This is a genomic window from Pseudonocardia sp. ICBG601 (genome assembly GCF_020496245.1).
Window position 1 is genome coordinate 1 of sequence record NZ_JAHLJA010000028.1, and the last position, 56,808, is coordinate 56,808.

General features: G+C 73.5%; 54 protein-coding genes and 5 pseudogenes (1 of these 59 only partly in view). 20 read left to right on the top strand and 39 right to left on the bottom strand.

The window, feature by feature from the left end; all coding sequences use genetic code 11:
* From KPL57_RS10190 to KPL57_RS71950, 3 genes and pseudogenes are all read right to left on the bottom strand, one after another.
* A partial coding sequence (locus KPL57_RS10190) for a transposase family protein (protein WP_226351397.1) occupies positions 1–518 on the bottom strand: 518 nt, incomplete at its 3' end.
* A 229-nt stretch (positions 519–747) separates the two neighbouring features.
* Positions 748–1,657 (bottom strand): annotated as a pseudogene (locus KPL57_RS10195) (IS5 family transposase); the annotation flags it as partial.
* Positions 1,658–1,684: 27 nt separating this feature from the next.
* Positions 1,685–1,915: pseudogene (locus KPL57_RS71950) on the bottom strand (PadR family transcriptional regulator); the annotation flags it as partial.
* Positions 1,916–2,169: 254 nt separating this feature from the next.
* Here KPL57_RS71950 and KPL57_RS10205 point away from each other — a divergent pair.
* From KPL57_RS10205 to KPL57_RS10215, 3 genes are all read left to right on the top strand, one after another.
* The gene (locus tag KPL57_RS10205) at positions 2,170–2,559 is read left to right on the top strand and encodes a DoxX family protein (RefSeq protein WP_226351398.1); all 390 of its coding nucleotides are present in this window, start codon (positions 2,170–2,172) and stop codon (positions 2,557–2,559) included.
* Between the two features lie 150 nt (positions 2,560–2,709).
* On the top strand, positions 2,710–3,135 hold the full coding sequence (locus KPL57_RS10210) for an SgcJ/EcaC family oxidoreductase (RefSeq protein ID WP_226351399.1): 426 nt from the start codon (positions 2,710–2,712) through the stop codon (positions 3,133–3,135).
* 143 nt (positions 3,136–3,278) lie between these two features.
* On the top strand, positions 3,279–3,590 hold the full coding sequence (locus KPL57_RS10215) for a BMC domain-containing protein (protein WP_226351400.1): 312 nt from the start codon (positions 3,279–3,281) through the stop codon (positions 3,588–3,590).
* A gap of 70 nt (positions 3,591–3,660) precedes the next feature.
* Here the strand turns inward: KPL57_RS10215 and KPL57_RS10220 are convergent, their stop codons facing one another.
* From KPL57_RS10220 to KPL57_RS10255, 8 genes are all read right to left on the bottom strand, one after another.
* Positions 3,661–5,847 carry a helix-turn-helix domain-containing protein gene (locus tag KPL57_RS10220; RefSeq protein ID WP_226351401.1) on the bottom strand — a complete coding sequence of 729 codons (2,187 nt, stop codon included), beginning with the start codon at positions 5,845–5,847 and terminating at the stop codon, positions 3,661–3,663.
* Between the two features lie 193 nt (positions 5,848–6,040).
* Entirely contained in the window at positions 6,041–6,883 is an 843-nt protein-coding gene (locus tag KPL57_RS10225) for an alcohol dehydrogenase catalytic domain-containing protein (RefSeq protein ID WP_226351402.1), read from the bottom strand.
* Between the two features lie 13 nt (positions 6,884–6,896).
* Positions 6,897–8,279, bottom strand: coding sequence for a malate dehydrogenase (locus KPL57_RS10230; protein WP_226351403.1), 1,383 nt, complete (start codon positions 8,277–8,279; stop codon positions 6,897–6,899).
* On the bottom strand, positions 8,276–8,908 hold the full coding sequence (locus KPL57_RS10235) for a BMC domain-containing protein (RefSeq protein WP_226351404.1): 633 nt from the start codon (positions 8,906–8,908) through the stop codon (positions 8,276–8,278). Before KPL57_RS10235 ends, KPL57_RS10230 begins: the two co-directional genes overlap by 4 nt.
* Positions 8,905–9,834 carry an ethanolamine utilization protein EutJ gene (gene eutJ, locus KPL57_RS10240; protein WP_226351405.1) on the bottom strand — a complete coding sequence of 310 codons (930 nt, stop codon included), beginning with the start codon at positions 9,832–9,834 and terminating at the stop codon, positions 8,905–8,907. The genes KPL57_RS10235 and eutJ overlap by 4 nt, the downstream gene beginning before the upstream one ends.
* A 3-nt stretch (positions 9,835–9,837) precedes the next feature.
* Entirely contained in the window at positions 9,838–11,241 is a 1,404-nt protein-coding gene (locus KPL57_RS10245; protein WP_226351406.1) for an aldehyde dehydrogenase family protein, read from the bottom strand.
* Positions 11,242–11,333: 92 nt separating this feature from the next.
* On the bottom strand, positions 11,334–11,657 hold the full coding sequence (locus KPL57_RS10250) for a BMC domain-containing protein (protein ID WP_226351407.1): 324 nt from the start codon (positions 11,655–11,657) through the stop codon (positions 11,334–11,336).
* Positions 11,658–11,710: 53 nt separating this feature from the next.
* On the bottom strand, positions 11,711–12,004 hold the full coding sequence (locus KPL57_RS10255) for a EutN/CcmL family microcompartment protein (protein WP_226351408.1): 294 nt from the start codon (positions 12,002–12,004) through the stop codon (positions 11,711–11,713).
* Between the two features lie 173 nt (positions 12,005–12,177).
* On the opposite strand from KPL57_RS10255, the gene KPL57_RS10260 reads away from it, so the two are divergent.
* Genes KPL57_RS10260 through KPL57_RS10275 form a run of 4 tightly spaced genes read left to right on the top strand, consistent with a single transcriptional unit; the run spans position 12,178 to position 14,531 of the window.
* Positions 12,178–12,987 carry a hypothetical protein gene (locus tag KPL57_RS10260; RefSeq protein WP_226351409.1) on the top strand — a complete coding sequence of 270 codons (810 nt, stop codon included), beginning with the start codon at positions 12,178–12,180 and terminating at the stop codon, positions 12,985–12,987.
* A 14-nt stretch (positions 12,988–13,001) separates the two neighbouring features.
* Positions 13,002–13,250: a hypothetical protein gene (locus tag KPL57_RS10265; protein WP_226351410.1), complete on the top strand. Its 249-nt coding sequence runs from the start codon at positions 13,002–13,004 to the stop codon at positions 13,248–13,250.
* 10 nt (positions 13,251–13,260) lie between these two features.
* Entirely contained in the window at positions 13,261–14,274 is a 1,014-nt protein-coding gene (locus KPL57_RS10270) for an HAD family hydrolase (RefSeq protein WP_226351411.1), read from the top strand.
* Positions 14,271–14,531: a hypothetical protein gene (locus tag KPL57_RS10275; RefSeq protein WP_226351412.1), complete on the top strand. Its 261-nt coding sequence runs from the start codon at positions 14,271–14,273 to the stop codon at positions 14,529–14,531. The genes KPL57_RS10270 and KPL57_RS10275 overlap by 4 nt, the downstream gene beginning before the upstream one ends.
* 222 nt (positions 14,532–14,753) lie before the next feature.
* On the opposite strand, the gene KPL57_RS10280 is transcribed toward KPL57_RS10275, so the two are convergent.
* The 5 genes from KPL57_RS10280 to KPL57_RS10300 form a co-directional block, all read right to left on the bottom strand.
* The gene (locus KPL57_RS10280) at positions 14,754–17,249 is read right to left on the bottom strand and encodes a pyruvate, phosphate dikinase (protein WP_226351413.1); all 2,496 of its coding nucleotides are present in this window, start codon (positions 17,247–17,249) and stop codon (positions 14,754–14,756) included.
* 2 nt (positions 17,250–17,251) lie between these two features.
* Entirely contained in the window at positions 17,252–17,872 is a 621-nt protein-coding gene (locus KPL57_RS10285; protein ID WP_226351414.1) for a hypothetical protein, read from the bottom strand.
* An 87-nt stretch (positions 17,873–17,959) separates the two neighbouring features.
* On the bottom strand, positions 17,960–19,390 hold the full coding sequence (locus tag KPL57_RS10290) for a hypothetical protein (RefSeq protein ID WP_226351415.1): 1,431 nt from the start codon (positions 19,388–19,390) through the stop codon (positions 17,960–17,962).
* Positions 19,391–19,444: 54 nt separating this feature from the next.
* Positions 19,445–19,864 (bottom strand): PEP-utilizing enzyme, encoded by a 420-nt coding sequence (locus KPL57_RS10295; RefSeq protein ID WP_226351416.1) that lies wholly within the window; start codon positions 19,862–19,864, stop codon positions 19,445–19,447.
* Between the two features lie 345 nt (positions 19,865–20,209).
* Positions 20,210–21,244: an NADP-dependent oxidoreductase gene (locus tag KPL57_RS10300; protein ID WP_226351417.1), complete on the bottom strand. Its 1,035-nt coding sequence runs from the start codon at positions 21,242–21,244 to the stop codon at positions 20,210–20,212.
* Positions 21,245–21,265: 21 nt separating this feature from the next.
* Here KPL57_RS10300 and KPL57_RS10305 point away from each other — a divergent pair, with 21 nt between their 5' ends.
* Positions 21,266–21,601 carry a helix-turn-helix transcriptional regulator gene (locus tag KPL57_RS10305; RefSeq protein ID WP_226351418.1) on the top strand — a complete coding sequence of 112 codons (336 nt, stop codon included), beginning with the start codon at positions 21,266–21,268 and terminating at the stop codon, positions 21,599–21,601.
* 50 nt (positions 21,602–21,651) lie between these two features.
* On the opposite strand, the gene KPL57_RS10310 is transcribed toward KPL57_RS10305, so the two are convergent.
* The 10 genes and pseudogenes from KPL57_RS10310 to KPL57_RS10355 form a co-directional block, all read right to left on the bottom strand.
* Entirely contained in the window at positions 21,652–22,134 is a 483-nt protein-coding gene (locus KPL57_RS10310) for a DinB family protein (protein WP_226351419.1), read from the bottom strand.
* Between the two features lie 2 nt (positions 22,135–22,136).
* Positions 22,137–22,793 (bottom strand): class I SAM-dependent methyltransferase, encoded by a 657-nt coding sequence (locus KPL57_RS10315; protein ID WP_374203686.1) that lies wholly within the window; start codon positions 22,791–22,793, stop codon positions 22,137–22,139.
* 47 nt (positions 22,794–22,840) lie between these two features.
* Positions 22,841–23,830 (bottom strand): alpha/beta fold hydrolase, encoded by a 990-nt coding sequence (locus KPL57_RS10320; protein WP_226351420.1) that lies wholly within the window; start codon positions 23,828–23,830, stop codon positions 22,841–22,843.
* 178 nt (positions 23,831–24,008) lie between these two features.
* On the bottom strand, positions 24,009–24,458 hold the full coding sequence (locus KPL57_RS10325; RefSeq protein WP_226351421.1) for a hypothetical protein: 450 nt from the start codon (positions 24,456–24,458) through the stop codon (positions 24,009–24,011).
* 54 nt (positions 24,459–24,512) lie between these two features.
* Positions 24,513–25,489: pseudogene (locus KPL57_RS10330) on the bottom strand (asparaginase).
* Positions 25,490–25,544: 55 nt separating this feature from the next.
* Positions 25,545–26,201: a FadR/GntR family transcriptional regulator gene (locus tag KPL57_RS10335; RefSeq protein WP_226351422.1), complete on the bottom strand. Its 657-nt coding sequence runs from the start codon at positions 26,199–26,201 to the stop codon at positions 25,545–25,547.
* Between the two features lie 154 nt (positions 26,202–26,355).
* Positions 26,356–27,789 carry a PEP-utilizing enzyme gene (locus KPL57_RS10340; RefSeq protein WP_226351452.1) on the bottom strand — a complete coding sequence of 478 codons (1,434 nt, stop codon included), beginning with the start codon at positions 27,787–27,789 and terminating at the stop codon, positions 26,356–26,358.
* 274 nt (positions 27,790–28,063) lie between these two features.
* Positions 28,064–28,987, bottom strand: a pseudogene (locus tag KPL57_RS10345) (PEP/pyruvate-binding domain-containing protein); the annotation flags it as partial.
* Positions 28,988–29,083: 96 nt separating this feature from the next.
* A complete protein-coding gene (locus tag KPL57_RS10350) occupies positions 29,084–30,517 on the bottom strand; it encodes a GntP family permease (protein ID WP_226351423.1) in 1,434 nt (477 codons plus the stop codon).
* Between the two features lie 70 nt (positions 30,518–30,587).
* Complete coding sequence (locus tag KPL57_RS10355; RefSeq protein WP_226351424.1) at positions 30,588–31,757, bottom strand: lipase family protein; 1,170 nt, start codon at positions 31,755–31,757, stop codon at positions 30,588–30,590.
* A gap of 198 nt (positions 31,758–31,955) precedes the next feature.
* On the opposite strand from KPL57_RS10355, the gene KPL57_RS10360 reads away from it, so the two are divergent.
* Positions 31,956–33,041: an alpha/beta hydrolase gene (locus KPL57_RS10360; protein ID WP_226351425.1), complete on the top strand. Its 1,086-nt coding sequence runs from the start codon at positions 31,956–31,958 to the stop codon at positions 33,039–33,041.
* Positions 33,042–33,151: 110 nt separating this feature from the next.
* Here the strand turns inward: KPL57_RS10360 and KPL57_RS10365 are convergent, their stop codons facing one another.
* A complete protein-coding gene (locus tag KPL57_RS10365; protein WP_226351426.1) occupies positions 33,152–33,928 on the bottom strand; it encodes a DUF2382 domain-containing protein in 777 nt (258 codons plus the stop codon).
* Between the two features lie 296 nt (positions 33,929–34,224).
* Between KPL57_RS10365 and KPL57_RS10370 the strand changes: the two genes are divergently transcribed.
* From KPL57_RS10370 to KPL57_RS10395, 6 genes are all read left to right on the top strand, one after another.
* On the top strand, positions 34,225–35,157 hold the full coding sequence (locus tag KPL57_RS10370) for a hypothetical protein (RefSeq protein ID WP_226351427.1): 933 nt from the start codon (positions 34,225–34,227) through the stop codon (positions 35,155–35,157).
* Positions 35,158–35,257: 100 nt separating this feature from the next.
* Positions 35,258–36,955, top strand: coding sequence for a GNAT family N-acetyltransferase (locus KPL57_RS10375; protein WP_043279661.1), 1,698 nt, complete (start codon positions 35,258–35,260; stop codon positions 36,953–36,955).
* Between the two features lie 25 nt (positions 36,956–36,980).
* On the top strand, positions 36,981–38,168 hold the full coding sequence (locus KPL57_RS10380; RefSeq protein ID WP_226351428.1) for an esterase family protein: 1,188 nt from the start codon (positions 36,981–36,983) through the stop codon (positions 38,166–38,168).
* A gap of 13 nt (positions 38,169–38,181) precedes the next feature.
* Positions 38,182–38,454 carry a hypothetical protein gene (locus tag KPL57_RS10385; protein ID WP_060710731.1) on the top strand — a complete coding sequence of 91 codons (273 nt, stop codon included), beginning with the start codon at positions 38,182–38,184 and terminating at the stop codon, positions 38,452–38,454.
* A 24-nt stretch (positions 38,455–38,478) separates the two neighbouring features.
* Positions 38,479–39,582, top strand: a complete 1,104-nt coding sequence (locus tag KPL57_RS10390) for a nitrilase-related carbon-nitrogen hydrolase (protein WP_226351429.1) — start codon at positions 38,479–38,481, stop codon at positions 39,580–39,582.
* Positions 39,474–40,532, top strand: coding sequence for an NAD(+) synthase (locus KPL57_RS10395; RefSeq protein WP_226351430.1), 1,059 nt, complete (start codon positions 39,474–39,476; stop codon positions 40,530–40,532). Before KPL57_RS10390 ends, KPL57_RS10395 begins: the two co-directional genes overlap by 109 nt.
* Here the strand turns inward: KPL57_RS10395 and KPL57_RS10400 are convergent.
* A complete protein-coding gene (locus KPL57_RS10400; protein ID WP_226351431.1) occupies positions 40,529–41,974 on the bottom strand; it encodes an amino acid permease in 1,446 nt (481 codons plus the stop codon). The two genes, KPL57_RS10395 and KPL57_RS10400, sit on opposite strands and share 4 nt — an antisense overlap.
* 423 nt (positions 41,975–42,397) lie before the next feature.
* Between KPL57_RS10400 and KPL57_RS66185 the strand changes: the two genes are divergently transcribed.
* On the top strand, positions 42,398–42,724 hold the full coding sequence (locus tag KPL57_RS66185) for a hypothetical protein (RefSeq protein ID WP_075310428.1): 327 nt from the start codon (positions 42,398–42,400) through the stop codon (positions 42,722–42,724).
* Positions 42,725–42,768: 44 nt separating this feature from the next.
* On the opposite strand, the gene KPL57_RS10410 is transcribed toward KPL57_RS66185, so the two are convergent.
* Positions 42,769–44,112: an MFS transporter gene (locus KPL57_RS10410; RefSeq protein WP_226351432.1), complete on the bottom strand. Its 1,344-nt coding sequence runs from the start codon at positions 44,110–44,112 to the stop codon at positions 42,769–42,771.
* Between the two features lie 277 nt (positions 44,113–44,389).
* On the opposite strand from KPL57_RS10410, the gene KPL57_RS10415 reads away from it, so the two are divergent.
* Complete coding sequence (locus KPL57_RS10415; RefSeq protein ID WP_226351433.1) at positions 44,390–45,166, top strand: hypothetical protein; 777 nt, start codon at positions 44,390–44,392, stop codon at positions 45,164–45,166.
* A 49-nt stretch (positions 45,167–45,215) separates the two neighbouring features.
* On the opposite strand, the gene KPL57_RS10420 is transcribed toward KPL57_RS10415, so the two are convergent.
* Both KPL57_RS10420 and KPL57_RS10425 read right to left on the bottom strand, forming a co-directional pair.
* Positions 45,216–47,273, bottom strand: a complete 2,058-nt coding sequence (locus KPL57_RS10420) for a PhoX family phosphatase (RefSeq protein ID WP_226351434.1) — start codon at positions 47,271–47,273, stop codon at positions 45,216–45,218.
* 335 nt (positions 47,274–47,608) lie between these two features.
* Complete coding sequence (locus KPL57_RS10425; protein ID WP_226351435.1) at positions 47,609–48,346, bottom strand: response regulator transcription factor; 738 nt, start codon at positions 48,344–48,346, stop codon at positions 47,609–47,611.
* Between the two features lie 624 nt (positions 48,347–48,970).
* On the opposite strand from KPL57_RS10425, the pseudogene KPL57_RS69545 reads away from it, so the two are divergent.
* Positions 48,971–49,201 (top strand): annotated as a pseudogene (locus KPL57_RS69545) (transcriptional regulator); the annotation flags it as partial.
* Here the strand turns inward: KPL57_RS69545 and KPL57_RS69550 are convergent.
* Positions 49,108–49,308 carry a hypothetical protein gene (locus KPL57_RS69550; RefSeq protein ID WP_308252841.1) on the bottom strand — a complete coding sequence of 67 codons (201 nt, stop codon included), beginning with the start codon at positions 49,306–49,308 and terminating at the stop codon, positions 49,108–49,110. The pseudogene KPL57_RS69545 and the gene KPL57_RS69550 overlap by 94 nt on opposite strands.
* A gap of 224 nt (positions 49,309–49,532) precedes the next feature.
* Between KPL57_RS69550 and KPL57_RS69555 the strand changes: the two genes are divergently transcribed.
* Positions 49,533–50,126, top strand: coding sequence for a hypothetical protein (locus tag KPL57_RS69555; RefSeq protein ID WP_226351456.1), 594 nt, complete (start codon positions 49,533–49,535; stop codon positions 50,124–50,126).
* 321 nt (positions 50,127–50,447) lie between these two features.
* On the opposite strand, the gene KPL57_RS71955 is transcribed toward KPL57_RS69555, so the two are convergent.
* Entirely contained in the window at positions 50,448–50,873 is a 426-nt protein-coding gene (locus KPL57_RS71955; protein WP_374203687.1) for a hypothetical protein, read from the bottom strand.
* 47 nt (positions 50,874–50,920) lie between these two features.
* On the opposite strand from KPL57_RS71955, the gene KPL57_RS71960 reads away from it, so the two are divergent.
* Positions 50,921–51,049: a hypothetical protein gene (locus KPL57_RS71960; protein WP_374203688.1), complete on the top strand. Its 129-nt coding sequence runs from the start codon at positions 50,921–50,923 to the stop codon at positions 51,047–51,049.
* Here KPL57_RS71960 and KPL57_RS71965 read toward each other — a convergent pair.
* The 6 genes from KPL57_RS71965 to KPL57_RS10455 form a co-directional block, all read right to left on the bottom strand.
* Positions 51,024–51,689 (bottom strand): ABC transporter ATP-binding protein, encoded by a 666-nt coding sequence (locus KPL57_RS71965; protein ID WP_374203695.1) that lies wholly within the window; start codon positions 51,687–51,689, stop codon positions 51,024–51,026. The two genes, KPL57_RS71960 and KPL57_RS71965, sit on opposite strands and share 26 nt — an antisense overlap.
* Positions 51,599–53,392 carry an ATP-binding cassette domain-containing protein gene (locus KPL57_RS71970; protein ID WP_374203689.1) on the bottom strand — a complete coding sequence of 598 codons (1,794 nt, stop codon included), beginning with the start codon at positions 53,390–53,392 and terminating at the stop codon, positions 51,599–51,601. Before KPL57_RS71970 ends, KPL57_RS71965 begins: the two co-directional genes overlap by 91 nt.
* Entirely contained in the window at positions 53,380–54,024 is a 645-nt protein-coding gene (locus KPL57_RS71975) for an ABC transporter transmembrane domain-containing protein (RefSeq protein WP_374203690.1), read from the bottom strand. Before KPL57_RS71975 ends, KPL57_RS71970 begins: the two co-directional genes overlap by 13 nt.
* Positions 54,025–54,292: 268 nt before the next feature.
* Positions 54,293–55,153 carry a hypothetical protein gene (locus tag KPL57_RS10445; protein ID WP_149665308.1) on the bottom strand — a complete coding sequence of 287 codons (861 nt, stop codon included), beginning with the start codon at positions 55,151–55,153 and terminating at the stop codon, positions 54,293–54,295.
* Positions 55,153–56,094 (bottom strand): ATP-binding cassette domain-containing protein, encoded by a 942-nt coding sequence (locus tag KPL57_RS10450; RefSeq protein ID WP_075310422.1) that lies wholly within the window; start codon positions 56,092–56,094, stop codon positions 55,153–55,155. The genes KPL57_RS10445 and KPL57_RS10450 overlap by 1 nt, the downstream gene beginning before the upstream one ends.
* 157 nt (positions 56,095–56,251) lie before the next feature.
* Positions 56,252–56,808: the 3' portion of a TetR/AcrR family transcriptional regulator gene (locus KPL57_RS10455; protein ID WP_226351436.1), read on the bottom strand. The gene runs 43 nt beyond the window's last position; the window shows 557 of its 600 coding nt (coding positions 44–600); its start codon lies beyond the right edge, outside the window; the stop codon is at positions 56,252–56,254.

Below are 56,808 nucleotides of genomic sequence, written 5' to 3' on the forward strand. Positions count from 1 at the left end.
GGTGGGTATGTGGCGAGGTGGTCGAGGGCGCCGGATTGGTCGAGGCAATGTAGGTCGTGTCGGGAGCCTGGGGTCGGGTCGGAGATCCACGACAGCTGCCCTTCCAGGGTGGCTGCGACCTGGACGACGACGCCGGTGGTGCGATGCTTGCCCGACCACAGACCTGGTACGGCGGTCCATGACCAGCAGGGCAGCAGGGTTCCGTCGATGATGTACTGCCGATCGGCACGAAGCTCCTCCGCAGTCGGAACTACACTCCGCAGCGCCTGCGCCAGCAACGGTGTCACCCCCGCGATCGCTCGACTGACCGTCGACTGCGACACCCCGTAGGTTTCCGCCAACTCCCACTGCACACGATTCCCGCGCAGATACGCCAACGTGATCACCACCGACCAGAACAATCCCAGAATCGGCGGCCAAGGCCGTCGCAGGCCAGTCGCGTTCCGCTGATCCTGCTCATGCACCAGAGCGGCAAGATCCTGAATCTCATCACGCCGAAAGCCAGTGGTATAGTACATACTGCGACAGCCCATTCATCTCGGATTGATTCGACAAACCAATCTTCGCGATGGACGGGCTGTCGCCCAACCCGACACGCCGGGCTAGATCGTTATTTCACGGGCCCTGAATAAGCCTCCATGTCTCCACCTCGGTCGGATCAGACGCAAGGGAATTCTCGACGACGGCAGCCAGCCGACCCCACTCGACCTTGAGTCGACCTAGGGAGTCTCTCCCTTCCTCTGTCAGAGCGTGTTTGGAAATTCTAGTGGGTTGAGGGTGTCGTGTGTTTCTGCTGGCGGGTGGCGGGGTATCCACGGGCGATGCGGCGGGTGATGGTGTTGATCGCGGCCCAGCGGATCATGGCTTCGGATGTGGTGGGGTGGCGTTCGTAGTCTCGGGCCAGGCGTCGGTGTGCGGTGAGCCAGGCCAGGGTCCGTTCGACCACCCACCTTCGTGGGAGGACGGTGAATCCGCGCTGCTCGGGTGGCTTGCGGATGATCTCGATCGTTGTCTGCAGGATCGTGGCGGCCCAGTCGAGCAGTCGCCCGGCGGAGCCGGCGTCGGCGTAGACGAACCGCACCCTGGTGCGCAGGTAGAGGTTGAGCAGGATCGGCTTGGCGCCGTCGCGGTCCTGTACCGAGGCCGAGCACACCATCGTGGTCAGCAGCAGACCGAGGGTGTCGGTCACGATGAACCGTTTCCGTCCGCCTGTCTTCTTCCCGGCGTCGTAGCCGCGGGAGTCCTGGCCGACGGTGTCGGCGCCCTTGACCGACTGGGAATCGATGATCCCCGCACTCGGCTCCGGATCACGGCCCTCGGCGATACGTAACTGCCCCCGCACGACCGGGAGGATCTTCTCGGTGACCTTCTGCTGTTCCCACTGGTTGAAGTACCAGTAGACGGTCTGCCAGGGCGGGAAGTCCACCGGCAACGCCCGCCAGGCACACCCGGTCCGCACGACATACAAGATCGCGTCCAGCACGTCCCGACGAGCATGAGCAACAGGCCGCCCCCGCCGCGCGAGCGGCGGTAACAACGGCTCGATCACCACCCACTGGGCATCACTGGTGTCCGAGGGGTACCGGCGCGGTCGTTCCTGCATGCCGACCACGATGGAGCACCCCAGCCGTGTCGACCATCCCGACACACCCACCATTTCCAAACACGCTCTCAGGAAGAACACTTTCCGCGCAGGACCGCTTCCGTCGTGCTCCCATCGGAACCCCAATCTGCCGAGTTCCTGCTGGCGCGCCAGAAGCGGGTAAAGAGTGCTCCCCGTGACGTTCTCGAGACCCTCCTCGTGAAGGATCTGACGTAAGGCGTAGCCGTGGGCTTCACCCCGAGCCAGCGCCGCGAGGACCACGATCGGCAGGACGGCCCGCGTCCAGTCCGTCGGCAGCCCCGGTGAGTCCATACATAGATCGTGTCACGTACTAGGTCGTCTGCCAACTGGACCATGTGCAGGGCGCCTGCCATCAGTGCAGTCGGCGCCTCAGCTCCTCGTGGGCAGAGAGCAATGCGGTCCGACCGGCTGCGGACGACTTGTACCTGCCGCCCTACGTCGGGCCTCACAGTGAGCGTCCGGAAAGAGCGTGTCGGGGCGGCCCGGGACTTCTAGGGTGTGGAGCACGTGACCGGGACGCGGTCTCTGCCCACCGGACGCCGCCCATGGTGTCGGCTCCGCGGTCGGCACCGATCCTGCGAGAGGCCACGGCGCACATGGACAAGACCTTCGCCATCATCCTCGCGGTGACCTTCCTGTTCACCGGCCTGCCGATGGCCACCGCCCGTCCGTCGTCGGTCGAGCAGGGCCGCCACCTCGGCTTCTCCCCGAACAGCTTCCGGCTAGTGGGCGTGGTGCAGGTCGTGGGCGCGGTGGCGCTCGCGATCGGCGTCTTCTGGGAACCGCTGGCCGTCGCCGCGGCGATCGGATTCGCCCTCATGATGGTCGGCGCGATCATCGCCCACGTCCGGGCCGGTGACCCCGCCGCGAAGGTCGCCCCGGCGGCGTTCTTCGGCTTGGCGTCGATCGCGACCGCCGTCCTCTTCATCCTCTGAAGAACCCCGCTGCGAGGCCCCTGAGATCGCTGCTACCGACGGCGGAACGCATGACGCCGGCTTCACCCGACCTGCCGGCGGCTGTTGACCTCACGTCACGTCGAGGTGTCACGGTCGGTCCGACCAGAACCCAGGACGTGAGAGGCAGATATGCCGAGGTCAGACTCTGCAGTCCACCGTGAACCTGCACCTCAGGCGGTTCTCGACCTTCTGTCCCGCTACGAGACTGCCTTCAACGCGAACGATCCCGACACCATGGCCTCGCTGTTCACGGAGGACTGCACGTTCGTGAGCTTCGGTGGGGCCGTGGTACTGGGCCGCCGCGACCTGCATCGGGCGCAATCCCAGGTCTTCGCGGCGGGAGGCCCACTGGAGTCGATCGAGGTCACCTACAGCCCGGAGCATGCGACGTTGCTCGGTGCTGATCACGCAGTGGTACACGCGCGCCAACGCACCATGACTCCGAACGGGGAAATCCTCAGCGACGACCCGATGGAAGCGGTGTTCACCCTCGTCATGGCGCGGACGGACACGGGGTGGCGAATTCGGACGGGTCAGAACACCCCCGTCAGTTAGGCGGCGTTCGCACCCATCTCCGTCGCGGACAACACCCGCCGCTCCCGTTGTCCGGCCGGGACAGCGTGCCGAGGCGGGGCCCGGCCCTACCGTGGGTCGTGCCGACGCCGGCGTCGGCGACCCGCTTGAGAGGAGACGGCTCCATGTCGGACGCACGACGGCCCGGTGGGGCCCTCGGGATGATCGAGACCAAGGGACTGGTCGGCGCGATCGAGGCCGCAGACGCGATGGTGAAGGCGGCCAACGTGGAGGTGGAGGGCTACCGCACCCTGCGCAACGGGCAGGTGTCGGTCCTCGTCCGGGGCGACGTAGGTGCCGTGAACGCGGCGATCGCCGCCGGGACGGCCGCAGCCTCCCGGGTCGGCGAGCTCTACAGCAGCCACGTCATCCCTCGCCCGCACGGCGAGACCGAGGGGATCATCGGCGAGTCGGTGCAGACCACCCGCTCTGCCTGACCGCTCCCCGGCCGCGGGCCCGGTCCGAGGTCGGGTGCTCGTCGCTCCGGGCCCTCGGTGACCCGGGCCTTCAGCGACGGGTACCGGGCTCGTCCGCCCCGTCGTCGTTGCGGGTCACCTGCAGCAGCCGCAGCGCGAAGTCCGCCCGCATCCGGTCCTCGTGCCGTCCCAGATCCAGCCCGGTCAGCGTCCGGATCCGCTCCAACCGGTAACGCAGGGTCTTGTGGTGGACGAACAACCGGTCCGCGGCCAGCTTCTGCGAGCAGTCCGCGTCGAAGAACGCGCGCAGCGTGCGGATCAGCGACCCGTCGTTGTCCCGGTCGTAGGCGAGCAGCGGCCCGGTCACCTCGTCGACGAAGGTCTGCAGGTCCGGGTCGTCACCGGAGCCGAGCAGCAGCCGCACGATGCCCAGCTCCTCGTACAGGAACACGTCCTGCCCGCCGAAGCGCTTGGCCACCGACAACGCGGTGCGCGCCTCGTTCAGCGCGCTCGGCAGGTCGACGGCCTCGTGGTACTCGCGGCTGACACCCCAACGCAGGCGCAGCTCCGGGAGCTCGGAGTGCACGGCACCCGAGAAATCGGTGACCAGGTTCTTCGCCCCCGGGCGGTCCAGGTCCGCGGCCACGGCCACCAGCAGGTCGCCGCGCAGGCTGGCCAACGCCAGACCGCGGCCGTGCAGGGTGCGGACGATCCGCAGCACCTTCCGGCGGACGCGGTCGACCTCCGAGGTGTCCCAGCCGTGCTGGGCGGCGAGGTGCTCGATGTTCTCGATCCGGCCGTGCAGCACCCGCAACCCGCCGGACAGGCTGATGCCGAGGTGCTGGGCACGGGTCCGGGCCGCCAGCCGGTGCTCGACCGACCCCTGGAGCAGGTCCCACAGCACCTGCTCCGTGGCCTCGGCACGGGCCCGACCGACGGCCCGCTCCCGCATCAGCGCCAGCGAGCAGGCCATCGCCACCTGCCCGGCGACGGCCGCCACCAGATCCTGCGACGGCCCGCAGCGGGCGAGCACGACCTGCCCGACCTGGTCACCGTCGGCGTACACGGGACGTGACAAGAGCCGCGGGTCCCGCACGGGCGCCGGCCCGCCGTCCCCCGGGCGGGCGGCGAGGACATCGGGGAGCTGGGACACGAGGTCACGGGCACGGTGCCCGGCCACGCGGACACCGTCGGGTCCGTACACCGCGACCTCGCACGCCAGTTCGGTCGCGACGGTCCGGGTGACGGCCGGCAGGCCACCCCCGCCGACGACGAGACGCAGCAGCTCCTGTTGCAGGCCGGACGCCCGGTCGAGCAGCGCGTGCTGGTTCTGCAGGGCGTCGTGCGCCCGGGTCAGCTCGGCCGTGGCGGCCACCTGCTCGTCGTGCAGGCGGGCGTTGTCGATCGCGATCGTGGCGAAGTCGGCCAATGTGACCATTCGGCGCATGTCGCGGTCGGTGAACACCGACCGCCGCCGCCGCCACACCTCGAGGACCCCGAGGAACTCGCCCTGCAGCTGCAGCGGGACGGCCAGGGCGGACCGGGTCTCCTCCCTCTCGGCGAGGGAGTTGAAGTCGTCGCTGATCGTCTCGTCGTCGAGGTAAGAGTCGATCTTGGCCGGCTCCCCGGTGAGGAACACCAGTCCGGCGACGCCCTGCCCTCGACGCATCTCCAGCCGTGCGGTCCGGCTGGCCCGGTTGCCGACGCAGGCCCGCATGCGGACCACGTCGTCCTCACGGAGCATGACCCCGCAGATGTCGGAGTCGAGCAGGCGCAGCGTCTGCTCCGCGATCGTGAGCAGGACCTGGTCGAGGTCGCGGACCGACAGCAGCCGCCGCGACACCTCACGGACCGCATCGGCCTCGACCGTCGCGGCGGACACCTCGTCGTCGGCCCGGGCCCCGGCCAGCAGCAGCGACATCCAGACCCGCGCCTGCCGGAGCCGTTCGACCGGCTCCGGCCCCAGCCGCAGCTCGGGGTCCCAGCACAGCCCGGCGGTCCCGTCCGCGCCGACGACCCGGCCCGGCTGCGGGCCGGTGTCGGACGGCCCTCCCCGCGGCAGCCCCGCCACCCCGACCCCGGACCCGGCGAGGACCTGCCAGCGGCCGTCGCGCCAGGCGGCGACGGTCACGGCGGTCCCGGTGCGCAGGGTCGCGGCGTCGGCGAGCTGCTCGGCCGCCACCTCCGGGGAGGCAGGCAGCGTGCCGAGGAGCCGGGCCAGCGGGTCGGGACCCACGTCGGCCCCGGTGGACGTCCCGGACCGGTCGAGTGTCGTCATCGCCACCCCCACCGGTCAGAACGTGATCAGCGACTTCAGCGTACGTCGCTCGCCCATCCGCTGATAGGCGTCCGGGGCCTCGGCCAGTGCCACCGTCTCCCCACCAGGACGGCGGGATCGACTGCGCCACAACGGACGAGCGCCAGCAGCTGGTCACCGTCACGCATCAGGTCACCGATCGCGAACCGCATTGTCAGCTCGTCGGCGAACGCCCGGCCGCGGGCAGCTCCCAGGCTCCGGCGTGCACCCCGACCGAGACCACCGTGCCGCGGCGGCGCACCAGATCGAACGCCGCGTCGAGGCCGCGCGGGCCGCCGATCGCGTCCACGACGACGTCGGCACCCCGGCCGTCGGTCAGCCGCGCCGCGGTGGCGGCGGCGTCCTCGGGTGCCACCGCGACCGACCCCTCCCGGGTCGCGACCGCACGCCGGGCGTCGACCGGCTCGACGAGCAGCACCGCTCCGGCACCGGCCGCCTGGGCCGCCAGCGCCGTCAGCTGCCCGACCGGTCCGCCGCCGATCACCGCGACCGTGTCGCCGGGCAGCGGCTCGGCCCGCCGCACCGCGGCGTACCCGGTGGCGAGGGTGTCGCCGAGGAACACCGCGGCGTCGACGGGGACGCCGTCGGGCACGGTGCACAGCACGGTGTCGGCGTACGGGACCCGGACCAGCTCCGCCTGGGTACCGACGAGCGGGGGCCCGAACGCGCTGCCGGTGCCGAAGAACCGGCGCTGTGTGCACTCCCAGTGGTCCCCGCGCCGGCACCACCAGCAGGCACCGCAGGCGGTGAAATCGGCGCCGACGACGAGGTCCCCGACCCGGTGGGCGTGCACCGACGGGCCGGTCTCGACGATCCGGCCGACGAACTCGTGGCCGAGCACGGTCCCGGCGGGCAGGCCGTCGTCGTGGGCGACGAGGTGCAGATCGGTTCCGCAGACCGCGGCCCGTACGACCTCGACGATCGCGTCGGTCGGCGCCTCGATCCGGGGATCCGGGACCCCGGTGACGCGGACCGCGCCGTCCCCGGCATAGGTCACCGCGCGCACGACGTCACGCGGCTTCGGCGAGATCGGCGAGACGCTCCCGGATCCGGGCCGCGGCCTCGGCCAGCGCCTCCAGCTCGGCGGGCCGCAGGTCGACCGTGACGATCTCGCGCAACCCGCCGCGGCCCAGCCGTGCGGGGAGCCCGACGTAGACGCCCCGGATGCCGTAGCTGCCGTCGGCGAGCACCGCCGCGGGCATGATCTCCCCCGAGTCGGCGGCCATGGCGAGCACCATCCGGGCCGCGGACATCCCGGGGGCCATGAACGCGCTGCCCTTCTTCAGCAGCCCGACGACCTCACCACCGGACCCGCGGGCGCGGTTCACGATCGCGTCGAGCTCGGCGGGCGGGATCGCCGAGGTCAGCGCCCGTCCGTCCGCAGTGGCCCGGGACAGCGGGATCACCATCTCCTCGCCGTGGCTGCCCAGCGCGAGCGCGTCGATCCGGTCGGCGCGGGCGACCCCGGTGAGCGCGGCGAGCGCCTGGAACCGGGCCGTGTCGAGCACCCCGGCCATGCCGAGGACCCGGTCGGAGGGGAACCCCGACGCCGTCCAGGCGTGCTGGGTCATCTCGTCGAGCGGGTTGGTGACGACGACGACCACCGCCTGCGGGGAGGTGGCGGCGACCCGCTTCGCGACGTCGCCAACGATCGCGGCGTTGGTGCTGATCAGGTCCGACCGGCTCATCCCGGGCGTACGGGGGCGCCCCGCGGTGATGATCACATAGTCGGCCGTCCCGGCCTCCTCCACCGTGCCGACGCCGCGGATCCGGGTGTCGAATCCGGAGAGCGCGGCGGTGTGGGTGAGGTCGAGCGCGACGCCCGCCGCCCGGCCCGCGTCGATGTCGACCAGCACGACCTCGGCGAAGACGTCGGCGGCGGCGAGACGCATCGCGGCGATCATGCCGACGTTGCCCGCCCCGACCACGGCCACCCGTCCGGTACGGGTGGCGTCCCGGCTCGCGGCGGCACCCGGCCGGACGGCGGCGGGCAGCGGCGCACCCCGCCGGTGGAGCGCACCCGAGGGCGGGCGCACCGGGGGCGGCGCGGATCCGGTGAGCTGGGCGACGGCGGCCGCCGACGGGACCGCCCCGACCGCCGACGGCGCCGGGGTCACGGGGTGCGGCGCGGGCGGCGGCACCGAGGCGATCGGCCGGGGTGGCGGGGGCGCGCCCCCGCCGCGTGCGGCCGCCGGGGACGTCGTGGTGGCGGAGAAACGGGCGGCGTCCGCGGGTGCAGGTCCGGGCGCGGCCGTGGGGGCGGGGCCGGACACGATCTCCACCCCGAGCTCGCGCGCACGTTCCCGGGCGAGCGGGGTGACGATGTCACGGGCCGTGACCCGCAGCACCCCGCCCACGGCGGCGTCGACCTGCGCGGCCCCGATGACGCTCATCGCCGGTCCTCCCGACCGTGGATGTCCTCCAGCGCGGCGACGGCGGCGTCGCGGGCCGCCTGCACGGCACTCTCGGTGCCGGACAGGAACATCCGGCCGAACCGGCCGACCGCGCGCAGCTCGATGACGGTGATGTCGGCGGCCTTCTCCGCCTCGTTCGCCGCGACCGAGATGTAGGCGGCGGGCGCCACCTCCATCACGAACAAGCTCTGGCCCGGCATCAGCATCGAGCCCTTGCGCCACTTGTTGAGCAGCTGTGCCTGGTAGGGGTGCACATTGGTGATGAACTGGGTGGAGGCGATGGTCGGCTTGATCCGGTCGGCCTCGGTCATCCCGAGCTCGTCGAGGATGGCCTGGCCGGAGGCGAGCACCTCGGCCTGCTCCTCGGAGTGGATCTCCAGCAGCCCGAACTCGCGCTCGATGATCTGCAGGGCGGGCCGGACCCCGGCGGCCTTGAGCGCGATGTCGGCGGCCCGGAACACCTCGTTGCCGGGGGCCATCTCGATGTAGAGCTCGGCCATGCCGGCCAGCGGGACGTCACCGGGACTGGTCGCGGCGATGTGTGCGGCGCACTGCGGCTGCATCCGGTCGACGAAGGCGTAGGTGCGCAGGGTCGGGGTGGCGTTCATGCCAGGTCCCCCGCCAGTGCGATGCCGACCGGGGTGATGAGCAGGGCGTGCGGGTAGGTCACGACGGTTCGCTCCAGGTACGTGGCCAGCACGTCGCGCGCGCCGGCGATCATGAGTGCGCCGCCTGCGATGTGCAGCGGCAGGTCCTCGGCCCCCACGGTCAGCGCGCGGACGTTCTCCGCGATGCGCTGCAGCCCGGGGACCAGCAGGGGGAAGGCTTCGTCCGGGTGGGCCCGCTTGTACGGTTCGGCCTCCTCGACGGCGATGCCCAGGCCCCCGGCCAGCATCAGGTCGAGGTGGTGTCCCCCGCCGGGGCGGTCGTCGAGCGCGACGAGTGCGCCGTCGCGGTAGACCCCGACCCCGGTCGAGCCGCCGCCCACGTCGACGACGACGCCGTCACCGATCCCGAGCGTGCGCTGCGCGGCCGCGACCTCGTCGACGAGGTCGACCCGGTCGAACCCGGCGGTCTCGCAGACGTAGCTGCACGCCTTCGCCTCCGCGGCCGGGACGCACGGCGGGTGGGCCGTGGCGACCGGCACCCCGGCACCCAGCTCCACGCCGAGGCCCACCTCGGCCCGTTCGCGCAGCCGGCGGACGGTCGCGGTGGCACGGGCGAAGTCGACGACGACGCCGTCGGCCAGCGCGCCCGACGGGTACGCGTCGACCCAGACCGGGCGTTCGGTGCCGTCCGGGGCGACCGCGAGGACGACGAGCACACAGCTGGCCGTTCCGAGGTCGACCCCGGCCCGCACCGACACCGCCGCGGCCAGCGCGGCGATCGCGGAGTCGTCCGGGGCGCCGTCGCAGGCCACCGTCTCGGCGGTGGCGGCCGCCGAGGCGAGCAGTTCCTCCGGCGTCCGGCGCGCCTCGGCGGTGCGCGCCGGACGCCGGCGTCCCGTGCGGCGGGGTGCGGTCGCGGTCGGCATCTGCTACAGCTCCACCGGGTCGTAGACGGTCCGCCACGGACGCACCTCGTGGGCGATCCGCTTGATGTTGATCAGGTGCAGCGGCGTCACGTTGTCCGAGCAGATCGAGCCGCTCCAGCTGCCGGTGCCGAGCTGGAAGGACGGGTCGACGTCGGTGGAGTAGCCCATCCCGCCGAACAGCGCCGGTGTGTTGATCACGATCCGGCCCGCGGGCAGGGCCCCGAACGGGGCGATCTCCTCCGGGTCCGAGGCGTGCACGGCCGCGGTGTGGCCCTCGCCGTCGAGCGCCAGGATCTCGCGGCAGCGCCGCCACCCGGCGTCGCGGTCGGCGGCGCGGTAGACCGACAGGACCGGACCGAGGATCTCCCGCGAGAGCGGGGTGTCCACGCCGACCGAGGTCAGCTCGCAGGCCAGCACCCGGGTGGACGACGGCACGGTGAACCCGGACAGCTCGGCCAGCTTCGCCGCGGTCTGCCCGACCGAGGCCGGCCGCATCGCCCCGCGCTCGTCGAACAGCACCCTCGCCAGCGCCGCCTGCTGGGGGGCGTTCATCCAGTAGGCACCGCGCTCCTCGAACGCCGTCAGGAAGGCCGGGGCGACGGCGTCGACGACGACCACGGACTGCTCGGCCACGCAGGCCGTCCCGTTGTCGAACGACTTCGAGGTGATGATCATCTCGGCGGCCTCGGCCGGGTCGGCGACGCTCGCCCCGACATAGGCGGGCACGTTGCCCGCGCCGACGGCGATCGTCGGTTTGCCGCTGGAATAGGCCGCGCGCACCATGCCCGGCCCGCCGGTCGCCATGACCAGCGCGATCTCCTCACGCCGCATGAGCTCCGCGGTCGCGGGCAGGGTGGGGTTCTCGATGCAGGAGACCAGGCCCTCCGGTGCGCCGGCCTCGACGGCGGCCTCGGCCATGATCTGCACCGCGCGCAGCGTGCACCGCGCGGCCCGCGGATGCGGTGCGTGCACGATCGCGTTGCCGGACTTCACCGCGGCCAGGCACTTGAACAGCGCGGTCGAGGTGGGGTTGGTGACCGGGATGATCCCGGCGATGACACCCATCGGGGAGCCGACCGCGGTGACCCGGGCCTCGTCGTCGACCCAGAGCACGCCGACCGCGCGGCGCTCCAGCATCCACTTGGCGACGAAACCGGTGTTGTAGCGGTTCTTGTAGATCTTGTGCTCGTAGACGCCGTAGCCGGTCTCGTCCACGGCGAGCCGGGCCAGCTCCTCGGCGGCCCTCGTCCCGGCACGGGCCATCGCGCGGACGTAGTGGTCGAGGGTCTCCTGGTCGGCGCCCTCCAGCGCGTCGAACGCGGCCCGGGCGGCCCGGGCCTTGGCCCGGACGTCGGCGAGCCCGGCCAGGTCGGCGTCGAGCCGGTCGGCAGGCACTGTCGCGGTCATCTCCACACCTCCGTTTCTCCGTGGGCGGACACGCCCGTCTCCCGCCGCGCGTCATGCGCGGCGGTGCGGGCACACCCGGCCGAGGTGGTCGATCAGCCCTTGGGACGGGTGAGGACGGCGAGGATGGACTCGGTCTCGTCGTGCGGGCGCGGGATGACGTGCACCGAGACGACCTCGCCTGCCTTGCCCGCGGCCACGGCACCGGCGTCGGTGGCGGCCTTCACGGCGCCGACGTCGCCGCGGACCATGATCGTGACGAGGCCGCCGCCGATCTCGCGGTGCCCGAGGACCTGCACGTTGGCGGCCTTGACCATCGCGTCGGCCGCCTCGATCGCGCCGACCAGTCCCTTGGTCTCGATGAGTCCCAGTGCGCCGCGCAGGGCGGGGGCGGCCGGGGTTCCCGTCGTCGGAGCCATGTCTTCCTCCTGATGCCGATGTGCTGCGGGCGGTGCCGGTACGGCGGCCGCCGTCATGTCTTCTGGTAGGTCACGCTGCCCACGTGGACGACGGTGTCGGCGATGCCGACGACCGCGCGGTCGGTGGGGACGTCGGGGCCGGCCGCGACCCGGGCGGCGCCGCCGGAGCAGACGATGACGATCTCCCCGACGCCCGCCCCGACGGTGTCGACCGCGACGTGGACCGGCCCGCCGTCGCGTTCCGGGTCGTCGGCCGCCGCGTCCTGCACGAGCAGGAGGGTGAACCGCTCGAGCCCGGGGCCCTTGATCGTCGAGACGACCTGGCCCAGCACCTTGGCGAGCTGCATGCCCGGGCCACCTCCGTCGGTAGAAGTCGGTGACCTCGACGTGAGCCGGACCACCGTTGACGGGGACAGTAGGACCGGCAGGATCCACACGGCCTTATCCGCTCCGGACAACGTCCCCGCCGGTCGTTGTCCTTCGACGCCGTGGCCGGGGACGGGACGGCACGGGAGCGTGCATGAGCCAGACCACTCCCCGGTCCGCCGGGGCCCGCGCGCCAGGAGGTTCATCGGTGATCCGCCCCGAGGACGCACAGTTCCACCCCCCGACCAGCGACGACCCGCTCTGGGCCGAGACCAACTACTTCGGTCTCTACGCAGGCCAGGACACCGACCGGCCCATGAACATCGGCATCTATGGTCTGTTCCGGGAACCACTGGGCGTCGTCGGATCCACCGTGTCGGTGAACAGCCGGCGGGTGCGGGCGCCCTGGGAGGCCGACTACTGGGACGCCTGGGAGCACCTGGTCGTCCCGCAGCCGTCGAACCTGCTCGACTACGAGCTGGCGAACGGGCTGAAGGTCGTCGCGACCGACCCGAACCGAATCTGGGACGTCTCCTACTCCGACCCGGCCGCGGACCTGGAGATCCGGTTCCGCTACACCGCCCTGCACGACGCCTACGACATCAACGACCCGGACATGGACCCGCTCGCCGCAGGCAAGGACATGGCCAAGACCTGGGGCCACGCCTACGCCGGACACTTCGACCAGTCCGGGCACTACGAGGGCGAGATCCGGCTGCGCGGGGTCACCACCCCGATCGACTGCGTGTCCACGATGGACCACAGCTGGGGGGTGCGCGCCGAGCGCCAGACCTCGCGACTGAGCTGGATGCACGCCCACGCCGGCCCGGACCTGGTCGTGCACGGGTTGTTCGACTTCTCGACCGAGAACGGACCCGACGGCGGGTCCCCGCTGCGGCTGACCCACGGCTACGTCGTCGAGAACGGCGAGCTGCGCGGCCTGACGGCGAGCTGCGCGGCCTGACGGCGGGCAGCGGGGTGACCACGCGGTCGCACCTCTACCCCGAGCAGATCTCGATCAGCGTCACCGACACCGCCGACAAGGTGTGGAACGCCGAGGGGCACGCGCTCACCACCTTCCCGTGGCAGTCCCAGCCCGGTGTCGTCGGGCACAACGCGCTGCTGCGCTGGGACCTCGACGGCCGGACCGCCTACGGCGAGTGCATGGACTTCGTCGGGATGGGCGAGCTGGGCGCGGTCTACGACAAGGTCCACAACCGGAAGTGAGGGCTCGGCCGTGAGCTCCACCCGCCCGTCACGTCCCGTCGAGGCCGTGCTGTTCGACCTCGACGGGACCCTGGTCCAGACACGCATCGCGTCCTGGACCGTCTTCTCGGCGATCAACGACCGGTTCTCGCTCGGCGTCGACAGCCCGGAGCAGTACTTCGACCTGTTCCGGGGCAACGTCTACGACTCGATCGCCCGGCTCTGCCGGGACGACGCGCACGCCACGGCGGTGAAGGACGCGTTCCTGACCCTGCTGCGCGAGGAGTACGACCCGCCGCTGGTGCCGGGCGTGGCCGACGTCGTCCGTCGGCTGGCCGGACACTGCACCCTCGCCGTCATGTCGTCGAACGCGATGCAGGTCATGCGGCGGGTGCTCACCGGCAACGACCTTGCCTACTGCTTCGCCCACGTGTTCGGCGGCGACGTCACCCCGGACAAGCGGACGGCGATGCGCACGTTCCTCGCCGACTCCGCGAACTCCTACGGTCGCCGCTGCGCCGCCGACTACGACGAGGTCGGGCACCGCCAGGCGCCCGACCTGGCGAGCACCGTGCTGGTCACCGACACCGCGGGCGACGTCCGCGACGCCGTCGAGGTCGGCATCCGCGCGGTCGGCGTGGCCTGGGGCATGCACACCCCCGAGGAACTGCTCTCCGCCGGTGCGGAATTCGTGGCGCTGTGGCCGCAGGAGATCACCGCCCACCTGCTCGGTGACGCCGCCTCGGCGCCACCGAGCGGGGCCTGCGCGGTGCCCCCGGACGGGACGACGCCCGCGTGCGCGGTCCCGGACGTCCCGGCCGGGGACGACTGCGGGTGCGGCTGCGGCGGGGACCCCGCGCGGAAGGCCGCCGGGATCCGGCGGGAGCGCCGTCGCGCGGCGGCCGCCGCCCTCACCCGGATCGACCCCACCGCTCTCGACCCCGCCGCTCTCGATCCCGCCGAGGCCGGGGCTTCTCCCGAACCACGTGGTGCGGCATCGCGAAGAGAGATGCTCGACGCCGTCCGGAGGGTGATGCGCGGATGACGGCCCGTCCCCACCCGCCGCACGAGCACTCGCTGTCGTTCTGCCGGGAGCACCTGTCGTCGTCGGCATCACCGTTGACGACCGTGGTCCGGATGGTGTCGGCGCTCGCCGGACGTCCGATCCTGCTGCTGCTGCGGCTGCTGGGCGTCGAGGACGACGAGCACGGCGGCGCGTCCGGCCGGGCCGAGCGCCGCGAGATCGGTGAGCCGGAGCTCCGTCGGCTCCGGGAGGGCCTGCTGGTGCGCATCGACAGGTGACCCGTGCGGCACGACCTGCACAGGCCCTCTCCGGATGCCGGGGAGGGCCTGTGCGTCGCCGGGAGCCTCCGGCTCGAGGGGAACCGGGCTCCGACGGCGTGAGCGAGCACCGATCCGTCGGTGCGAGCCGGTGGCCGCGGTGCAGCAGTGGTGAGAGGTCGGTGTCCGAGCCCGGCCCGGCGAGGTACCGGGCCCGGACACCGGGTCTCGGGAGGATGCCGGTCAGCCGGACAGGGCCGCCTTGCCCAGGGCCAGGATCAGCGGACGGGCCCCGTCGAGGTCGACGGCGAAGCGGCGGAACCCGAGCCCGTACAGCTGGGCCGCGGCCTCCTCCGGCACCTCGCCCGAGACCCGCATCCCGATCGGCAGGTCCGCCCGGGCGGCGGTCGCGACCGTCGCGAGCAGCGACCGCACCACCGGGTCCAGCGCGGTACGCGGGTCGACCGACAGGAGACCGCGACGCAGGTACTCGTCCAACGGGTCCGCCGTCAGCAGCTGGCGCGCGGGGATCCCGAACACGGCGGACTGCAGCGCCCGCACCTCGACCCACAGGACGTCGACGTCGGCGGCGATCGCCGGTGCACCGGCGGCGGCCCGGGGGCTGGTCAGGTACGCACCCAGCGCGACCGGGTCGGGCACCTCGGCCGCCAGCGCGCGCAGCGCCGCCGCCTCGGCCGGGTCGGACAGGTGCCGCACCGCCAGGTGGACGCCGGTGGTGCGGCCCGCCGCGGCTGCGGCCCGGGTGAGCCCGCGCAGCTGCGCCTCCACCAGCGCCGGACGCCCGAGGGGCAGCGCGAGCTCCGGGTGCCGGGTGGTGACCGCGGCCTGCTGCAGCAGCTCCCGGGCCTCGTCGGCGACGAGGTCGATCGCGCGGACCCCGACCGGGAGGTCGCACGCCTCGGCGAGCAGCGGTGTGAACTCCTGCTCCACGAGCTGCGCGACGCGGCCGAACCGATCCTCCGGGCCCGCGTCGGACAAGAGCTCGGCGACCAGCCCGTCGAGGTGACCGGTGGCGGCGAGGACGTCGTCGACCGCGGTGACCACACCGGTCGCCCCCGCCGCCCGGGCCCGCCCCACATCGGCCGGCAGCGTCACCCGTACCGACACCTCGCAGCCCGACGCCTCCCTGGCGGTGGCGAGGACGGCGCCGAGCGCGCCGGTCGCGGCCGCCGGGGTCGCCACGCCGATCCTGCCGAGGAACAGCTCGCCCCCGGTCCCGTCGAGGGACACCTCGTCGCCCTCGGCGACGGTCCGGCCGCCGACGGTCAGGGTGCGCGCGGCGTCGTCGATGACGATCGCCCCGGCGCCCACCACGCACGCGGTGCCCAGGGCCCGCGCGACGACGGCGGCATGGCTGGTCGAACCGCCGGTGGCGGTCACGATGCCGTTCGCCGCGATCATCCCGTGCAGGTCCGCGGGGCTGGTCACCGCGCGGGCGAGGATCACGTCCTCGCCGGCGTCGGCGCGCTCCTTGGCCCGGTCCGGGTCCAGGACCAGGACGCCGCCGACCTGGCCGGGGCAGGCCCCGATGCCGGTGGTCAGTAGACGGCCCCCGTCCCGGGCCCTGGCGAGGTCGTCGTCGTCGAAACCGGGCCGCTGCACCTGGCGGACCTGCTCGGGGCTCAGGTTGCGCAGCGCCGCGGCCGGACCCACCACTCCTTCGGCGAGGAGGTCCGCGGCGATGCGCACCGCGGCCTCGGGGGTGCGCTTGGCGCTGCGTACCTGCAGGAAGTAGAGGCTGGACCGCTCGACCGTGAACTCGATGTCGAGCACGTCGCCCTGGGAACGTTCGAGATCGGCGCAGGTGGTGCGCAGCTCGTCGAGCAGGTCGGGCGCCAGCGCCCGGTCGACGGGGTCGGGAGTGCGGGTCCCGGCCACGACGTCCTCGCCCTGGGCGTGGGCGAGGTACTCGCCGAACAGCCCGGGTTCACCCGACACCGGGTTGCGGGTGAACACCACGCCGGAGCCGGAGTCGTCGGAGAGGTTGCCGAACACCATCGACTGCACGACCACGGCGGTCCCGAGGTCGTGCGGGATCTTGTGGAAGTCGCGGTAGGTGCGGGCGCGCCGGGTGTTCCAGGACCGGAACACCGCCTCGACGGCACCGAACAGCTGGGCCCGCGGGTCGGTCGGGACGGACTCGCCGTCGGACTCCTCCAGCGCGGCCTCGCACGCCGCCCAGATCCGGTCGTACGCCCCGCCGGGGTCCTCGCGGGGGTCGACGGCGGCGACGAGATCGTCGATGCCCTCGCCCGGGTCGAGCGCGCCGAGCACGGTCTCGGCGTACATGGAGTGGAACCGGGCGGTCAGGTCCGCGACGAACCGGCTGTCGCCGGTGGCCGCACCGAGCGCGACGGCGGCGTCCCGACCGATGCCGAGGTTGAGGATCGTGTCCATCATGCCGGGCATGGAGATCGGTGCGCCGGACCGTACGGACAGCAGCAGCGGGGTCGGCCCGGCGCCGAACGTCTTGCCCGAGGACCGTTCCAGCTCGGTGAGCCGGACGCCGATCTCGTCCGCGAGACCGGTCGGGAGCGCGCCCTCGGTGAGGTAGCTGCGGCAGGCGCTGGTCCCGATGACGTAGCCCGGCGGGACGCGCAGCCCCTGCTGGCTCATCCGGGCGAGGCCGCTGCCCTTGCCCCCGAGCCAGTCGACGTCGGCCGGATCGGCTTCGGCGAAGGTGCGCGTGAACCGCGTGACGGTGGGGGATCCGGTCACCGTCACTCCGTCCGCTCCCGGCCGAGGGTCCGCAGCAGGTCCTCGTGGAACTCGAACCAGATGTTGTGCACCGAGTCGATGGTGGGCGAGGAGACGTACTCGTGGCGGCCCTGGTCGACGAAGCCGATCGCCGCCTCGAACCGCTGCGGGTAGAGCCCGAAGCGGGGGTCGTGCCCGGCGAGCGCGTCGAGCAGGCCGGTGAGCTTGGCGATCAGCTTCTCCAGGCGGGCGATGACCTTGTCGTCGTAGTCGGGGTCGGTGTGGTCGTTGGTGACCTTCCTCCCCCCGACGTCGATCTGCTGCCACGACGACATCGCGACGAGGAACTGCGCGTTGGTCGTCTCGAAGCGATCGACGAGGCCGAGGACCTCATCGTCGGCACGCAGCTGCGCGTAGTGCTCCGCGGCGGCCGCCGCGAGGGCAGGCTCCGCCTCGTCGGTCGGCAGCGCCGAACCACCGGCGACGACGACCAGCCCCCGCCCGACCAGGTCCTCCAGTACCGCGTCGACCCGGTCGGCGGCGACGCCGGACGCCGCGGCGATCACCGAGGTGGTCGCCATCTTCTTCAGCGCGACGACGTCGAGGACGTCGTAGTCCGTCTTGTCCAGCACGGCTGCGGACATGGGTGTCCCTTCACGTGGCCGGGCGACGCGGCGGGGAGCGCCGCGCCGCCCGGTCTGTTCGACTCGTCCGACCTGTGGTCCGCGCGACTACAGCCAGCGGCCCTTGGAGCTGCGCAGGTTCGCCTTGTCGGAGAAGGGCAGGTACCCGGCGCCCGAGAAGATCTTCGACGGCACGGTCTCCTGCGCGAAACCGCGCTTGGTGATGTCGTAGTAGTAGTTCGACACCCGCTGGTCGATCTCCCACAGGTCGTAGTCGCGCACGGCCTTCTCGTAGGTGCCCGCCTTGCGCAGGTGCGGCAGGATCATGTCGATGTAGTAGACGTACTGCCCGTTCCAGATCAGGTCGCGGCGGCACATCTTCGACGTCTTGGTGTAGAGCTTCAGCGTCGCCTGCTGGACCCGGCCGAGGTGCTCGGCGAGGTCGTCGATGGCGACCGGGTTCACCTCGCCCATCGGGGTGTCCCACTTCTGCCGTGAGAAGACCGCGCCGCCGATGATGGCCTCGATGTAGTTCTTCGGGCGGGTGAACGTCGTGGAGATGTCGTTGACCCGGATCTCCTCCAGGCCCATCTTCTCCGGGTCGATGATCATCGCGAGCGTGTAGGAGTAGGGCAGACCGGCGTCCTCGCTGACGTCGGACCAGTGGTAGATCTCCTCGTTCACGAACAGGTCACGCAGGATGAGCAGATTGCCGTCGGGCAGCTCGTAGGGACCGGTGTCGCCCAGGCCGAGCCGGTTGTCGTAGTGGTGCAGGAAGGCCAGCAACTCGGTGGCGGCGTTGAACTGTGTGAACGACCCGTGCTTGGGGCTGCCGGGCTCCAGCGTCTCGATCTGCCCGACCAGCTGGTCGAGGAAATCCTGCTCGTGGATGCGGCAGCGGTAGCGGTCCTGGCTGTTGAGGATGAAGCCGTCCTGCCGCTTGCCCCACAGCACGCGCTGCATGAACTTGAGGATCTCGTTGGACTCGGCCACGTAGTCGTCCGGTCCGATCGCCTCGAGCGCGAGTAGCCCGCAGCGGCCCATGCCGAACCCGACGGCGCCGATGCACCAGTCGTGCACCGAGTTGACCTTGGTACCGATCTCGCGGCGGGCCGAGGCGCCGATGTCCAGGATGCCCTGCGCGCCGACCTCGTCGGTGGTCATGCGGAGGATCTCCGGCCAGCGGTAGAACTCGTGCATGAAGGCCAGGATCTCGTACTCCTGGCGGGGGATCATGCCGCTCACGCCCTCGGTGGCGCGCATGACGAGGACGTCCCAGATGTTCCACGCGAGGTAGTTGTTGAGGTCGTTCAGCTCGTCGATGCTGAACTGCGGATGGAGCACGTCGTCCTTGGAGACCTTCTCCAGGACCTTGCTCTTCGCCCGGGCCTTGAGCATCTTGTCGCCCTTGATCCCGTCGGTGACGGGATCAAGGCCGACGAAGTTGCCGGTGTAGGTGAGGTCCTGGAACCGGAGGCCGTCGTCGCCCTCCTCGTACCGGTGCTTGTAGGTCGCCTTCTTGCCCTCGGTCGTGGTCACTGCGCTGTGCTCCTCTGTCGCGGTTCGCCGGCGTCGTGGAAGGGGTGGCTGCGGTCAGTCGTCGGCGACGACCCGGCCGACCTCGTTGTCGGTGCAGTCGAGCCGGACCTTGCGCCCGTCGAGGGCCGTGGCGATCTCGTCGAAGTGCGAGGGGTCGGTGCTGCCGACGACGTAGCGCGACTCGCTGTCGGTGAGGTGGGCGGTCATCACGCAGGGCGTCTGGAACTCGCGCGACAGGATCCCCAGGTGCGACTCCGGGGCGCCGGACATGGTGATCACGCCGATCGCGCCCATGCTGAGCGCCGGTGCGAGGAACGTGGTCGTCCCACCCTGCACGAGCAGGATGTGCTCGGCGAGCTTCCCGGACTGGATGAGGGAGATGACGTCCGCCGGGGACTGCAGGTACTTGACGGTTCCGCTCGGGGACTTGCCGGTGTCGAAGACGTTGAAGCCCTCGGCCAGGACGTCGGCCATGGAAGTTCCTCCTTGAACTCGGATGACTGTCGCAACTCGCGGGTCTGCCGGTCCCGGCACCTCGACGTTGTGCGGGTCACAGTGCCGTCAATCACTCACCACTCCGATGGAACCCGTGGACAAAACTGACCAGTGAGCTTGTCCTGCGGGGACAGAGTCAGACCAACAGCGACCGGCTGGCCGGCGCTACCTCCGAGAGGGTGGCGGCGGGGCGTCCGCCGTCGAGGCTCCGAGGCGGCGACCGCGGGAGCGGCCGACACCACGTCCGATGCCGGGGAACGTCCGATCAGCCGAGAGCACCGAGGAACAGTCCGGCCACGTAGAGCCGCAGGTCGCGATCGAGCCTCAGGAGAAGTCGAGGACCAGCCGGCCGCGGACGCCACCGGCCTCGAGCATGCGGTGCGCCCGGTGCGCCTGCGCCGCCGGCAGGACCTCCGCCACCCGCAGTGAGAGGACGCCGTCCTCGGCCTGGCGTGCGAGCCGGTCGAGCCCGACGGTGTCGGTGATGCCCCCGGGCGCAACCATGATCGGGCGGACCGTGATGTCGCGTTCGACGGGCCCGCTCCAGCCCTGGAGCTCGACGAGGGTTCCGCCGTCGGCGAGGGCGGGCGTGATCTCGGTGGTCTGCACGGAGCCGTCCACGAGGCCGGGGACCCCACCGGGAACGAGTTCGCGGATGCGGGCTGCGACATCGTTGCCGCGTTGCACGACGTGATCGGCGCCGAACCCGCGCACGAGTTCCGTGTCGACGCTCGACGCGTCCGCGATCACGACCAAGCCGTCGGCCTTGGCCAGCTCGACCGCGTATCCCCCCACTGCCCCGGCGGCGCCGGTCACGGCGACGGAGTCTCCCGGCTGCGATTCGAGTGCGTCGAGGGCGATGCGGGCGGTCATCGCGTTCATCAGCAGCGTGGAGGCAGCCGCGAAGTCGACTCCCGCAGGCGCTGCCACGACCGACTCGGCCGAGACGACGACGTGTTCGGCGTAGCCTCCGCCGCGCGGGCCGGTGAACAGGGGCATCGCGACGACCCGTTGCCCGACAGAGAGCCGCCCGTCGAGCTGCGGGCCGACCTGGTCGATCACACCGGCGACGTCCATCCCGGGTACGAACGGCGGTCGACGACCGGGCATGCGCACGGCATGGCCACCGGTGCGCAGCAGGACGTCCGTAGGACTGACCGCGGCGGCGTGGACGCGGATGCGTACCTCGCCGGCGCCGGCGTGCGGCTCGGGCAGGTCCATGAGCTGCAGGACCTCGGGCCCACCGAACTCGCACATGCCGATCGCCTTCACTGCGACGCCACCTCTCGACGGGGCCGGCAGCGACGCACAGACCACCCGGTCGACTCTTCTTCGATATTTCCAAGAACTTGGAAACACTGCAGAAGCTAGCATGTCGAGGTGGCCGCCATCGAGCGCGATCTGCGCCCCGTACCTGCCGACGACGTCGAGCTCGCGTCCGTGCTGCGAGCCCTGGGCGACCCGGTGCGCCTGGAGATCGTGCGACTCATCGCCGACGGACAGCGCCGGATGACCGGCCAGATCGCCGATCAGGTGGGCCTGCCTGCGTCGACCTGCTCGTACCACCTCAAGCAGCTCTTCACCGCCGGGGTCACCGAGTGCCGCAGCGAAGGCACCGCCCGGTTCCCCGCCCTCCGGCACACCATGCTCGACGAGCGGTTCCCCGGCCTCACCCACGCGATCCTCGCGACGGACCACACCGCGACCGTCCGCTGACGGGCGGCACCACGCCGTCACAACCGACCGTCTGACGTGCGCAGCGGGCCTCAGCGCCCGGTACGGCCGTCGATGCGTTCGCGGAGGATGTCGGCGTGCCCGGCGTGGCGTCCGGTCTCCTCGATCATGTGCACGAGCAGCCAGCGCCGCGACGGGGCCGACCTCCGTCCCGCGGGCACCGGCGCCGCCCGGTCCAGGTCGGACCAGGTGTCGATGACCGCGTCGGCGCGGGCGACGGCCTCCCGGTAGGCGGCCACGACCTGCTCGGCGGTGTCCTCGTCGCGCGGCCGGAAGGTCGCGGGCCAGTCGCGGACGGCCTCGCCGAGGAAGTAGTGGCGTTCGACGTGCGTCAGGTGCGTGAGCAGGCCGAGCAGGCTGGTCCCCGAGGGGACGCCGGGCTCGCGGGCGGCGGGGTCCCCGACCCCGTCGGCCTTGGCGGCGGCCGCGCCGCGGAGGTGTCCCAGGAACCCGGTCAGGACGCTCTTCTCGTCCGCGGCGTCGCGCGGGAGGGCGGTGTCGTGGTGGCGGGGCACGGTCAGCTCCGGTGGGTGCGGGCGTCGCCGGCGCGGCGCAGGACCAGGACGGTGTCGACGACCGTGGCGGTGCGGCCGTCGGGGCCGCTCGCGAGGCGCGTGGGCTCGTCGGCGCGCTCGACGGTCCACCCGTCGGCGTCGAGACCGATCCCGGCGGCGATCTCCGCGGCGCTGGGGTGGTGGGTGCCGGGGTCCTGGTTCCACGACCAGGGTGCGACGGACCCGTGGTCGACGACGAGGAGCAGCCCGTCCGGGCGCAGTGCGTGGGCGGCGGTCCGCAGCACCGCATCGCGGTCCAGCGTGAACGGGGTGTGCAGGTACTGGGCCGAGACCAGGTCGAACGTCCCGTCCGGGAACGTCGTCGCGAGGTCGTGGCGCTCGGCGCGGATCCGCTCGGCGAGCCCGTGGGCTCGGGCGCGGCGCCCGAGCCCGTCGACGGCGGTGGCGGAGATGTCCACCGCCGTGACGTGCCAGCCGCGTCGGGCGAGCCAGATCGTGTCGCCCCCGGCGCCGCATCCGAGGTCGAGCGCCGTTCCCGGTGCCAGCGGGCCGGCGACCTCGGCGAGCAGGGGGTTGACGCGGGCCTCTGCCCCGTCGTGGCGGCGGTACAGCTCGTCCCAGAAGGTCTCGGGATCGGACGCGGTCGGCATGGGGTCCATCGGTCGTTCCTCCGGAAGGTGTGGGCATGAGGTCGGACGGGTGGCCGTCACGACAGGAAGGTGAGCAGCTCAGCGAGGACGAACCCCGGGTTCTCCTCGGGCAGCCAGTGCCCGCTGCCGGGCACCTCCACCGCGCGGACCAGGTTCGGCAGGCACAACTCGACGGACGGTCTCGTCGACTCCAGCAGCCCCTGGGCGGTCATCAGCATCGTCGGCGTCGGGACGGGGGCGGCCGCGGTGTTGTCACGCTCGTCCCGGTCGAGCGCCCGGTAGAGCTCGAAGCCGCCGCTCAGGACCTGGGGTCGGCTGTAGGTCCGGGTGAACTCGTCGATCTCCCGCTCGTCGAACGGCGGCGCCGTGCGGCTGCCGCCGAAGCTCTCCCCGTCGAGCGCGACCTGGGCGTAGAACAGGCTCAGGTACTCGCGCACGTCGTCGGCGACGACGGCCTCGGGCACGACCCGCTTGGCGTGGAAGGCGATGTGCCAGCTGAACGTGCGGTACCTCGCGGCGCTGAGCGCGGGCCCCGGCAGTGGGTAGTCGAGGTGGGCGTAGCGCAGGACCTCGTCCGGGTACTGGGCCGCGTACCGGAACCCGACCCCGGCACCCAGGTCGTGCCCGACGAGGCGGACCTCGCGCACACCCAGGTGATCGGCGACCAGTCCGTGCACGTACCGGGCGAGGGTGGCCTTGTCGTAGCCGGTGGGGACACCCTCGCTGTCCCCGAGTCCCGGCAGGTCGACCGCGTAGACGGTGTGGTGCTCGGCGAGGGCGGGCATGATCGGCCACCACGCGTACCAGGACTGCGGCCATCCGTGCAGGAGCACCACGGGCGGGCCGGTCCCGCCGGCGACGTAGTGCATCCGCACCCCGTCGACGTCGGCGAACCCGTGCCGGAACGTGCCGTCGAACTCGGGGTCGTCCCGGGTGGCGGCGTCGAACCCGGTCGCACCGGGCGGCACCGGTGCCGGGCCGGTGTCCGGGACGCCGCCGGTCCCGCAGCCGGCCGCGAGGACCAGCACGGTGAGGGCGACGACCACGCCATGACGTCGTGGGCCCTGCCCACCGCCCCTGCCGCGGAGGACTGCTCGGAGGAGGTTCACCTCCGCAGCATCGGCGCCCACCTACCCGAGCTGCAAGAAATCTTGCGAATCGGCAATCCGGTGGTGCGGACGGCCCCGCAGCGACGTGCTCGCCGGGGCCACGTCCGCGTCGTGCTCACGCGGGAGGGTGCGGCGCAGGGTCGTGACCGTCGCCGGCCGGGCGACGCCCGATCCGTTCCGCGACGGCGACGGTCTCGTCGGAGGTGTACGCGCCGCGGGTGCCGGAGATCGACATCCCGGCCGCCGCCGCGAGCGTCTTGAGCGGGTAGGGCCGTGGCGTGACGAACTCGCGGCCGTAGGCGATGAGCATCCGCATCCGGTCCTCGGCCTCCCGCATCTCGGTGCGCGCACGATCGATCTCGTTCAGCAGGACGTCCCCGTGCGGAGGCTCGCCGCCGCCGTCGGCGACGCGGAGGTAGCGCTGGAGGACCTCCCGCTGCCGGACGACCTCCTCGCGCACGGCCTCCTGCCCTGCTCGTGCCGGATCGTCCGCGTCCGGCGGGGCGGCCGGAGGGACCGGAAGGATGATGTCGATGATGTCGTCGGTTCGGTCCCGTCTGTTCACCGCTCCAGCGTGCGCCACCGGTTGCGCTGACCGCAATCGATTTCGGTGACCGCACTACTCCTGTGCATGCCGCCCGGCGTCGTCACGACCCAGGGCCGCCAGGGGGCCGGTGACCCGCAGATCGGTCCGCCCCGGCGGGAGGTGGACGCCGCACCGGGCGAGCGCGGCGGTGACGACGGGGCGCAGCGCACGCAGCCCGCCGTCGGCGATCTTCACGGCGACCGAGGTGCCGTCGGGCAGCGCGGCGACGGTGACGGCCTCGAAGCCGTCCTTGGCGAGCAGCCCCGGTACGGCACGCATCAGCGCGGTGACCGGACGCCGGGACCCGCCGACGAGCTCGGGGTGCCGACGCATCCCGGCCGCGACCAGGCCGTCCGGGGTCTCCGGGTCGGCCGTCACGAGCCGGGCCAGCGCGCCGGCCAGCCCCCGCAGCGAGATGGCGAACAGCGGTGCGCCGCAGCCGTCGACGGCGGTCCTGGCGACCGCAGCGCCGGTGAGGTCCTCGACGGTCTCCCGGATCGCCGTCTGCAACGGGTGCCGCGGGTCCAGGTAGCCCTCGGTCGGCCAGTCGCGCAGCACACAGGTCCGCAGCATCGCGGCGTGCTTGCCGGAGCAGTTCTGCGCCAGCTGCGACGCGGACCGGCCCGCGGCGAGCCAGGCGTCCCGCTCCTCGGGGTCGTAGGGCAGGTCGGCGGGGTTGCGCAGCGCGTCGACGCCGATCGGGCCGAGCAGCGCCCGGACGGCGCCGAGGTGGGCCTGCTCGCCGGAGTGGCTCGCGGCGGCGATCGCGAACCCGGCGGGCCCGGCCGCAGCCCGAGCCGGGCCATCGCCGCCGCCTGCAGCGGCTTCGCCGTCGAGCGAGGGTAGAACGCGACGTCCGGGTCCCCCGCGGCGAACAGCGTCGAGCCGTCCGGGGCGAGGACCACGACCGAGCCGTGGTGCACCCCCTCGACCATGCCGTCACGCAGCAGGTGCACCAGCGGCTCGTGGGCCGGTACCCCGATCCTGGGTGGGACGGCCAGCTGGGTCATTCCGTGTCGTCCTCTCCGGCCGGGGTGCCGTGGCCCGTGGTCCGGGTGGCCCCGCTCATCGGGTCGCGCCGCCCTCGCGGACGATCCCGGCCAGCGTCCGTTCGACGTGGCCCAGGTGCGCGGTCATCTCGGCGGCGGCGCGCTCCTGGGAGCGCTCCGCGATCGCGGCGACGATCCGCCGGTGCTCGACGTTGGACTGCTCGCGCCGGTCGCCCAGCTTGTTGAGGAACGACGACTGCGCGGCCAGCGCCTCCCGGATCTCCTCGATGACCTTGGTGAACGCCGGGTTCCGCGAGGCCCGCGCGATCGTGATGTGGAACAGCGAGTCCAGCGCGACCCAGGTGGCGTCGTCGGTCTCGGCGTCCATCCGCCCGACCAGGTGCCACAGCTCGTCGAGGTCGGCGTCCTCGTGCCGCAGGGCGGCGTAGCCCGCGACCGGGATCTCGACGTGCCGGCGGACCTCGACGAGGTCACGGGCGCTGTAGGCACCGAAGGTCGGGTCGTCGGTCGGACCGGTCGCGGCGACGAAGGTGCCCCGCCCGGTCCGCGACTCGGTCAGCCCGAGCGCCTGCAGACCCCGGAGCGCCTCGCGGACCACCGACCGGCTGACCTCGAACTCCGCGCTCAGCGCCGCCTCGGCGGGCAGCTTGTCGCCGACCTGGTACTCGCCCCGCTCGATGGTGGCGCGCAGGTGGGACAGCACGGCCTCCATCGCGCTGACGCGACGGGGACCGTGCTGTCCGACTGTCCGGCTGTCTGACAGGTTCACGATGCACGAGGGTGCTGGGCGGGGCGGCCGCTGTCAAGGGACCGGGGGCGACCGGTCAGCGCGACGCGGATGCCCCCGGCCCCGTTCTCGACATGCCTCAGTCGAGGATCTCGACCAGCCCGCTTCCGCCGTCCACCAGGACCCGCCGGCCGTCCGGGATCAGCCGGGTCGCGTGCTCCACCCCGACCACCGCGGGCAGACCGTACTCGCGGGCGACGACGGCACCGTGGGTCATCCGCCCACCGACCTCGGTGACCAGCCCGGCGATCGTCACGAACGCCGGTGACCAGCTGGGATCGGTGTAGGCGGTGACCAGCACGTCCCCGGGTTCGAGTGCGGCGCCGGACAGGTCGGCGACGACGCGGGCGCGGCCCTCGACCGTCCCGGCCGACACCGCGAGCCCGGCGAGCGCTCCGGGCGGCACGTCGTCGCGGTGGTAGGAACCCTGGAGGCACTCGCCGTCCGAGGTGAGCACCCGCGGCGGGGCCAGCGTCTCGTGCACGGCGAACTCCGCCCGCCGGGTGCGCACCAGCGCGAGGTCGGCGTGCCCGGTCCGCGAGACCTGCTCCAGCTCGTCGAACCGCAGGTAGTAGGCGTCGGTGCGGTCGTCGAGCACCCCCGCGGCGACGAGCCGGTCGGCCTCGGCGAGCAGCGCGGCCCGGTAGATCGCGTAGCGGGAGACCATGCCGAACTTCGGGAACTCGCGGTAGCCGATGAAGGTCCGCAACCGTTCGATCATCAGCGCCGTCGCCGCGGCGCGGGCTTCGCCGTCGACGCCTGCGCGCAGCCGGGCCAGCAGGTCGTCGCGGGTCGCCTCGGCCTCGCGGCGGCCCTCGTCGAACCGGCGGCGCCCGGCACCGGGCTCCTCGCCGTCGACGTGACCGAGGATCAACGGCACGAGCGCGGCCGGCCGCTCGTGCCACCGCGGCCGGGTGATGTCGATCTCGCCGACACAGCGGGCCCCGTAGGCGTCGAGCCAGCCGAGGATCGCGTCCCGGGCCACCGTGCCGCCCTCGACCGACGGCAGCCGCTCCAGCACGTCGTCGTCGGCCCGGCGCAGCAGCGCCACCGCCTCCGGGTACGGGCGGATCGCGTCGGCGACGCCGAGCAGCGCGAGCCCCATCTGCGAGGTCACGTTGTCGGGCACCGACCGGGTCAGCACGTCCGACGGCCGCTCCCCCAGCCACTCGCCGACGTGCTCGTCGATCCAGTACGCCGCGTCCATCGCGGTCATGAACACCCGGGTGCTGCGCGGGTTGCTCAGCCGCGCCCGCAGCTCGGGGATGTCCTCGCGGATCGCGGTGAACAGCTCCGGCCCGACGCGGCCCCGGATCCGGCGGGCCGCCTCCGCCACCGAGGCCCTGCCCTCGGCCACCAGCTCGGCGACCGGTGCGGGGTCCGGGTCGAGCGGCTCCGTGGTCGGCGCACCGTGCACCGGCGCGGGCACCGCCGGGTCCGCACCGAGCTCGACCACGCCGCGGTCGAGCACGGTGCGCAGCGCGTCGGCCATCAGCGGGTCCGACCGGCCCATCACCGCGAGCAGGCCGGCACGTCCGGAGGGGGTGCCCAGGGCGTCGGTGACGTCGACGAACAGCCGCCCGCCCGCCCGCCTCGGCCATCGGGCGCGGCGTCGTCATCTGCCACACCGACAGCCCGAGCGGGCGCATCGCATCGGTCATCATCTGCTGGTAGCCGACCGACAGGTAGACGTGGAAGCGGTCGTCGTCGGTGTCGGGCACCGGGAACAACGTGGTGATCGGGCGGCTCTGGACGACCTGGAACCGGCCGCCGGACAGGCACCACTCGACGTCCTGCGGGCTCCCGAACCCGGCCTCGATGGTCCGGCCGAGCCGGACCAGGGCCAGCACCTGGTCCTCGGTGAGCAGCGGCCCGCCGTCGGGGTCGAGCTGCTCGGTACGGGTACCGCCGCCCGGCGCCGGCCGCACCGCGACCGTCCGCGGTGCCGTCCGTGCGTCGACGACCTCGGCGGTCCCGCCGGTGTCGCGGACCGTCCACGAGTCCGCCGCGACCAGGCCGGACACCAGCGCCTCCCCCAGCCCGGGCACCGCCTCGACGACGCTCACGGTCCGGTCCGAGGTCACCGGGTCGGCGGTGAACAGCACCCCGGAGACGTCCGGGACCACCATCTCCTGCACCACCACCGCCATCGCGACGGCCCGGTGGTCCAGTCCCCGGCTACGGCGGTAGGCCACCGCCCGGTCGGTGAACGGCGACGCCCAGCAGTCCCGCACCCGGTCGAGCACGGCGTCGGCGCCCACCACGTTGAGGTAGGAGTCCTGCTGCCCGGCGAACGACGCCGTCGGCAGGTCCTCGGCGGTCGCGCTGGAGCGCACCGCCCACGCCGTCCCCGCCGGGGCCCGGTCGACGGCCGCGGTGACCGCCGCGGCGACGTCGTCGGGGACCGGCCGGGAGGCCACCAGGCCGCGGATCTCGGCGGCGACCGCGGCGAGTCCGTCGTCGTCACCGGCGGGGAGACCGGCCAAGCGGTCCAGCAACGCGTCGAACCCGGGCGCACTCCCCACGACGGCCCGGTAGGCATCGGTGGTCACGCACCAGCCGCTCGGGACCGCGACCCCCGCCGTCCGGGTCAGCTCCCCCAGATGCGCGGCCTTCCCCCCCGACGAGGTCCACCAGTTCCCGGCCGACCTCGTCCCACTGCAGCACCCCGTGCACGGCCACCCCCGTGTCGCCACGACGCCGCAGGTCACGGCGCCAGGCGCAGAGTCTGGCGCGGCCCGGGGGTCTTGCCGCAAGTCCCCGGGTGCGTTATACGTTGACCGTGGCGGGAGGAGCTCCCGCCACGGTCATGCCCCGGCGGGCAGCACCAGCGACAGCAGCAGCACCATCACCAGCCCGAGCACGCTCACCACGGTCTGCACGGCGGTGTGCGAGCGCGTCGCCTGCCCCACCGTCATCCCGAACGACTCCTTGACCAGCCAGAACCCGGCGTGGTTGACGTAGTTCAGGCCGACCGACCCGGCGCCGACGGCGACGGCGACCACGGCCAACGCCACGTACCAGGGGCCCGCCCCGGCGAGCAGCGGCGCGACCACACCGGTGGCCGCGACGATGCCGACGGTCGCCGAGCCGGTGGAGGTGGACAGCAGCAACGCGAGCAGCCACGCCAGCACCAGCGGGCTGACCGGCAGCCCGGACGCGGCGGCACCGACGGCGTCGCTGATGCCGGAGTCCTTGAGGACCTGGTTGATCGCCCCGCCACCGCCGATGATGAGCAGGATTCCGGTCACCGACTTCACCGCGTCGGCGAGCGAGGTCCGCAGCTCTTCGGCCGGGCGACCCCGCAGCAGTCCGAGCGCGAACAACGCGTAGAGGAACCCGGCCAGCATCGCGACGATCGGCTGGCCGAGCAGGGTCGTGACCTGGCGGAACGAGGCACCGTCCGGCAGGGCGACCTCGGCCACCGTGCGGGCCAGCATCAGCACCACCGGCACCGCGACGGCGACGAGCGCGATCGGCAGCGGAACCGGGGCGGGCTCCTCCCCGCGGCGGCCGTCCGGCCCGACCCCGGCCGGGGTCTTGGTCTCGGTGCCGGTCTCGGTGAACTGCGCGACCAGCTCGGCGTCGGGACGGACCGGCAACCGCGGAGCCATGAGACGTGCGTAGAGCGGCCCGCCCACCACGATCGCCGGGACCGCACACAGCAGCCCGACGACGATGGTGCGCCCGAGGTCGGCACCCAGCCCGTCGACGGCGATCAGCGGCCCGGGGTGCGGCGGCACCATTCCGTGCAGGGTCGCGAGCGTCGCGATCGCGGGGATCGCCACACTCGCGTACGGCGACGGCGCGGCCCCCTCCAGCTCCAGGCGGCGCGCGACGCTGAACAGCAACGGCAGCAGCACGATCAGCCCGACCTCGAAGAACATCGGCACGCCGATGACGAAGGCGGCCGCGCACACCAGCCACGGCAGGCTGCGCGGAGTGGAGCGCGACACCACGGCGTCGGCGATCCGTCCGGTCGCGCCGGACTCGGCGAGCAGCCGCCCCAACATCGTGCCCAGGGCGAGGGTGAGGCCGACGTCGCCGAGGATGTCCCCGGCCCCCGTCGTGATCGAGTCGGCGATCGTGGCCGGGTCCTCGCCGCCCGCGAGCCCGACGCCGAGCGCCACCACCAGCAGGGCCACGAACGGGCTGAACCGGACCCGCGAGTTGATCAGGACGATCAGCACGACGATCGCCGCCACGAGCACGAGGACGAGGTACCACCCGGACCAGTTCACGACGCAATGGTCGCGTCAGGCCCGGGTGGCCGCACGCCCGGGTGGGTCGCTCGTGGACCGTCCGAACAGGTCAGTCGCAGGTGGAGTGCGTCGGCTGCCCGTCGAAGCGGGCCTTCAGGAACGCCAGCGCGCTGGGCGACCCGGCGGGGTAGCCGCCGACGTGCCCGGGGGCCGGCGTCGGCTGGAACTCGACGTCGGCGCCCTGTGCGCACCACCGCTGCGCCAGCTCGCGGGACTGCTCGAACGGCACGATGTCGTCGGTGAGGCTGTGCACGATGAGCACCGGGGCCTCGGGCGTACGGCGCCCGATCAGCTGCTCGTCCACCCGGCTCGCGAAGGGCTCCTCGTCGAGGAACGCCGAGATCGGCCGGCCGTCGACGGACAGGCTCTCCGAGCGCAGGCCCGGGTAGCGCAGCACGGAGTCCTGGGTGCACTGCTCACGCAGCTCGGCGATGACCTGACGGCCGCGGTCGTTGAGCAGGTCCTGCACCCCGAGGTCGGGGTAGGCGGCGTCGAACCCGGAGACGGCGTAGCCGAGCAGCGAGACGAAGGGGCCGCCGTCGAGCAGGCGGCCGGTGGCGCGCAGGTCCGCCGGGGGCGCGCCCGCGTAGGCGCCGACGAGGTTCAGCTCGGGGGCGTACTCCGGGGCCAGCTCGACCGCGGCCGCCGACGCCCCGCCACCCTGGGAGTAGCCGTAGAGCGCGGTCGGGGCGTCCTCCGGCACGCCGACGCCGGCACGCTGGGCCGCCCGCGCGACGTCGAGCAGGGCGTGCGCCTGGGCGGCCCGGTTGACGTAGGTGTGCTCGCCGGGCGTGCCCAGGCCCTCGTAGTCGGTGACGGCCACGGTGTAGCCGCTGCTCAGCAGCGCACCGATCGCCGTGGCCTCGTACTCGGCGCCGGCCTGCAGCTGCCGCGACGGCGCGCAGCGGTCGGCGAGCCCCTGGGTCCCCGCGGCGAAGCCGATGACCCGGGTCGGCCCGGGCGCCGGGACGAGCGGGGTGAGGACGATGCCGCTCACCGTGACCGGGCGGTCGTCGGTGTCGAGGCTGCGGTAGAGGATCCGGGTCGCCGTCGCGGCGGGCACCGTCGGGGTGAGGACCCGCTCCGCGGACACGACGTCACCCGGTTCCCCGTCGGCTCCCGGTCCGTCCGGCGAGGCCATCGCCTGCGGCACCGCGACCACCGCCGCGACGACCGCCACCACCCCCGCCACGACCGTCGCACGCAGCCTCGTCCTCATGCACGTCCCCTCCGTAGATGATCTCCACTGGACTGAACGAGCATCCGGCGGCGGAGGAACGGACGGCGGAGGTTGCGATCCGGCGACGACCGGCGGGTGATGCGTGCCGCGCACAGCGGCACGCAACGGCACCCGGTGCCACAATCGAGGGCAGAGATCGAGTGGATGCGGGAGGTCGCCGTGGATCGTCGGGTGCGGGTGGCACGGGGAGCCCTGCGCGGTGTACTGGCCCTGCCGAAGCCGGTGAAGCGGGTGATCGCGGGCCCGCCCGTCCGCCGCGACGGCCAGCAGCTCGACCTCGACATCCAGCTGCTGCTGCGGCTGCTCACCCCCCGCCGGCCGCAGCCCGTCCCGCCGCCGGAGCAGATGCGGGCGGGCCAGTCGTTCGTCGACCGCGTCGTCGCCGGGCCCGCCGAGCCGGGGGTGCGACGCGAGGACCGGACGGTCCCCGGCGCGGTCGCCGACCTGCGGGCGCGGCTGTACGTGCCCCCGCCCGGACCGGACGTGCTCGACGGCGCACTGCTCGTCTACGTGCACGGCGGCGGCTTCGTCGCGGGCGACCTGGACACCCACGACGAGCTGTGCGCGACGCTGGCCGCCGAGTCCGGCGCCCGGGTGCTCTCGGTGGACTACCGGTTGGCGCCCGAGCACCCCTTCCCGGCCGCCGTCGACGACTGTCTGGCCGCCTTCGCGCACGTCGCGGCCCATCCGGAGGAGTTCGGGGCGGCCCCGGGCCGGATCGCGGTCGGCGGGGACTCCGCCGGGGCGAGCCTGGCGCTCACGGTGGCCCGCGAGACCAGCCGCGACGGCGCCGACCCGGCCGGGCGTCCGGTGTTCTGCCTGGCGTTCTTCCCCGTCACCGAACTCGAGGGGCACACCCGCTCGCGCGAGCTGTTCGGCGACGGGTTCCTGCTCACCGGCGAGGCGATCGAGGCGATGGCCGGCTGGTACGTCCCCGAGGCGCTGCGCGACGACCCACGGCTGCGGATCGCCGAGGGCGACCTGACCGGGATGCCACCGGCCTACGTCGCGACCGCCGGGGTCGACCCGCTGCGCGACGAGGGCGAGCACCTGGTCGCCCGGATGCGGGAGGCGGGCGTCCCGGCCACGCTGCGCCGCCACCCGGACCTGGTGCACGGCTTCGCGACCTCGCTCGGGATCGGGACGCGGCCCCGGCAGGCGGTCGCCGAGGCGTCCGGCGCGCTCCGGACGGCTTTCGCGCTGCTCGCCTCCCCGGTCCCGGCGCCCGCACCGGATCCGAGCAGGAGCAGCACCCCGTCCTGATGCCCGCGGGGCACCGTCGGTGCCGTACCCGCGCGGCCCGGACATGGGTCCGGCGCGTCACCGGGCCCGGGTGCGGGCTCCGGTGACGCGCCGGTGGCGCGGTGCGTCGCTCAGCTGCGGCGCTCGTCGCGGGGCAGGGCGTGCTGCGGGTCGTCGACCTCGATGCGCTCCTTGCGCACGGTGTCGGAGACCTTCTCGTCCTCGGTGACGGTGCGGGTGCCCAGGCGGACCTTCTCGACGGCCTCGGTGGTCTTGTCGACGACCGGGCGCTCGCGGTGCAGGGTCACCTCGTGCTCGGCCTCGCCCATGGCGCCCGGACGGGCCGTCGCCTCGGTGCCGTCGATCGGCTCGCGCTCGAGGCGGACCTCCTCGTGCGACACCGGGACGGTGACGGTCTGGTCCTCGGTCACCACGTACTTGCGCAGCGCGACGCGACCGGTCTCCTCGGTCTCGGTGCCGACGCGCAGGTTCTCCTCGTGCCGGACCATCGCGTCGTCACCGGTGCGGGCGGTGCGGTCGCGGCCGGTGCGGTCGGTGCGCTCACCGGTGGCGTGGCGGGCGTCGGCGCGGCCCTGGCCGATGCCGTAGTGACGGTAGAGCTCGTCCTCCTCCGACCCGGTCAGGCGCTCGTCGGAGCGGCCCACGTGCGGGCAGTCCTTGACGGCCTGCTTCTCCACACCCAGCGCGACGTCGCGGTCGTGCACGTCGGCGTTCTGCAGCGGCACGAAGCTCTCCTTGGTGCCGAACAGCCCGGTGTTGACCGTGGCCCAGGTCGGCTCCCCGCTCCGCTCGTCCAGGTAGATCTGGCCGATCTTGCCGACCTTCTCGCCGTGGTTGTCGACGACCTGGCGACCGATGAGCTCCCGGGTCATGTCCTTCGTGATCATGCTGCTGTCCTCCGTGGCTCGGTGCGATTGCTGTCGAACACCGGTGGGGTCGGCCCGAAACGGCCCCGGCATGCGGCGGGGACCCCGTTCCCCGTCGTCCGTGTGACGTCCGTCATCCAGCTGGCCCCACGGGATCGTCTGCGGGACAACGCTGGGTGCATCACGTTCCCGTCACGGGCGACCCCGGACGGCATGTTTGGGACAGTCTGTTCTGGACTTGATCTAGGACGTTCCCGACGACGGGGACGGATCGTCCCGCCGCCGGGGCCCCGGGACCGCCGTGGAATCGTGGTGAGGTGCTCGCCGGGACCGCACTGCTCCCGCTCGGGTCGGCCGTCACCGTCACTGCCGTCGCGGGCGCGGCCGTGCTCGCCCTCGTCCTGCTCGTGCTCCGGTGGGGCCGGTGGCGACCCGCGGTGCGGGCAGCCGCCCTGCCGGCCGTGGTCGCGCTCATCGTGCTCGCCCTCGCGGTCGCGACGAACGCCTGGTTCGGCTTCTACCCGACGCCCGCCTCACTGGCCGCCGGACCGGACCGCGGCGGCCTGCCGGCGCCGCCCGCCCCGCCGGTGACCGGCCCCGGCCGGGACACCGTGCTGACCGTCGACGGCGTCGAGGTGCCCGTGCACCTCCCGCCCGGCTACGACGACCACCTCGCCCACCCCGTCCTGGTGTGGACCGGGCCCCGTGACGGGTCGGCCGCGGTCGACGCCGCCGTCGACGCCGCGGTCACCGCGGGACTGATGCCGGCCGTGGTGGTGCTGTGGACCGACCGGGTGCCGGCGGCCCGGCTGCGTGCCTCCGCGGTCGCGGCCGGCTCCCCGGCGCTGCGGACCGACCGGGCCGCGTGGGCCCTCGCCGGACCGCCCGACGCGCCGGGGTGCCCACTGGGCCGGGCGCTCGCCGAGCGTGCCGACGTCGCGACAGCGGCCGGGCCTCCCGGCGGCGACGGCTGCCCGGACCCCGCGTCCGGTTCGCCCGATCCGTTGGACCTGGTCGTCGTGCGTACCGCGGCGACGCAGGATGACCCGGTGCCGGGCGCGCCGCCGCCGGGCCCGGCGCTAGCGTCGGGGTCGGTGACCGCGGCGCCGGGGACCCCGGCGGCCGACGTCGTCGCCGCGGAGCTGGACGCGCTCGGCGCCCGGCTGCCGGGTCCGGTGGCCCGCTCGGACGCCGCCGGTGGATCGCCACCGGGGACGGGATCGACAGGAGGAACGCGTGACGGGCTCTGAGGGCTCCGGTCCGCCCGGCGACACCACGGACGAGCGCGGGGACGTCCGCTCCACCCGCGGAGCGGCCCCGACGCCGGACCCGGAGGCCCGCAGACGACGGCTGTCCGAGGCCGCCGTCGTGCGCGCCGTGGTGTGGGCGGCACGGATCGTCGGTGCGCTGACCGTCGTCGCGGCGGTACTGCCCGCGCCGCGGCGCATCCTCGGCGGCGAGCTGCGCAGCACCCTGGGACTGCCCGCGGGGCTGGGGCTGGCGTCGCTGGTCGTGACCGCACTCGCCGGGGTCGGCCTGCTGCTGCTGGCCACCGGGCTGCGCCGGCGCAAGCAGCGCGCGTGGTGGGTGGCGACCGCGACGACGACGTTCCTCGTCGTGGTCAACCTGCTGCACGTGCTGGACCAGCGGCGCGGCATCGGGCCCGCGGTGCTCGTCGTCGCGCTGCTGGCGGCGCTGATCGCCACGCGCCGCTACTTCGTCGCCCGGCAGGACCCGGGCGGGCTGGGCCGGTCGGTCCGGTCGCTGCTGCAGTTCGGGCTGTCCGGCTTCCTCATCGTCTGGGTGCTGCTCGCGCTCAACCCGCGCCGGCTCGTCGGCGACCCGTCGATCGCCGCGCAGGCCGCGCACGCGGCGCTGTCGCTGATCGGGGTGACCGGCCCGGTCCAGTTCGAGCAGCGTGCCGTGTGGCTCGACGACCTGACCTCGGCGATCGGGCTGACCTTCGGGGTGGTGGCGCTCGTCGTCGCCGGGTACCACCTGCTGCGCTCACCGGAGCCGCGCCCGTCGCTCGCCCCCGAGGACGAGGAGCGTCTGCGCGCCCTGCTCGACCAGCGCGACGGCGACTCGCTGGGCTACTTCGCCCTGCGCCGTGACAAGGCCGCGGTGTTCGCCCACGGCGGGAAGTCCGCGGTGTCCTACCGGGTGCTCGCCGGGGTCGCGCTGGCCTCGGGCGACCCCGTCGGCGACGTCGGCGCGTGGCCCGGCGCCATCGAGGCCTTCCTCGACATCTGCACCCGGTACGGCTGGTCGCCCGCGGTGCTGGGCTGTTCCGAGCGCGGCGCGACCGCCTGGGCCAAGGCCGGTCTCGACGCCCTGGAGCTGGGCGACGAGGCGGTGCTGGAGACGGCGACGTTCAGCCTCGACGGGCGCCCCATGCGCGGGGTCCGCCAGACCGTCAACCGGATGCAGCGCAGCGGGCACACCGTCGAGGTGACGCGGCTGCGCGACGTCGACGAGGCCGAGCGGACCCGGATCGCCGAGCGCGCGCACCGCTGGCGCGGCGCGGAGGACGAGCGTGGCTTCTCGATGGCGTCCTCGCGGGTCGCGGACCCCTCCGACCCGGACGCGGTGATCGTCACCGCGTTCCGCGACGGCGAGCCGACCGGGATGCTGCAGCTGGTCCCCTGGGGCCGCGACGGGCTCTCGCTGGACCTCATGATCCGCTCCGCCGACGCCGACAACGGCGTCAACGAGCTGATGATCGCCGAGCTGATGGCGGCCGCGAAGGACCACGGTGTGAAGCGGGTGTCGCTGAACTTCGCGATGTTCCGCTCCGCCCTGGAGCGCGGCGAGCGGATCGGCGCCGGACCGGTCGCCCGCGGCTGGGCCCGGGTGCTGCGGATCGCCTCGCGCTGGTGGCAGATCGACTCGCTCTACCGGTTCAACGCGAAGTTCCGTCCCACCTGGTACCCGCGCTACGTGCTGTTCCCCGCCGTCCGCGACCTGCCGCGGGTGCTGTTCGTCGTGCTCGAGGCCGAGGGCTTCGGCGGCCGCCCGCCGACGCTGCTGCGGCTGCTGCGCCGGTGAGCCGGGACCACGTGGGGACGGTGTCGTGATCCACGCCTCCGAGCTGCGCCTCGACGTCGTCGCCGCGGCGGTGGTGCCGGCCGTCACGGCGCTACTGGCGCTCGTCCTCACCGGAGGGCTGTGGCACCGGCTGCGCCGGGTCGCGCGGACGCTGCTCGTGATCGTCTCGGCCGTGGCCGTGCTCGCGGCCGCCGGGGCCGGGGCGAACCTGCTCGGCGGCTTCTTCCCCACCGTCGGCTCGCTGATCGGGTCCTCCCCCGACCCGGGCGAGGGGTCGGTCGCCGACATCGGCCCGGACGGTGCCGGCCTCGACGCGGCGATGCCGTTGGTCGCCGCCCGGTCCGCGCAGGGACTGGGCTCCACGCTGCACATGACCCTGCACGGGGACGCCTCCGGCATCGACCGCGACGCCGACGTCTACCTCCCGCCCGGCTACACCGAGCACCCGCAGGCCCGCTTCCCGGTCGTCGAGTGGCTGCCCGGGTTCCCCGGCGAGCCCCGCGAGGTCGCCGCGCTGTTCCGGGTCCCCGAGGTCCTCGACGCCGCGATCGCCGCGCACCGCATCCCGCCGGTCGTACTGTTGATCCCCGACATCAACGGCGAACCCCGGTTCGGCCACGACCAGGAGTGCGTCGACGCCCAGCACGGCGCGGCCGACGACACCTACCTGACCACCGACCTCGTCGGCTGGACCACCCGGCACCTGCGGGTGCGCACCGACCGCGGCGCCTGGGCGCTGGCCGGCTGGTCCTCGGGTGGGTACTGCGCGATGAACCTGGCGCTGCGCCACCCGCGCACCTACGCGCTCGCGGTCAGCCAGAGCGGCTACGACCGCACCCCCGACGACGTCGTCACCGGGGAGCTGTTCGCCGGCCGGCCCGACCTGGCGGCCGCGAACGACGTCGTCGCACTGCTGCGCGAGCGGCCCGCACCACTGGCGATGCTGGTCACCGCGGGTTCCGACGAGCCCGAGGAACGGGCGGCGGCGGACCGGATCCGGGCCGCCGCGGCGCCGCCGGTGACCGTCGACACCCGGGTGTACCCGGGCGGCGGACACAACCAGAACGCCGTCCGCGCCCAGCTGCCGGACCTGGTGGACTGGCTGGGTGCGCACCTGCTGGGGCCGCTCACCCCGCCCGCGACGCCGGCGGGTGTCACGATCGACGACGGGCCCGGTGTGCCGCAGCGCGTGCTGCCGGTCCCCGACCCCTAGGAAGGAGACACGCGTGGTCTGGGAGGGAGTCGGCACCCTGCTGCTGGTCGGTGGGCTGCTCGCCGGGGTGGTGTGGATCGTGATCGCGGCCGGCGTCGGGGAGATCCCGGCGGTGCTGCACGGCCTGGCGCTGTGGTTGCTGGTGCCGCTGGCGTGGCTGGGGTCGCTCGGGGTCGTGCTGGCCGGCGGCTCGGTCGGGGCCGGCTGGGCGGTGCTGCTGGGGCTGCTCGTCGCCACCGGGATCGCCTGCGGGGCGGCGCGGATGCTGGCGGGTCGACGGGGCTGACCACCCACCGGTCAGAATGACGACGTGGACTTCCGCTCCGTCTACCGCCACCGCTTCCTGCGCACCGCCGCGGCGACCCTGCACACCACGATGGCCGACCCGGCCGCGAACGTCGCCACCGTGCTGGAGACCGCCCGGACCTGCGCCGACGACGGCGTCGGCCTGGTGGTGTTCCCCGAGCTGACGCTCTCGGGCTACTCCATCGAGGACGTCCTGATGCAGGACACCCTGCTGGACACCGTCGAGACCGAGCTGGTCTCGCTCGTCGCGGCGACGGCGGACCTGCTGCCGGTCCTCGTGGTCGGGGCACCGTTGCGGTACCGCCACCGCCTCTACAACTGCGCCGTCGTGATCCACCGGGGCCGGATCCTCGGCGTCGCCCCCAAGTCCTACCTGCCGACCTACCGCGAGTTCTACGAGCGCCGCCAGACCGCCGCCGGCGACGACGTCCGCGGCGCGACGATCCGGCTGGGCGGCGCGTCCGGTGTCGACGTGCCGTTCGGCACGGACCTGCTCTTCGCCGCCGAGGACCTGCCCGGCCTGGTGCTGCACGCCGAGATCTGCGAGGACTACTGGGTGCCGATCCCGCCGTCGTCGGAGGCGGCGCTGGCCGGGGCGACGGTGCTGGCGAACCTGTCCGGCTCGCCGATCACCGTCGGCCGGGCCGACACCCGGCACCTGCTGTCGCGCTCGGCGTCGGCGCGCTGCCTGGCCGCCTACGTCTACGCCGCAGCGGGCGAGGGCGAGTCCACCACGGACGTCTCGTGGGACGGCCAGACCATGATCTACGAGAACGGCGTGCTCCTCGCGGAGTCCGGGCGCTTCCCGCAGGGGGCGCGGCACGCCGTCGCCGACGTCGACCTCGACCTGATCGCCGCCGAGCGGCGCCGCCAGGGCACGTTCGACGACAACCGCCGCACCCACGCCGCCCGCACCGACGTCTTCCGCACCATCGGGTTCCGGCTGGACCCGCCCGGTCACGACATCGGGCTGCGCCGCACCGTGGAGCGCTTCCGTTCGTGCCAGCGGACCCGGCACGGCTGGAGCAGGACTGCTTCGAGGCGTACTCGATCCAGGTCGCCGGGCTGGAGCAGCGGCTGCGCGCGATCGGCCAGCCGAAGGTCGTGATCGGGGTGTCCGGCGGGCTCGACTCCACCCACGCGCTGATCGTCGCGGCCCGGGCGATGGACCGCCTCGGGCGCCCGCGCACCGACATCCTGGCCTTCACCATGCCCGGCTTCGCGACCTCGGACCACACCCGCAGCAACGCCGTCGCGCTGTCCGAGGCCCTCGGCGTCACCTTCGACACGATCGACATCACCGGCACCGCGCGGACGATGCTGTCGGAGATCGACCATCCCTTCGGTCGCGGCGAGCCGGTCTACGACGTCACGTTCGAGAACGTCCAGGCCGGGCTGCGCACCGACTACCTGTTCCGGCTGGCGAACCAGCGCGGCGGGATCGTGCTCGGCACCGGGGACCTGTCGGAGATCGCGCTCGGCTGGTCCACCTACGGCGTCGGCGACCAGATGTCGCACTACAACGTCAACGGCGGCGTCCCGAAGACGCTGATGCAGCACCTCATCCGCTGGGTGATCTCCTCCGAGCAGTTCCCGGCCGAGGTCTCCACCGTGCTGCAGTCGGTGCTCGACACCGAGATCACCCCGGAGCTGGTGCCGTCGGACGGGACCACCGAGGTGCAGTCCAGCCAGGCCACCGTCGGGCCGTACGCGCTGCAGGACTTCACGCTCTGGTACACGCTGCGCCACGGCTACCGGCCGTCGAAGATCGCGTTCCTGGCCGGGCACGCCTGGTCCGACGCGACCGCGGGCGCCTGGCCGCCCGGCTTCCCCGACGACGAGCGGCCCGAGTACTCCCCGGCGGAGATCCGCCGGTGGCTGCAGGTGTTCGCCCGGCGCTTCTTCCAGTTCGCCCAGTTCAAGCGCTCGGCGCTGCCGAACGGCCCCAAGGTGTCCGCCGGGGGTGCGCTGTCGCCGCGCGGTGACTGGCGGGCGCCCTCGGACCTGTCGGCGACGATCTGGTTGGACGAGATCGAGCGCGAGGTCCCGGAGGGCTAGGCGGCGATCCGGTCCCGCTCGGCGAGCTCGGCGGCCACCTTCTCCCGGTGCGCGGCCCTGGCCCGGGCGTGCGCCGGGCTGCGGCGCAGCACCAGGTAGGCGACGGCGAGCACGGCGAACCAGATCGGCGTCACCAGCAGGGCGACCAGGGTGTCGTCCTGCTGGGTCAGCGCCCACAGCACGAACACGAAGAACGCCAGCACCGCGACGACCATCGGCACCCCACCCGGCATCGGGAACCTCGACGCCGCGTGGCGCTGCGGGCGGCGCCTGCGGTGCTCCAGGTAGCTCACCAGGATCATCGTCCACACGAACACGAAGCAGACCGACGAGATCGTCGTGACGACGGTGAACGCCCCCACCACGGACTGCCCCGAGTACAGCAGCGCCACCCCCACCAGCAGGAACGCGCACGAGAACGCGAGCGCGTTCACCGGGACCCGGCGCGCGGACAGCCGGGCGAACCGCGGGGGCGCGGCGCCGTCACCGGCGAGGCCGTAGACCATCCGCGACGTCGAGTAGATGCCGGAGTTGGCGCTGGACAGGGCGCTGGTGAGCACCACGAAGTTGACGACGCCTGCCGCCGCGGCGAGCCCGGCGAGGCCGAACATCGCGACGAACGGGCTCTCGTCGGCAGCGATCCGGCTCCACGGGGTGACCGCGCAGATGACGACGAGGGCGCCGACGTAGAACAGCAGGATCCGCACCGGGATCGTGTTGATCGCCCGCGGCAGCGTGCGCTCCGGGTCACGCGCCTCGGCGGCGGTGGTGCCGACGAGCTCGACCCCGACGAAGGCGAACACGGCGATCTGGAAGCCGGCCACGAAGCCCGTCACACCGGTCGGGAAGAAGCCGCCGTCGTTCCAGAGGTTGGCGAACGCCGCGGTCGTGCCGTCCGGGGCGCGGAACCCGCCGAGGACCATCGCCAGCCCGACGACGACGAGCGCGAGGATCGCGACGATCTTGACCAGAGCGAACCAGAACTCGGCCTCGCCGAAGGCGCGCACCGTCGGCAGGTTCAGCGCGAAGAGCACCAGGATGCAGGCCAGCGCGGGGATCCAGAGCGGGACGTCGGCCCACCAGTAGGCGACGTAGCCGGAGATCGCGACGACGTCGGCGATGCCGGTGACCACCCAGCAGAACCAGTAGGTCCAGCCGGTGAAGAACCCGGCCCACGGGCCGAGCAGGTCGGCGGCGACGTCGCTGAAGGACTTGTAGCGCAGGTCCGACAGCAGCACCTCGCCCATCGCGCGCAGCACGAAGAACAGGAAGAAGCCGATGATCGCGTAGACCAGGATCACCGACGGCCCCGCGAGCGAGATCGTCTTGCCCGCCCCCAGGAACAACCCGGTGCCGATCGCGCCGCCGATGGCGATGAGCTGGATGTGGCGGTGGGCGAGGTCCCGGCGGAGCGGCGACCCGGCCGTCGCGTCGTCGTGCATCGTGCTGTCCCCCTTGCGCTCCCGAACCGTTCGGAGGCGCCCGACCGTATCGGTGCGCAATGCGGACGTCCCAACGTGACGGGTACGGACGGGGGCGGTCCACTGGTCCGGACGCGGTGACGACGAGTGCTCCGAGTGCGCGTCCGGCGCAGCGGTGGTGCGTGTCGTCGTGTCGTCGGCACCGACTGCCGATCGGTGACACGGTTCACCGAGCGGACGGGCCTCCACTGTGCCGACGGGACGGCGTCGCACCCGGCGACCGGGCGACCGAGCCGCTCCGCCCCGTCCGCCGGCACCCGGTGCGAGCAGCGGTGACGGACGGTCCTGAGTGGATCGCCGGTCCGCGGTGGGCGGCTCCCCGCCCCGCCGGGCCCGGGTGAACCCGACCACTACTGTCGCTCGCATTCGACCTGGAGGTGAGTCGTGGCACTCGCGAACATCCTGTCCGAGATGCCGGATCTGCTGGAGCGGACCCTGGCGGAACACACCCCCGACACGCAGGGCTTCTGCCGTGAGTGCCGGGACGCGACGGGGGTCAGTGCCACCTGGCCCTGCGTGACCCGCGAGCTGGCCGAGCAGGCCCGCTCGATGTCCTCCCCCGGCACCGGAACCAGCACCGGCCCCGCAACCAGCGCCGTCGACGAGCGGGCGGTCGAGGGCACCGTGGCCGGGCGTCGCCGGGCCAGGGACCTCTCGTCCTCGGCCGGCGCCCCGGCCCCGCTCGGCAACGGCCGGCACCGTTCGCTCTAGGCCCCTCCGGCGCCCCGGACACCGCGTCCGGGGCGCCGTCGTCGTCAGGAGAGCCGGGCGGGTGCGTCCGGGCGGTGCGTCTCGCGGATGAGCAGCACCGCGACCAGCGAGACGACCGCGACGACGACCATGTAGGCCGCGACCGCCATCGACGTCCCGTAGCCCTGCTGCAGCGCGGCGGCGATCAGCGGCGCGAACCCGCCGCCCAGCACCGCACCGACGGCGTAGGAGAAGGACGCGCCGCTGTAGCGGAAGCGGGCCTCGAACATCTCCGCGAACAACGCGGACTGCGGGCCGTAGGACAGGCCCAGGCCCACCGTGAGGACGACGACCGCGACGACCATCGCGGCGAACCCGGTGGTGTCGAGCAGCAGGAAGAACGGCACCGGCCACACCACGAGCAGCACCGAGCCCGCCAGGTAGGCACGCTTGCGGCCGACCCGGTCCGACCAGACCGCGCCGGCGACGATGCTGACCAGCCAGCTCAGCGAGCCGATGATCACGACGACGATCATGGTGTTCCGCGGGACCTCCAGCACCTGGGTGCCGTAGGAGAGCAGGTAGGCCAGGAAGATGTAGCCGATCGCGTTGTTGGCGACGAAGCTGACCGAGGCCAGCACCAGCTCGCGCGGACGCTGCCGGAACACCTCCAGGATCGGGGCCCGGCTGCGGCCGCGGTGGGTCCGCAGCAGTGCGAACACCGGGCTCTCCTCGACCCGCATCCGGATCACGAGCCCGACGACGACCAGCAGGATCGACAGCAGGAACGGGATCCGCCAGCCCCACGCGGCGAACTGCTCGGCGGTGGTCAGGTTGGACACGACGAGGAACACCAGCTGGGCCAGGATCAGCCCGGCGGGCACCCCGATCTGCGGGAACGAGCCGTAGCGCCCGCGCCGGCCGGGCGGGGCGTGCTCGACCGCCATGAGCGCGGCGACGCCCCACTCACCGCCTGCCGAGAGACCCTGCAGCAGCCGCAGCACGACGAGCAGCACCGGCGCCGCGACGCCGATCTGGCCGTAGGTGGGCAGCAGGCCGACCCCGACGGTGGCCACGCCCATCAGCAGCAGCGAGAGGACCAGCATCTTCTTGCGGCCGAGACGGTCACCGAAGTGCCCCCACACGATGCCGCCGAGCGGACGTGCCACCAGGCCGACGCCGAGGGTCGCGAACGCGGCCAGGGTGCCCGAGGCCGCGGACATCGTGCTGAAGAACTGGCTGTTGAACACCAGGGCCGCGGCCGTGGCGTAGATGAAGAAGTCGTACCACTCGATCGTCGTGCCGATCGCGCTCGTCGCGGCGACCCGGCGCACCTGCGCGGGCGCGGAGCCGGTCGTGTCGGCGGCACTCGTCGGGCCCGTGCCGGGCGCGGCCTGCTGCTCGGTCATGCGTCCTCCCCTGCCCCGGGACGGCGGTGTCCCGGACGCGCTACTTTTGCACCGAACGTCCGGTCGGGTAAAGACGTCCGGTGCATCCGGTGCGTGCCGCTCGCCGCACGGCCGGGTGCGGTCGCCGCCACGAACGGACCGTGAAGATCGGACATCGCGGGACATTCGCTACCGTCCGGTCACTGAACACGCGGTCCGGTATCCCCCGACGGGCCGGGATCCCCCGATCCCGACGCTCCCCCGCAGCCCGGCCGGGCCGCGTGCCGGAGGAGAGACCGTGCCGCCGCACCAGGAAGTGCCCCGACACCGACATCGGGCGCAGGCCGGGCCACGGCCCGGCCTGCGTCACGTCGCCACCGCGGCCGCCGTCGCGAGCGGCACGCTCGCCGTCGTCACGCCCGTGACCGGGCTCGACCTCGGGCCGACCCGGGCCGACCTGCGCCTGGCCGCGCAGGAGGTGTCCGACGGCCCCGGCGCACCGTTCGCCGAGGCCGCGGCCGCCGCGCGGGACACCCCGGTCCTCGGCGCCGAGATCGTCCGCGACGCGGGCCTGCTCGACCCGGCCGCCGACGCGAGCCTCGCCGCGGCCCGCAAGGCCCAGGGCCTGGTGCAGGAGGCCGCCGAACGGGCCAGGGCCGCTGCGGAGCTCGCCGCGCGCGGGCTGAACGACCCGTCGTGCGGGCTCGACCTCGGCGATCTGGGCCGGGTGAAGGAGCGGGTCTCCGACGCCGCGGAGTTCCTCGGCTGCGCCTACGGCGAGACCGACCTGATCGGCGTCGCGCAGCGGGCGAACGCCTCCGACCACCCCACCGGGCACGCGCTGGACATCATGGTGCGCGGGCAGAAGGGCGACCGCATCGCCGACTGCGCGCTGGCCAACGCCGACGAGCTCGGCGTGAAGTACGTCATCTGGGAGCAGCGCATGAACGACGGCTCCGGGTGGTCGACGATGGAGGACCGCGGCGACGACACCGCGAACCACTACGACCACGTGCACATCTCGTTCGACGAGCGCGCCGGGTCCGGCGAGCCGGACCTCGGCCGCTGCGCCTGACCCCGCGCCACCCGGTCCGCGCGGAGCACGGACCGGGTGGCACTGGGTGTCAGACGCCGATCTTCGCCGGGCGGCCGCCCTTCAGGTGCCGGATCGCGGCGACGGCCGGGCGGGGCTGCGCGGCACCGCCGTCGGGCCAGTGCGAGGCGGGCTTCTCCGGGGAGGCACCGTCGAGGTCGCCCGGGTGCTGCACCGACACGAGCACGAAGTTCTCGGTGACGACCGGCCCGCAGCACTCCGAGCCGACCGGGACGCTGGCGAACAGCCGGGTCGAGCCGCGCTGCGGCCCCTCCAGCACGACGCCGTAGAGGCCGTCGTTGATCTTCAGCGCCTGGGTGGAGTCGGTCGAGACCCACAGGTTGCCGTAGGGGTCGAACGCCACGTTGTCCGGCGAGGTGATCGGGCTGACCTGGGACTTGTCGAACCCGCCGAAGTAGGTCGACGGGTCGTCGGGGTCCCCGCAGACCAGCAGGATGTTCCAGGCGAACGTCGTCGCCGCCGGGTCGTCGCGCGTCTCGGTCAGCTCGATGACGTGGCCGTGCTTGTTGGCGTTGCGCGGGTTCGCCTCGTCCGGACCGGCCTTGGCACCCGCCTTGCCGCGGTCGGAGTTGTTGGTGCAGGCGATGTAGACCTTCCCGGTGCGCGGGTTGGGCTCCACGTCCTCCGGACGGTCCATCTTCGTCGCGCCGACCTTGTCCGCGGCGAGCCGGGTGAACACGAAGACGTCGGCGACGCTCATGCCGTCCACGTAGGACTTCGTGGTCGACGCCAGCGGCTTCCACTGCCCGGAGCCGTCGAAGCGGCCGTCGCGCGGCAGCGCCCCGGTGCCGGTGATCTCCGCGGCCGGGCTGTCCCCGGTGAAGGTCGCGACGTAGAGCGTGCCCGAGGACAGCAGGGTGGCGTTGTGCTCGCGGGCGGCCCGGCTGTTGCCGCGACGCATCCGCTTGTCCGACACGAACTTGTAGACGTAGTCGAAGCGCTCGTCGTCGCCCATGTAGACGACGGGGCGGCCGTCGCGGGTGAGGGCGACGGTGGCGCCCTCGTGCTTGAAGCGGCCGAGCGCGGTGTGCTTGACCGGCTTCGAACGCGGGTCGTGCGGATCGATCTCGACGATGTAGCCGAACCGGTTGGCCTCGTTCGGCTCCTGCGCGAGGTCCCAGCGCGGGTCGACGCGCTCCCACTTGCGCGACGAGCTGCCCTCGGAGATCCCGTAGCGCTTCGCACGCTCGTCGGTGACCGGGCCGGAGGCGAAGTAGCCGTCGAAGTTCTCCTCGCCGGACAGGAAGGTGCCCCACGGGGTGGTGCCGCCGGCGCAGTTGCCGATCATGCCCTTGACGCTGCGTCCGGTCGGGTCGGCCTTGGTGCGCAGCACCTCGGCACCGGCGGCCGGGCCGTCGAGCACCATCTCGGTGTCGGCGGTGATCCGCCGGTTGAGCTTCCCGTTGCGGTCGTAGCGCAGCTCGCCGGTGCGCAGGTCGCGGGTCACCTCGACGACGCCGCCGCCGTGCGCGGCGATACCGATCCGGATCTGCTCGGGGGTGGGGGCGTCCTCGTCGTACCCGCGGAACATCAGCGGCTCGAGGGTGTACTCGTGGTTGGAGAACATGACGTAGCGGCGACCCGGGCCGTCGATCGGCAGGATGCCGCAGAAGTCGTTGTTGTAGCCGAACTGGCGGGCCTGCGCCGCGGCGGTCTGCTTCTCGAAGTCGAACTCCGGCGCGTCCGGGAACATCGGGTCGCCCCAGCGGATCACGACGTTGCTCGCGTAGTCGGTCGGCACGCGGATCGCGTCGTCGAGGTTCGGCGCGACGGTCTCGTACTGCAGACCGCGCGGGGGCCGGGCCTGCTGCGGCGCGGCCACGTCGGCACCGAGCGGATGGGCAGGCGCGGCCGGGGCGGGCTCCGCCGCGGAGGCCGTGCCGGCCAGCGCCACACCGGCCCCGGCGCCCAGGCCGATCACCGCACCGGCGCGGAGCATCCCGCGCCTGTCGAGCACGGCCTGCATGACGTCGCCGAAGTAGGCGTTCGACGACGGGTTGGGCTCGGGCCGGGAGCAGGCGTCGCCGCACCGGTAGCGGCAGGTGAGTCCCTGGCGGTCGTGCCGCATGCGGTCGAGGAGCGGGAGGGCACGGCGGGGGCCGGCCTGGGGGCGTCTCCGGGGCAGGTGTGAGCCACGGTCGGCATCCTGGGGTCGTGGTGGGATGGCGCGGTGCGGTCCGGTCCGTTCGGAACCGTCCCTTTCCTCCGCATCCCAACACCCCTGTTCTCCCGTGAGGTGAGGAGAAGGTGGCCGCCGGGTGAACGCATCCCCGGATGGGATGACGTCGACCACGCGACGCGACCGGCGCGGCCACCCGATGGTGACCGCGCCGGTCGTGTCACTCCGTGGAGCAGGGGCACGGGCCGGGGCGGGTACGTGTCCTCCGCCCCGGCCCGGCGGGATCAGACGATGCCCTGGCGGGCGGCGGTGTAGACGATCTCGGTGCGGCGCCGGACCTCGAGCTTGTCGCGCAGGTTCCGCACGTGGAACTTCACGGTGGCCTCGGAGATCCGCAGCCGGGTCCCGATCTCGCGGTTGGACAGGCCGACGGCGAGCAGCCGCAGCACCTGGTTCTCGCGGTCGGTCAGCAGCGAGGTCTTGCAGAGGTCCGGCGCGGGCGACGGCGCCGGGTCGTTGTCCCGCAGCACCTGCAGCGGGCCGGCGCTCGCGGTGCCCGGGTCGAAGACGCCCTCGCCGCGCAGGACCGTGCGCAGCGCCCGCACGATCTCGGCGGTGTCGGCACCCTTGCGCAGGTAGCCGTGCACCCCCAGTCGCACGGTGCGCATCATCGCGTCGCGGTCCCGGCAGCCGGTCAGCACGAGGATCCTCACCCCGCGGCAGCGCTCCATCAGCGCACGCACCAGGTCCAGGCCGGGCCGCTCGTCGCGGGCGAACTCGATGTCGACGACGATCACGTCGGGGCGGGTCCGCTCGGCGGCCATCAGGGCGTCGCGCGGGGAGGCTGCCTCGCCGGCCGGGGCCAGGTCGGGTTCGGCGGTCAGCAGTGCCCGCAGCCCGTGCCGGACGATCGGCTCGGAGTCGACGACGAGTACCCGGGCCGCGCGACGGATCACATCCACGCCGTCGGCCCCGCGGCCGGCACGCAGATCGGTGGCCTCACGAACGGCTTCGAGCGTCATCGCTGTCCTCCGGTGGGTCTGTTGCGTCATCGCCGGGCACCACCCGGCGTCCCGATGCGGCAAACCGTAAGGAGCGCCACGTTGCCCCCACGTTGCGCGCGATCCGGCGACGTCGCATCCCGGCCCGGTCGTGTGGAGGTCGGGCCCCCGAACAGCGGGTATGCTCGCCACCCCGGGGGACGAACGCCGGGACGGATCGACCCGCGTCGGCGCGGGGCATCACGTGGGAGCAGGGCACCGGGTGTGCCCCGGCCGTGGCGGGAGGCGACGTGAGCGGAGCCGAGGGCGGCACCTCCCCCGACGAGCTGGTGGCCGACGCGAACCGCCTGCGGCGCATCTACGACGACGGGCTCGGCGCCGGCGGCTCGGCCGGCGCACCGCGACCGGTCGTGTCCGACTCCTGGCAGCGGAGCCTGGCTGCGCACGTCGACCCGGAGGGCAGGCTCCCCCCGCTCGTCTACCTCGCCGACGAGCTGAAGGAGGTCCGGACCGGCCACCCGCTGCACGCGGTGATGCCGCTGCTCCGCTCCACGCTCGTGAGCATCGCCGACGAGGCGATGCACGTGATGCTCGTGACCGACGGCCGACGGCACCGTCCTGTGGCGCGACGGCGCACACGGCCTGCTGCGCTCCGCCGACGACGTCGGGCTCGTCGAGGGCACCCGCTGGGCCGAGGAGACCATCGGCACCAACGCGATGGGGACCGCGCTGGCCGTCGACCAGCCGGTCCGGATCCACTCCGCCGAGCACCTCGTCCGGACCTACCACGACTGGACCTGCGTCGCGGCCCCCGTGCACGACCCGGACACCGGCGACACCATCGGCGCCATCGACATCTCCGGCCCGCTGCACACCGTGCATCCCGCGCTGGTGCAGCTGGTGACGGCGACCGCGCACCTCGCGGAGAACCAGCTGCGGGTGCGGCTGGCGATCGCCGACGAGCGGCTGCGGGTCAAGAACATGCCCCACCTGACGGCGTTGCGCGGCTCCGAGGGCGCCCTGCTGTCCCCGAGCGGCCGGGTCATCGCCAGCGAGCCCTACGGCCTGTTCCCCGAGCGGATCCGGCTCGACGACGGCGTCGACCGGGTGCAGCTCGGCGACGGCCGGGAGATGGCCGTCGAGAAGCTGGCCGAGGGCTACCTGCTGGTGCCGCCCCGTCGCGCGGCGCGGGGTGTGTGTCGCGGCGGTGCCGCCCGAGACGGCACGCCCGCTGGAGCTGCGTTTCACCGGCGGGGGCGGGCCGCGCGTCACCCTCGACGGCGAGGAGTTCGCGGCCACCCTGCGCCCGGCCGAGATCCTCACGGCGCTGGCGCTGCACCCCGACGGGCTCTCCGGCGAGCAGCTGACCCTGATGCTCTACGGCGAGGACGGCAATCCGACCACCCTGCGCGGCGAGATCCACCGCCTGCGGTCGTCGCTGGGGGCGGAGCTGCTGCTCACCCGTCCGTACCGGCTCGCGACCGGGCCCCAGGCCGACTTCCTGCGGGTCCGGGACGCGCTGCGGGACGGCCGGGTGTCCGAGGCGCTCGACTCCTGCCACGGCGAGCTGCTGCCCCGTTCCGACGCGCCCGCCGTGCGCGAGCTGCGTGACGAGCTCCTGGTCGGCGCTGCGGCACGCGGTGCTCGCCTCGGACGACGTCGCGCTCCTGCACCGCTTCGTCGTGCACCCGCTGGGGACCGACGACCTGGAGGCGCACGAGCTGCTGCTGGACCTGCTCGACCGGGACGACCCGCGCCGCGCCGCCGTCGCCGCGCGGGGGCCGAGCACCTGCGGGACTGACCCGGCCCGGTCGACCCTGTGGCCTGCGCGCCCCGGGTCAGGTCCGTGCGGCCAGCGGGTCTGTCCGGCTCCAGCTCCAGCCCCCGCGCGCCACAGGGCCGCGTACCGACCGCCCGCGCGGACCAGCTCGTCGTGGGTGCCCTCCTCGGCGATCCGGCCCCGCCGGACAGCACCACGATCCGGTCCGACCGCCGGGCGGTCTGCAGCCGGTGGGCGACGACGAACGCGGTCCGCCGCGACGCCACTCTCGCTCCCCCACCGCCGCCAGCACGGTGCCCTCGGTGGCCGGGTCCAGCGCGCCGCGGTCGCCCTCGTCGAAGATCAGCACGTCCCGGGTCGACCAGCTCGGCCCTCGCCAACGCGACGAGCTGCCGCTGGTCCCGCCGACAGGCCCTGCCCCCGCTCGCCGACGGGGGTGTGGAACCCCTGGGGCAGTGACCGCACCAGGCCCAGCGCCCCGACCGCGCGGGCCGCGGCCTCGATCCGCCTCCGGCGGGGGGTGCGGTCGGCGGCCGTAGGCGATGTTGGAGCGACGTCACCGGTGAACAGGTGCGCCTCCTGCGGGACCACCCCGAGCCGGGACCGGTACCCGGCCAGCGGGAAGCGGCGCACGTCGACGCCGTCGACGCGGACCTGGCCTCGCCGGTGTCGTAGAACCGGGCGATCAGCTTGATCAGCGTCGACTTCCCGGCGCCGGTTGCGCCCCACCGGCGCGACGGTCTCACCCGCGCCGACGCGCAGCGACACGTCGTCGTCGAGGGCGGGGGCGTCGACCCCGGGTAGCGGAACGTCACGTGGTCGAGCTCGACCTCGCCGCGCAGCCGCGACGGCACCGGCACCGGCCGCTGCGGCTCGTCCGGACCGAGGTGGGCGTGCGCAGCAGCTCCGAGATCCGGTTCAGACCGACCCGGGCCTGCTGGTAGCCGTCGAAACACCTGCGACAGCTGCTGCACCGGGCCGAAGAACAGGGTCAGGTACAGCAGGAAACGCGGTGAGCACACCCGGGGTGATGTCCCCGCCGACGATCCGGGTGCCGCCGACGAACAGCACCACCGCCGTCGCGATGTCGGACAGCAACCCCACGAACGGGAAGTAGGTGGCGATGTAGCGCTGCGCGCGCAGCCGCGACCGGCGGTAGGCGTCGGAACGCTCGCCGAAGCGGTCGTAGCTCAGCTCCTCGCGGACGTAGGCCTGCGCGATGCGGACCCCGGACACGTTCTCCTGCAGGTCGGCGTTGACCACGCTGACCCGCTCGCGGGCCTCGGCGTAGGCGCGGGAGGAGAACCGGCGGAACACCACGGTGCCGACCGCGAGCAGCGGCAGCAGCCAGCCCAGCGCGTACAGCGCGAGCTCCGGGTCGGTGAGCACCAGGGCGGTCGCGACCCCGCCGATCGTCAGGAGGCTGACGACGGCCTGCGCCAGCCCGGTCTGCAGGAACGTGGACAACGCGTCCACGTCGGTGGTCATCCGGGTCATGATCCGGCCGGACAGCTCCCGCTCGTAGAAGTCGAGGCCGAGCCGCTGCAGGTGCGCGTAGCTGCGCAGCCGCAGCAGGTAGAGCAGGCTCTCCCCGGCCCGGCGGTGACCAGCGTCTGGAACCCGACGACCACCGCGTCCAGCACGACGATCAGCAGCCCGGCCAGCGCCGCCAGCAGCAGGACCCGGGTGGCGCCGTCGGCGATGCCGTCGTCGACGGCGATCCGGGCGATGCTCGGCAGGGCCAGGGTCGCCAGCGCGTCCGCGGTCATCAGCGCGACGCCGAGCACCAGCAGCCAGCGCACCGGCCGCAGCAGCGAGGACAGCCGGAACGCGGGGTCGGGGGCCGTCGGGTCGTCGTCGCCGTGCAGCCGGGGCGTCTCGGTCGCCGGGGGCAGCTTCGCGACGGACTCGAGCAGCTCGGGGTCGCGCTGATCCCGCCCGCCCAGCCGGCCGCGCCGCCTCCGCCGTCGCGGGTCAGGGCGCGGTCCGGGTCCTGCTCGATGCTGACCCGCGGCCACAGCTCCGGGGTGACGGCCGGGCCGGCGGCCACGGACGCCGCCACCGTGTCGCCGGGGCCCGCCCCGCCGGTGTCGTCCGCGGGCTCGTCGCCGACCGGGGCGACGGTGGCCGCGCGGGTGCCACCGCCCAGCTCGTCGGCGGGCCGGTGGCCAGCAGCTCCCGGAACAGCGCGCACCGGCTGCGCAGCTCGTCCTCGGTGCCGGTGTCGACCACCGCCCCTTGTCCAGCACCGCGATCCGGTCGGCCAGCGCCAGGGTGGACCGCCGGTGCGCGACCAGCAGCGTGGTCCGCTCGGCGGTCAGCTCGTGCAGGGTCTCGTGGATCGCGGCCTCGGTGGCGGTGTCGACCGCGGAGGTCGCGTCGTCGAGCACGAGCACCCGCGGCCGGGTGAGCATCGCCCGGGCCAGTGCGATCCGCTGTCGCTGGCCACCGGACAGGGTCAGGCCGCGCTCGCCGACCTCGGTGTCGTAGCCGTCGGGCAGGTCCTCGACGAACGACGCGACCTGCGCCGCCTCGGCGGCGGCGCGGATCTCGTCCTCGTCGGCGTCGGGTCGGCCGTAGGCGATGTTGTTGCGGATGGTGTCGGAGAACAGGAACGCCTCCTCGAACACCACCCCCGGCTCGGCGCGCAGGTCGTGCAGCCGCAGGTCGCGCAGGTCCACCCCGCCGATGGCGAGACGCCCGGCCTGCGGGTCGTAGAACCGGGGCAGCAGCAGCGCCACCGTCGACTTGCCCGAGCCGGGCGGGCCGACCAGGGCGAGGGTCTCACCGGGCTCGACGCGCAGGGAGAGCCCGTCCAGGACCGGGTCGGGGGCGGCGTGGCCGTCCGGGCCGGAGCCCGCGGGCTCGTAGCCGAACCGGACGTCCTCCAGCTCGACGGTCAGGGGGCCCTCGGGGAGCGAGGCCGGACGTTCCGGGTCCACGATCCCCGGTGCGGAGTCGACGATCTCGAAGACGCGCTCGGCGCCGGCCCGGGTCAGCTGCGCGGTGACCACGAGCGCGCCGATCAGCCGGGCGGGCCCGACGAGCATGCCGACGTAGGTGGTGAACGCCAGGAACGTGCCGAGGTCGATCGTGCCCCGGGCGGCCATCCAGCCACCGATGCCGATCACCGCGACCTGCCCCAGGCCGGGCAGCGCCAGCAGCATCGGGTTGAGCCGCGCGGTCAGCCCGGCGGCCCGCAGCCGCTCGCCGTAGAGCCGGCGGGCCCGGCCCTCCAACGTGGCGGTCTCGCGGGCCTCCTGCCCGAAGCCCTTCACCACGCGCACGCCGGTGACGGTCTCCTCGACCTGCTGGGCGATCTCGGCGGCCCGCTGCTGCGCGGACCAGGTGGCCGGAACAGCCTGCGCCGGATGCTGTTGGTGGCCAGGAACGCCAGTGGCAGCAGGACCAGCGCGACCACCGTGAGCAGCGGAGACAGGTACAGCATCGCGACGACCGCGACGACCACCAGCACGACGGTGCCCGCCGACAGCGGAACCATCGACAGGAAGCCCTGCACCAGCTGCAGGTCGGAGATGGCCCGCGAGGCGACCTGGCCGGTGCGCAGCCGGTCCTGGCGGACCCCGTCCATCCGCTGCACCGCGCCGAACACCGCGCGCCGCAGGTCGTGCTGCACGTTCAGCGCCATCTTGCCGCCGAGATAGCGGCGCACGAACGCGCCGACGAACTTCAGCACGCCCAGCACCAGGAGCCCACCGACGACCGGCGCGAGCACGCCGGTGTCCCCGCCGATCGCGCCGTTCACGCCCTCGCGGATCAGCAGCGGGCCGATCGCCTCCAGCCCGACGCCGAGCATGGACGCGACCAGCGCACCGACCGTGACGCGGCGGTGCCGCATGCAGGCCGCGGCCAGTCTGCGGATCCAGCCGGGGCCTGCGGAGGGGTGGGGAGTGGGCACGTCGCCAGGCTATGCCCGACCCCCGACAACCGGCCCGTCGACGCCGCCCGACACGGGGTCCCCGCCGTCGGCGACGGCAGCTCCTCCGCACCACCCACCACGGACCCGGCGCTCCGCTGTCGATCAGTGCATGAGCGCTGCCGGAGGCCGGGCGGACAACGGTCATGCACTGATCGACGAGGTACCCGGCGGTACTCACGGCGGGAGGCGGCTCAGGACCGGCGTCCCGCGCCTGCGGCGGCGTCGGACCGGGGGCCGCCGGCAGGTCTCAGGTGATGTCCCGCCGTGCCCCGACGACGGCGGCCAGCGCGATCCCCGCGGCCGTCCAGGCCGCCAGGACCAGCAGCCCGACCCAGCCGGGCGGCGGGGCGCTGACCCCGGCCAGGAACTCCAGGACGAACCGGGACTGCGCGCCCAGCCCGGCCGAGCTCACGACCGGCTCCCAGACCGCGAGGTCACCGGCGTTGCCGGGCAGGAACGGGGTCAGCCGGGCGAACACCGACGGGTCGCCGAGCGAGGACCCGTCGCCCGCGCGCAGCGCCCCGGCGATCAGGTTCTCCCCGATCAGCAGGTAGCCGACGGTGAGCGCGATCGCCCCTGCCTGGTTGGTGACCAGGGTTCCGACGGCGACGCCGAGCACCCCCCACAGCGCGCACACCAGGATCCCGATCGCGCCCAGCCCGGCGAGCCGGCCGAGGTCGGGGAGCTGCTGGCCGCCGAGCGTCGCACCGCCGAGCAGCGGGCCGACCACGACGAGGGCCAGTGCGTACAGCCCGGCGACGACGGCGGCGATCACCGCCTTGGCCGCGAGCACCTGGCCCCGGGACCCGGTCAGGTAGGCCAGCGTGACCGTGCGGTGCCGGAAGTCGCCGGTGCCCAGCAGGGTCCCGAAGGCGGCGCCGACGATCGCGGTCATGGTCAGGGCCGACGCCAGCCCCGCGAGCATCAGGATCGAGGAGGTCTCGGTGGCCTGCGGCACGAGCAGCTGCAGGATGCTGCCGAGCAGGCTCTGGGCGAGCGCGAGCAGCAGCACCGGGAGGAACAGCAGCCACCACACCCGGGTGGACAGGGTCTTGCGGACCTCCGCGGTCAGCACCGCGCGGAAGCGGTCGAGGCTCACGGTCGCCATCAGCGCTGCTCCTCACCGGCGAGCAGGCGCAGGAACATCTGTTCCAGCCCGGCCCGCTCCTCGCTCATCCCGTACACGGCGACGCCCGCGGCGAGCGCCAGGTCCCCGACGCGGACCGCGTCGGCCCCGCCGACGGCCAGCACGCCGTCGTCGACGCGGTCGATCTCGGTGATCCCGTCCGTCGCGAGCGCCTCGGCCAGCCGGGCCGGGTCCGCGGCGCGCACGAGCACGCGCGAGCCGTGGCCGGCGCGCAGCTCGGCGACGGTGCCGTCGAAGCGGCAGGCACCACGGTCGATGACGACCAGCCGCTGCGCGGTCAGCTCCATCTCGGCCAGCTGGTGGGAGGAGACGAGCACGCTGCGCCCCGACGCGGCGAAGGCCTGCAGGAACGAGCGCAGCCAGGCGATGCCGTCGGGGTCCAGGCCGTTGCCCGGCTCGTCGAGCACGAGGATGCGCGGGTCGCCGAGCAGTGCCACCGCCAGTGCCAGCCGCTGGTTCATGCCGAGCGAGAATCCACCCGCCGAGCGGTCCGCGGCGGCGGCCAGGCCCACCAGGGTGAGCACCTCGTCGACCCGGGTGTCGGGCACGCCGATCGCGGCGGCCGCGGCGCGCAGGTGTGCGCGGGCGGTGCGTCGCGGATGCACCCCCTGCACCTCCAGCACCGCGCCGACGACGCGGCCGGGCGAGACCAGCGCGGAGAACGGGACCCCGTCGACGAGCGCGCGCCCGGTGCTGGGCACGACCAGGCCGAGGATCATCCGCAGCGTCGTCGTCTTGCCGGAGCCGTTGGGCCCGAGGAACCCGGTCACCGAGCCGGGCTCGACGGTGAACGACAGGTCGTGCACGGCCTCGACCGGGCCGAACCTCTTGCCGAGCCCCTCGACGACGATCCGCCCGCTCCCGGCCGCCGTCGCCGGGTCCGTGGACGCGGTCTCCTGCACTCCGGTCTCCGTCCGTCTCGCGTCGCGCCCCGGGGTTCGCACCGGGGCATCGCCTGCGCCAATCCTCGCCCAGCCCGGGATCGCGGCGGGAGGCGGGCCCCGCACCGTTCCGGGCGGCGCGGGACCGGCCGGACCGTGCCCGTCGGGGCCCCGACCGCTACACGGTGGCGCGGACCGCCGCCTCGACCGCCGCGGCGAGCGTGTCCAGGTACGGGTCGTCGCACGCCGCCCCCGTGACCAGCACCCGGAACAGCAGCGGGGCGATCAGGAGGTCGACCGCGAGATCGACGTCCGCCGACGGCGGCAGGTCCCCCCGCGCGATCGCCGCGCGGAGCATCTGCACGCCGACCTCCCGCCGCGGACCGGCCACGTCCGTCTGCAGCACCTCGGCCAGCGCCGGGGTGTGGCGGAGCTCGGCGAGCAGCGTCGGGACCACCGCTGCCACCACCGGGGTGGCCACCTGGTCGCGCAGGGCACCGAGCAGCTCACGCAGGTCGCTGCGGAACGCCCCGGTCGCCGGGGCGGGCGGCAAGGTGTCGGCGACGGCCTGGCGGACCAGGTCGGCCAGCATCTGCTCCTTCGACGACCAGCGGCGGTACAGCGCCGCCTTGCCCACACCCGCACGCCGGGCGACCGCCTCCATCGACAGGCGGGCGTACCCGGACGCGGCCAGCTCGGCGAAGGCCGCGGACACGATCGCCTCGGTGACACGGG

Bases quoted from the DNA above. Each gene is read 5' to 3' on its own strand.
- KPL57_RS10295 (WP_226351416.1), bottom strand. From the start codon at position 19,864: ATGGCCGACGTCCTGGCCGAGGGCTTCAACGTCTTCGACACCGGCAAG.
- KPL57_RS10220 (WP_226351401.1), bottom strand. From the start codon at position 5,847: ATGACGACACTCGACCGGTCCGGGACGTCCACCGGGGCCGACGTGGGT.
- KPL57_RS10425 (WP_226351435.1), bottom strand. From the start codon at position 48,346: ATGACGCTCGAAGCCGTTCGTGAGGCCACCGATCTGCGTGCCGGCCGC.
- KPL57_RS10410 (WP_226351432.1), bottom strand. From the start codon at position 44,112: ATGACCGAGCAGCAGGCCGCGCCCGGCACGGGCCCGACGAGTGCCGCC.
- KPL57_RS10275 (WP_226351412.1), top strand. From the start codon at position 14,271: ATGACGGCCCGTCCCCACCCGCCGCACGAGCACTCGCTGTCGTTCTGC.
- KPL57_RS10355 (WP_226351424.1), bottom strand. From the start codon at position 31,757: ATGAGGACGAGGCTGCGTGCGACGGTCGTGGCGGGGGTGGTGGCGGTC.
- KPL57_RS10260 (WP_226351409.1), top strand. From the start codon at position 12,178: ATGAGCCAGACCACTCCCCGGTCCGCCGGGGCCCGCGCGCCAGGAGGT.
- KPL57_RS10285 (WP_226351414.1), bottom strand. From the start codon at position 17,872: ATGTCCGCAGCCGTGCTGGACAAGACGGACTACGACGTCCTCGACGTC.
- KPL57_RS10215 (WP_226351400.1), top strand. From the start codon at position 3,279: ATGTCGGACGCACGACGGCCCGGTGGGGCCCTCGGGATGATCGAGACC.
- KPL57_RS10245 (WP_226351406.1), bottom strand. From the start codon at position 11,241: ATGACCGCGACAGTGCCTGCCGACCGGCTCGACGCCGACCTGGCCGGG.
- KPL57_RS10315 (WP_374203686.1), bottom strand. From the start codon at position 22,793: ATGGACCCCATGCCGACCGCGTCCGATCCCGAGACCTTCTGGGACGAG.
- KPL57_RS10255 (WP_226351408.1), bottom strand. From the start codon at position 12,004: ATGCAGCTCGCCAAGGTGCTGGGCCAGGTCGTCTCGACGATCAAGGGC.
- KPL57_RS10420 (WP_226351434.1), bottom strand. From the start codon at position 47,273: ATGCGGCACGACCGCCAGGGACTCACCTGCCGCTACCGGTGCGGCGAC.
- KPL57_RS10445 (WP_149665308.1), bottom strand. From the start codon at position 55,153: ATGGCGACCGTGAGCCTCGACCGCTTCCGCGCGGTGCTGACCGCGGAG.
- KPL57_RS69550 (WP_308252841.1), bottom strand. From the start codon at position 49,308: ATGTTCTTGACCCGCAGCCGCTCGTCGGCGATCGCCAGCCGCACCCGC.
- KPL57_RS10365 (WP_226351426.1), bottom strand. From the start codon at position 33,928: ATGATCACGAAGGACATGACCCGGGAGCTCATCGGTCGCCAGGTCGTC.
- KPL57_RS10205 (WP_226351398.1), top strand. From the start codon at position 2,170: ATGGTGTCGGCTCCGCGGTCGGCACCGATCCTGCGAGAGGCCACGGCG.
- KPL57_RS10340 (WP_226351452.1), bottom strand. From the start codon at position 27,789: ATGGGCCGGTCGGACCCGCTGATGGCCGACGCGCTGCGCACCGTGCTC.
- eutJ (WP_226351405.1), bottom strand. From the start codon at position 9,834: ATGCCGACCGCGACCGCACCCCGCCGCACGGGACGCCGGCGTCCGGCG.
- KPL57_RS10400 (WP_226351431.1), bottom strand. From the start codon at position 41,974: ATGCACGACGACGCGACGGCCGGGTCGCCGCTCCGCCGGGACCTCGCC.
- KPL57_RS10230 (WP_226351403.1), bottom strand. From the start codon at position 8,279: ATGAGCGTCATCGGGGCCGCGCAGGTCGACGCCGCCGTGGGCGGGGTG.
- KPL57_RS10235 (WP_226351404.1), bottom strand. From the start codon at position 8,908: ATGAACGCCACCCCGACCCTGCGCACCTACGCCTTCGTCGACCGGATG.
- KPL57_RS10335 (WP_226351422.1), bottom strand. From the start codon at position 26,201: ATGGAGGCCGTGCTGTCCCACCTGCGCGCCACCATCGAGCGGGGCGAG.
- KPL57_RS10250 (WP_226351407.1), bottom strand. From the start codon at position 11,657: ATGGCTCCGACGACGGGAACCCCGGCCGCCCCCGCCCTGCGCGGCGCA.
- KPL57_RS10210 (WP_226351399.1), top strand. From the start codon at position 2,710: ATGCCGAGGTCAGACTCTGCAGTCCACCGTGAACCTGCACCTCAGGCG.